This window comes from Clostridium sp. AN503, assembly GCF_040719375.1.
Taxonomy (GTDB): Bacteria; Bacillota; Clostridia; order Lachnospirales; family Lachnospiraceae; genus Brotaphodocola.
In genome coordinates, this window is sequence record NZ_JBFDTP010000002.1 from 2,708,046 (window position 1) to 2,765,716 (window position 57,671).

Consider the following 57,671-nt stretch of genomic DNA (forward strand, 5'->3'; position numbering starts at 1 on the left):
ACACGCTCAGAGCCGCGTTCCTCCACCAGCTTCACCATGTTCTGAAGCGTGGGAGACGCCTCCACAGTCCCCACAAGAAAATCATCCAATCCCACATCCAGAAACGCCCTCTGCAGCCGTTCGTAAGAAAAATTCGCCACATGCTCCGTGCCGTGTCCCATCAGTACGATATCGGTTTTTGCTCCACGATACTGCGCAAATTCTCTGCCCAGTATCCGCACCACCTCTCTATAATCCTCCATATCCGTGAGCAGCGGTTCTCCGCACACCAGAGTCTCAAACCGCCCCTGAAACTTACGGATCACTTCCATCACCCGGTCATATTCAAATCCCCGGATCACATGGGTCGGCTGTGCGACCACCTCCGTAAAGCCCTCGCTGCAGAGCCGCTCCAACGCCTGCTCCACATGCTCTGCCGGGAGTCCGTCCCGCTCCCGCATGATCTTTATGATCGTCGGGCTGGTAAATGCCCGGCGGAATTCATGATCAGGGAATGCCTCCCGTATATCCCGCTCAATCGCTTCAATATTCTTTGTCCGTGTCTCATGATAACTGGTCCCGAAGCTGATCACCAGAATTGCTTTTTTCTTCATTCCCTTATCTCCTGCCATAAAAATATCCGCAGCAGCCGGCTTTGCACACAAGCTGCAGCCGGACACTACGGATACCATCATAACTAAAAAACCAGCAGGAATCAATAGAAATTTGGAAAGCAACGGTTATTTGAGCAGGTACTTCTCCTCGTATTCTTCCATAGAGATCGGCTTGCTGAACAAAAATCCCTGCAAAAGTTCAACGCCGCATTTGCGCAGCTCATCCATCTGCTCCTCCGTCTCGATCCCCTCTGCCACCAGACGGATCCCCCGCTTTCGGCAGGTGTCCACAATGGAGGTTATGAACGCCCTGGTCTCAGGATTGTGCGATACATCTTCAATCATCACCCGGTCCAGCTTTAATACGTCAAACTGCGCGGTAGCCAAAAGGCTGAGAGCCTTGGGATCAGTACCAAAATCAGCCAGCGCCACAATAAATCCGGCCTGGCGCAGATTCCGCATAAGCGTCGGCAGACTGGAATCTCCTGCTTCCAGGCTTCCCTCTGTGATCTCAATCTCCACCTCCAGAAGGCCGGGAGAAATCTCATACTTTTCACATATACTGCCAAGCTGCTTTACAAAAGAAGGCTGGGCCAGGGTATGCTTCGAAAAATTTATGGAAACAGGAAATGCCTCCTTCCCCATATCCACCCACTTTTTGATCCTGGCACACACCGATTCAAATACAAAGAAATCGATCTGGCTGATCGTCTGGGTCTCCTCCAAAATCGGAAGGAAATTCCCCGGAAGGACCAGCGTTCCCGCCCCCGGATGATACCGGATCAAAGCTTCTGCACCGATCGCGGTACGGTCATCAGACGATACCTTGGGCTGCATATACACAACAAAGCGGTTCTTGTTGATCTCCGACTCCAGGATATTGGGGTTGGACAGCTCCAAAAGTGCATCACTCTGGTGGCGGTAACGCCTGGATGCCGGATTGTTGCGGTAAAATGCCTTTTTATCCTCGTACATACAGGCATCAGCCTGAGACATCAGCTCGTTCATATCCTGGAGCTGCGCCGTCCACTGACTGCCGATGGCGGCACGACAGACCGTGTCCGCTTCAAACAGCGCCTTCAGTTCCTGAAGCCGTTCCTGGAAGTCCTGCTCCTCTATACCACGGCAGATGATGACAAACTCATCTCCGCCGATCCGGTAGAAGTCCGCCTTATGAAATGCCTCCCTCATCCGGTTTGACGCTTCCTTTAAGATCTTATCCCCGTATGCGTGCCCCCGCTTGTCGTTCAGATCCTTCAGCCCGTTGACGTCCAGATAAACAAGTCCCACAGGGATCCCGGAATTCTGCAGGGCCTCCGAATCCTTCATATAGCGGTTCCTGTTATAGAAGGAGGTCAGCGTATCATGATAGCTTAAATGTGCCAGCTGCTCCTCATCCTCCGAACGCTCAATGGACAGCATCAGGAAATAACACAGGGTCCGGAGCATCGTGCTGATATAGGTCATGCGTTCCTGCGGGGGATTGTCCACACCCAGGCAGCCGCAGAATGCACCATCCCGCTCCAGAGGAGCCGCTACCAGGCTGTGGATGTTCTGGCTGTATAAAATATCGTATTCTTCCGGTGAGCTCTCCCTGATCAGTTCCAGATCTGTGATCAGGACACATTCCCGGCGGTCAAACCTCGGCATCCAGCTGTCAAAGAACGACAGTTCTAATTCCTGGAGATTCTCTTTCTGAGGCTCCACACCTTCCTCACACCACTCAAAATCATTATAGGCAAGCCCGTCATCATGTACCAGGAAAATATAACAGCGCTCTGCCTCCAGGAACTTCCCCAGATACCGCAGGATCGCCGGGATTGATTCTGACAGCTTTTTGCTCTGGTACAATGTACGGACACACTCCATGATCACGTCTTCCGTCTTCAGGGTGTATTTCAGTTCCTGTTTCTCCGCCTCCGCCTCCGTAATATCAAAAGCGATCTCCATCCTCGCCGGCCTGCCGTCCCACAGGATATTCCGGTCCTTCAGCATATAATGCCGGCCAGTTACGGGGTTGGTATTTTCCCAGGTAAACGTCTCCCCTTCAGCGGAAATATGTCCTTTGCAGAAGTCACAGGGCGTATCTCGTCCCTGAAGCACCTCATAGCACTTTTTCCCCTCAAAGGAATCCAGGCCGAAATTCTGCAGTCCCACTTCATTAATAAACAGCAGGTCATAGTTTTCCAGGTCTGCAACGTACATAAGCTCAGAAAGATCGTTTAAGGATGCCCGGAGCGCGGCAGACATTTTCTCCATCTGCTCCTTCTCTTTCTTACTGCTGGCCTCAGCCTCCTCCGCTGACTTTAAATTCCTGCGGTGATAGAATTCCCTGACTGCAAACAGGCAGATTCCCGCACCCAGCAGCAGAAACAGCGCGATGAATTTCCGCACAATACCGGCAACCTGGGCTTCTGTATATGCTTCCGCCTCAGATACCGCCCTGTCAGCCCTGTCAAACAGCTCCTCGCTCATGTCGTAAAGCCGCTGTGTCTCCCCGCCCTGGCGTACTTTTTGGATCTCATCTTTTACCTGCAGCCAGCTCTCTTTAAAATCTGACATTGCCTCCAGATATCCCTGGTCAGGCAGCAGCGACAGATGATTGTCCCCCTCGCCGGTCATCAGTTCCTCAACGATCCCATCCAGCCGCTCGATCAACGCATCGTTGGGCGAACCGTGCAGCTCCTCCTTCACAAGACGCTGAGAGGCTCCGCGGACAACGCCGGTATAATTGATCACGCGCGCATTCCCCTGGATGCTTAGTACAGATATCAGCGACCAGACACCTGACAGAATTAAAACAACTAACAATATAACTGGAGCAATCCTCTTCTTCATGAACTCTTCCCCTTGCATGTTCAGCCAAATCCTGGGTCAGCGGTGGTTACGCACGTGCCACTGAGCGAAGCTGTTTTTTGATTTTTGTAACGTTCTGTCCATCATACCACATATCGTCCTGTTTTTCCATACACATTATCTTTCCGTATCCAAATTCCATGCCGGATTCTTTAGCCGCGACGGTTCAGGGGACATCGCAACATTTTTTCTCACACTACTAAAAACGCCCCGGCACAAAATCCTGCCGGAGCGTTTTCTATATTTTATTTTCCTTCATAGATAATAACGGAATCCACATCGTATCCTGACAGCTTCTCCCTGCCCTTAAGCCCCGCAAGCTCCATGACAAAGCAGATCTTCACCACTTCACCGCCCAACTGTTCAATCAGCCGGATGATCGCTTCTGTGGTGCCTCCTGTGGCGATCAGATCATCCACGATGACCACCTTCTGCCCTGGCCTGATGGCATCCTTATGGATCTCGATCTCCGCAGAGCCGTACTCCAGATCATATTCCGCGGAAATGGTCTCCCGCGGCAGCTTACCCTTTTTGCGGACCGGCACAAAGCTCTTGTGCTCCGCATAGGCCACCGGCACGCCGAAAATGAACCCTCGTGATTCCGGCCCTACTACCACATCAAAATCCAGATCCTTTACCATATCACGCAGGCTGTCCACTGCAAGCTGCAGTCCGTCCGCATCCTGCAGGATCGAAGTCACATCCCGGAAGATGATCCCCGGCTCCGGAAAATCCGGAATACTCACCACATAGTCTTCTAATCGCTTCATCCTGTCATCCTTCTTCTCTTGCTTTTTATAAATCATGGCCTGCCGCCACGTGAATATCTTAGCACAGTCCGCCGCGCCAGTCTAGCGGAAAATTGTCATCAGGTTCGCCACTTCCTTCTGACATGGTTCCTCCTGGAAGGAGCTGTACGCATAAAAGCAGTAGCCAGACACCTGCCCGGTCGCCCGTCCCGCTTCCACCTGCCGTTTCATGATATCATCGCGCCGCAGCCACTCCGGCACCTCATTGTTGTCATTGGAACTGGAACCTGTCTTGTACATGGCAAGTCCCAGGTACAGCCTTGCATTGCCCCTGTTCTTTAAGTTGATCCAGGTCTGGAGGTTATTGGAAAATGCAAACGGGGCCGCGCTCCCATCCGTAAGCTTGTGTTCAAACCCCCAGTAAATCTGCGGCATGATATAGTCGATATATCCGTCGTTTGACAGCCAGGTATCCACGTCCGCAAACAGCCTGTTGTCGCTGCGCAGATGATCTACGTATCCCTCCGGGCTGATTCCAAACTGCACCTCCGGCTTCACTTCCTTTACCGCCTGATAGACCCCCTTCACCAGCTTGTTGATATTGTCCCGTCTCCAGTCGCTGATATCCATCGAAAAACTGGAAGCGTCGTATTCCGGCTTGTCAAACCAGCGGTTCGGATCGCTGTTGTCCACCTCCGGGTAGAAATAATCGTCAAAATGGATTCCATCCACATCATAATTCTGCACCACTTCCCGCACGCCGCCTATGATCAGATCCCGCACCTGGGATATGGCAGGATTTAAGTAATACGCCCCATTCTGCTTTAACACCCACCGGTCATTGGAGGGGTCGCTGTCGCTCAGCCACTTTTTCGCCGGGCTCTGCTCCGACACCTGATCCCAGGTGTTGTGATATCCGGTCACGCGGTAAGGATTGATCCACGCATGGAACTGCAGTCCCCGGTTGTGGGCAGCCTTCACAAAATACGCCAGCGGGTCATAACCCGGGTCCTCCCCCTGGGTCCCCGTAATAAAACGGGACCACGGATAATAGGACGACGGATACATGGCATCCGAATCCGGACGCACATGGACAAATACCGCGTTCATCTTAAGCTGCACGCACCGCTCCAGGATCGCATCCACTTCCTTCTGATACGCCGCTTCCTCAGACGGCATCTTCTCCCAGTCCAGATAGGAGATCCAGACTCCCCGCAGCTCATCCGACTTCTGGGCAGTGACACCCGACGGCGGCGCAGAGGCTGTCGGCGCAGCCATGGCCTGTACAGGACCTCCCCCTAAAAAAACGGCACAGGAAAGCAGGATCCCCGCCAGCGTGCGTATCCCGCCGCGAACCCTGCTCTTTATCCGGTGCTTCTCTGGTCTTATTTCTCTTTTGTTCTTCATAGATCCTCCCTCGGCAGATAACGATTATTTTTAATATGGATAAATCCACGTCAGCGTAAGCAGCACGATCACCAGAATCCCCACTGCCGAAAACACCATCTCCGCAGTTTTCCCCATCGGCTGCATTTTGCCAAACAGCAGTAACATGAGCCAGCAGGCACAACACACAACGCCCCTAAAGATCAGGCGCGGCTCTCTTTTAGCAATGCAGCAATAGACCACCAGCAGAAGGTTTACTATAAGCAGGACCCTGTAAGTTATCACGTGTGATTTTTTCATCGGGATTCCCTCCTTCTGACTGTACATCCATTATTTACCACTTAAAAACAGTATACCAAATGCGGGAGGAAAGAACAACTTTCAGAAATCTTAAATATATGTGAAGTACCATTTATTTGAAGTTTCTTTCTATAAAAACAGAAGAAAGGATTTGCGATGTATTGGCACAACGCAAATCCTTCCTTCTATTTTCTCCCCCTCAATGCTCTTCACGTATATTCTTCACCGTCTCCCTGACGACCAGCTTATTCTCCAAAAACACCCTGCTGTTATCGATGATCCCGTCCTCCAGCCTCCGCAGCAGCACCCGGGTGCCTTCCCTGGCGATCTCGCTCATGCTCCTCTCCACGGTGGTCAGCTTCATGCTGTTGTAGCCGGATAGATCCCAGTTGTCGAAACCGATCAACGATACGTCGTCCGGTACCTTTAAACCGGCTTCCGCAATGGCCTCCCTGGCCCCGAAAGCCATCTCGTCATTAAAACAGAGGATCGCCGTCGGGTGATGCTCCAAAAGGACTTTCGCCCCCTGGTAGCCGCTGGCGTAGCGGTAGGTACCTCCTACGATCGGGATCGTCTGCGGGTCTATGCCGTGTTTGCGGGCGGAGGTCTGCCAGCCGCGGTGACGCAGCCTGGTGGAATCCAGATTCGGCGCGCCCTCGATCACACAGATCTTCCGGTGCCCATTCTCGATCAGATAGTCCATGGCACGTTCCATCGCCTTCGCCTCGTCCGTCGTCACGTTGGGGGCGTCCACAAATACAGTCCGACAGATGACCACCATCGGTATTTTTTTCTGTAAGACCTCATCCATAAACGCCTGGTCCTCGCTCCGCTGGCTCAGCACGATCACCCCATCAAAATAGCTGGGATTGAGCGTCCCCGGTTCATGCATATCGATACCTTTTACCACCACGTTGTATTTGCTGCCCACAATGCTGTAAACCCCGGTCAGCACATCATGCAGTACAAAAGGGGACGACATCTTGCTGATCGTCGAAAAATACAGCCCGATGACATAAGATCTGGACAGCTTCAGATTGATCGCCGCCTGATTCGGTACATAGCCCATCTCCTGTGCAATGTCAAGTATCCTCTTTCGTTTCTCCCCATTCTCAGTTCCAATTCCATTCAAAGCCCGGGACACGGTAGAATAGGAAACCCCCGCCCGTTTTGCAACATCTTTAATCGTAACCGCCATACTCTCCATCTCCATTTTCTGTCTGCCGCACAAGGCCCGAAGGCCCTTCCCCCTGCGGCGTTATTATTCTGATAACTGCTGCCTGCTCCCGACCGGTTCACTGCTCCAACCGGTTCACCGCTCCAGCCTGCCAATATTTCCAAGAAGGTATGCATCCCCCTCCTGGCCTTCTATCGTCACATCCCGGAGCGTAAGCTGCTCGATATTGTCCGCGAAAATCCCCATTTTCGCGCATGGCTCCAGGCCGTCCATCATGGCCGGCACGTCCGCCTTTGGCTCCGGCGCATAAGTAATATGGATGTGCTCCATAATGACCCTGCGGATCTTCTGCTCCGGCAAACCGTGCAGATATGCCGCCGCCACATGGCAGTTGGAAGCCTCGATCCTGTGAAATACCAGCGTCCTGATCTCCGGCGTCCGTTCGTCCACCGGGAGAGCTTCTTTGGTGCGCACATACTCTGTGTGCCCGTCCGGATCACAGTAATAAAAACAGTTGATCACAAACGGCGTCATCACGTGGTCCATACGGATATTTTCAAACAGGATCCCGTCGATCACCGCATCCCTGCCCCGTCCACGCCTGGTTTTGATCCGCAGCCCGCGGTCCGTGTGAAGGAACAGGCAGTCCTTTACCGTTATGTTCTTCACGCCTCCTGCCATCTCGCTGCCAATGGTGATGGAACCGTGGCCGTCCCTCATACAGCACTGGCGGATCGTCACATTTTCACATGGCGTCTTATACTTTGCACCCATATAGATCTTTCCGGATTTCAGGGCGATACAGTCATCTCCCAGGGAAAAATAAACGCCTGCTATCTCCACATCCCGGCAGGATTCCGGGTCCAGCCCGTCCGTATTCGGAGAATCCTTCGGATTCAGCACCGTCAAATCCAGGAAACGAAGGCGGTCTGAAAAATACGGGTGGATATTCCAGCTGGGACTGTTCTGTACCCGGATGCCCTGCACCACCACATCCTCGCAGTGGTTTAAAAAGATCATCCTTGGGCGGAATGCGGTCCGCTTCCTTTTCGCATCGTACCACCAGTTGTCCGGCTCGGACGACGCATTGCCCTCAATTGTGCCCTCTCCATACAATACCACATGTTTTACATTTACGCCAGTGATAATCCCGGAAAACATCGGCAGAGGATTGCCCTCCCATGTCCCCAGATTGTATTCGTCCTCCTCGTCGTAGCTCTGGACCATGCCGGGAAATACCGGGAACCTTGTCCGGTCCGTCTCTGCAGAGAGCACCGCCCCCTTTGCCAGCTCCAGACGCAGGCCATCCTTTAAAAACAGGCTGGTGATCCGGTAGGTGCCCGCCGGTACCAGCACCCGGCTGTCCTTCGGGCAGGCCATGATAGCCGCCTGGATAAAGGTTGTGTCATCCTGCACCCCGTCGCCTTTTGCGCCGAATTCTTTAACATTTAAAGTGACGAACTCCCGGTCAGTACGGATCTCTACCGATGCGCCTTCCGCCGCCTCTACCCGGATCCGGTAATCCGTATCCGGCTTTAAACCATAGATGCTGGTGATCACCCGCTCTGTACTGCCGTACAGTACATCATTTACATAAATTTCATATGGTTTCTCCGTCTCAAAGATGCCTCCATCCTCAATCTCAACCGCCGCACATCTTGCCGTCTGAAAAATACAATTGACCTTCATATCCAACACTCCTCGCTTATGGTTAAAAAGGGGACTCCCATTACGAGAATCCCCTTATCTGTTTTATGAAATTACACTGGAATGCATCAGCCCTTGACGCCGCCTGCCGAGATCCCGTCGATGAAGGAATCCTGGGCGCAGAAGAACACGATCAGGGAAGGGATGATGGTGATCAGGGACATCGCCAGGATACGGTTCCACTGGAAACCCGTATCGCCGTCCATGGACATACGCAGGTAAATGGAGTGCGTATATTTCGTCATGTTGGAGATGTAGATTAACGGTCCCTGGAAGTCGTTGGAGGTCCACATGAACTGGAACAGCGCACAGGATACCAGCGACGGTTTTAACATCGGGACGATCACATACCACAGGGTCTTTAAGGAGTTGCAGCCGTCGATCTTGGCCGCCTCCTCCAGCTCTCTCGGGATACCGCGGAGGAACTGCACCAGCATGAACACGAAGTAGGTATCCGCCGCAAACAAAGACGGTACGACCAGGGGCAGATAGGAATCTGTCCATCCCCAGCCATTGTACATGATGTACTGCGGCGCATTGAGCACTACCTGCGGTAAAAACAGGGTGGAGATCATCAGGGAGAACAGGATCCCCTTCCCGATGAAATTGAACCTGGCAAAACCATATGCGGTAATGGTTGCGGAGATCACCGTAAAGATCACCTTCGGGATCACAATCTTGTAGGTGTTGATCATGGAACTGATCAGGCTGATCTTTCCTCCATAGCTCTTAAACGCGTTATTGTATCCGTCGAACACCGGATTCTTCGGCCAGAACCATGCGCTTGTGAAGATCTCCGAGTTGGTCTTAAAGGTAGCTCCCACCATCCAGATCAGAGGATATACCATAACAAATCCAACGATGACCAACAGGACATAGCGCAGACATGCGCTGAGTTTTGTTTTCTGCTCTCTTGTCATACCATCTACCTCCCATCCTCATCAGAATAATAAACCCACTTCTTCTGGCTGATAAATGCTACTGCGGTCAATGTCATTACGATCACAAACAGTACCCATGCCTGAGCGCTCGCCATACCCATCTTGTGACGCAGGAACGCGTTGTTGTAGATCAGCATGGAGATCAGGGTGGTGGCTCCGTTGGGGCCGCCCTTAGTCACCAGATACGGTCCGTTGAACTCCTGGAACGCCTGGCAGAGCTGTGTGATCAGGTTGTAGAAAATAACCGGCGTGATGATCGGCACGGTAATGCTGAAGAACTGTCTCCACTTGCCTGCGCCGTCGATGGAAGCCGCCTCATAGAGATCCTGGGACACTCCCTTTAATGCCGCTAAAAAGATGACCATCGCCGAACCAAACTGCCACACACGCAGCAGGATGATCACGAACAGGGCGCTGTTGGCCCCTGCCATCCAGTTGATCTTCTCGCCGCCGAACAGGGTGATCACCGTATTGATCAGGCCGTCGGTATTGAAGATAGCTCTCCACAGGATCGCGATCGCGATGGAGCCGCCCAGGATCGACGGGATGTAGTAAGCGGTACGGAAGAAATTAACTCCCTTTAACTTAAAGTTCAATATGTACGCGATAAATAATGCAAACGCCAGTTTTAACGGCACATCGAAGATCGCATATTTAAACGTGACCTTAAATGCACGCATGATGTCCTCATCGGTGAATATCTTTTCATAGTTCATCATTCCGGTCTTTGTAATCCCTGTAAACAGATCATAGTTTGTAAAGCTGTAGTACAAAGAAGACCCAAACGGATATACCTTAAATACCAGGAATCCGATCAGCCACGGTAAGATGAAAAAGAAGCCGGCATTTTCAGATAAAATCTTGCTGAAGCTTTTTTTCTGCATACGGTTACCTCCTGTATATATGTTATTGGGCGGATGTGCTCTCACAGCCGCTTTATATCTTTAATCCCCCTGCCAGTTCCCCATACTTTTCCTCCAGGACGGCCTTCTTCTCACAGGCAGTCCTAAGGGCGTACAACAACTGGTCTCTCTCGGCCTTTTCCGGGTAAACCGCCTCACAGCCTTCCTCCCGGCAGATCCGCCTGACCCGTTTCAGCTGCTCTTTCAAAATATCGCAGAGCGCTCTGTAATGCTCATAAATCTCTTCCGACATCCCGTCGATGGTATCCGCAAGAAGTTTCATCTGCTCCGGGCTTAAATCCCCCTGGCTTCTAAACCAGGCCACAATGCCGGCATACTGCTCTTTCTCTTTTACAGCACATTTTACATCCATGGTCTTTCCTTTACAGAAGCCGCCAAGGTTGCCCTCTGGCGGCTTCAAGTCCTGCTTTGATGTCGGTTTATATCAGGTTATATCAGTTCCCCATACACTCGTTGATCCCGTCGATCAGATCCTGGGCAGCCTTCGCGCTGTCGATGTCGCCGGAGCTGAGTTTGCCGAATACTTTGTAGTAAACGCCATCCGGGTTCGCTTTCAGATCGTTGTGCTCAAACTTGGAATCCAGCGGGAATGGGCAGTAATCCAGAACCTTTGCATTGGCCTCTTTTACAAGAGCATCGCCCAGGCCCTTCTCGTTCAGGATCTCTACAGCAGCCCTGGAGCACGGAATACCACGCTCGGTAGAGCTGATCTCAACGCCTTCCGGATCATTTAACAGGAAGTTGATGAGCATTGCAGCCTCCTTCGGATGCGCGGAGCTTGCAGACACTGCCAGGCCCATGGAGATCTTGGTAAATCCGCCCTTGTGATCGCCGAACTTGATAAAGTCGCCGATGACAAATTCCTGCCCCGGTTTATTGGTGGACTCTACCACTGCCTTCTGGCACTTGCTTGCGGCGGAATCCCACTCAAAGATACCCGCGTACTTGCCGTCGATCCATTTTGCATTCTTATCCAGAGAGTCTGCCATGTCGCCCTGGATCGTAGCGATGGTCGGGATCGCATGAGCTGCTTCCAGCTCGCACATGAAGTCCATGCCCTTCTGGATCTCCTCCACGGTGTAGTTAAGCTCACCGTTCTCTACCCACGGCTTGTTGTAGATGGATTCCAGATAATATACCATGAAGATGATCCTGTCGTACTCGCCCAAAGCCAGCGGATAATAATCTTCATTAAATGCCTTGAACGCTGCGCCTGCCGCCATCAGGGATTCCGTATCGGTCGGGATCGGACATCCTACCTCATCGAAGGTGGTCTTGTTCCAGTAGAACAGACGTCCGGTCAGCGCCACCGGCACTGCCATCAGCTTGCCGTCCGCCTTGCACAGCTCTAAAGAGCTCTCCGGGAACTGGGTCAGATCCAGTACGTCCGAATAATCCTCCAGGTTTGCAAAGTTGGTCCCGTTGCCGGAATAAGACTCGATCCAGTTCCAGTTGATCTGCATCACGTCTGCGGAATTGCCGCCCAGGATATTTAAGGACTGCTTCTCCTCCCAGCCGGTCCATGCGCCGTACTCCGGGGTGACATTGATATTCGGATATTTCTCCATAAATGCTGCGATCGCTTTCTCAGTCGCCTCATGTCTGGAGTCGCCGCCCCACCAGGAAAAGGTTAAGTTTATCTGCTCATCAGAGCCTCCGTCCGCCTGGGCTGCGCCGCCTGCCTGGTTTTCACCTGCTGCCGGTGCCTTCTCGCTGCTGGCGCTGCTGCCGCCACATGCGGTCAGGGACATTGCTGTAACTGCTGCCATTGTCAGTGCTACTGCCTTTTTCATGTTTCTTCTCATAAGATCTGTCTCCCTTTCTTTTTGTTTTCACATGTCCGCATATCCTTGTTTTAAGTGATAAGTGTTTTGCCTGTTTGCAAAGGTTTGCAAGTATGTGATAAAAAATTATGCACTTCTGCCATTTGTAAGTGGTTACAAATCAGTTTTAACTAGCAGTCATGCATTGTCTCTGTTGATGTTTTTACTATATCACTGTTCATTGCTCATGTCAATTGGTTAAATCGCTTACTTTATTGCATTTATTTTGTGCATATTATCCAATTCAATTCCTCTGCATTTTATGATACTATAGACTATATTGCAAACGTTTGCGTCTCCATCGGGTTTTTCTGTCCATCAGGCGGCGCATCCGGACTATATGATGAAAAGGAGCTGATCGAACATGAAGATCCTCGACCGCTACATCCAGCAGCTGCTGGAAAAAAGCAGCCCTCAAAAGCCCGTCTGGAATATCGAAAAGATCCGGCAGGGAGCCAGACCATCCTGGAACTACATGGACGGATGTATGATCAAAGCCATACTGGAGCTTTACCATATTACAAAAAAAGAAGCCTACTTAACCTTTGCCGACCATTTTATCGACTACTTTGTGGAGGAGGACGGCTCCATCAAATCCTACCGTCCCGAAGAGCACAACCTGGACAATGTGAACGCCGGCAAGACCCTGTTCGACTTATACGAGCTGACCGGAAAAGAGAAATACCGGAAGGCCATCGACACCGTATACAGCCAGCTCACCACCCAGCCCCGCACCTCCACCGGCAATTTCTGGCACAAGGAGATCTATCCGAACCAGATCTGGCTGGACGGCCTTTACATGGCTCAGCCCTTCTATATGCAGTACGAGCTGACCTACCATAACGGAGAACACTGCCTGGACAGCTACAGCCAGTTCATAAATGTGTACAATCTGATGAGGGATTTAAGGAATGGCCTTTACTACCACGCTTATGATGATTCCCGCCAGGCATTTTGGTGCGACAAGGTGACCGGCCTGTCTGATAACTTCTGGCTCCGTGCCCTGGGCTGGTACGCCATGGCCCTGATCGACACCATGGAAGTCATGCCGGAGGACCGCCTGGGAGATGAGAAAAAAGAACTGAACCGCATCTATAAAGAATTGATTGATTCCATGCTGCCTTACCAGGATGATGAGACCGGCATGTGGTACCAGGTGGTAAACCACGGCGGCATCGCCCCCAATTATCTGGAGACCTCCGGCTCCGCGATCTTCGCTTACGCTATTATGAAAAGTGTGCGGCTGGGATTCCTTGAGGATGCTTACTATGGTTTCGGGAGAAAAGCCTTCGACGGCATCTGTGAGAAATATCTGTCCGAGGTAGACGGGGAACTTCAGTTGGACGGCATCTGCCTGGTAGCCGGCCTGGGGAACCGTGAGATGCGCGAAGGCACCTTCGACTATTATATGCGGGAACCGGTGGTGAAGAATGAGGCGAAAGGCATAGCGCCTCTGATCCTCGCCTATATCGAGACTTTATTTCATGAAAAAACGCTGTGATGAATTGCTCCACCCACAATATCAAGATCTCATAAATTAAAACTCCTGCGAGGGAATCTTCTCATCTCCTCGCAGGAGTTTTATTATCCATGTAATGCCACTGCCAGATTCAGATACCCGGCAAATGTGATCCATGCCAGATACGGGATCATCAACCACGCTGCCTCCCTGGATATCCGGGCAAATTTTCGGATCGTCTCAAATACAAGATACCACAGCAGGAGCAGCCAGAAAAATGCCACCCAGTATGCCCCGGCCCGGAAATACAGGACCGGCCAGACAGCATTGACCGCCAACTGCGCAAGATACCATTTCAGCGCAGACTTTTTCTCCGGTGATCCTGACCGGTATATCAGCCATGCTGCAATTCCCATAAGGATGTACAGGATGGTCCATACTACCGGAAAGACCCAGCCGGGCGGCGCAAGCGGCGGTTTGTACATACTCTCATACTGTTCCATGCTGCCTGCCACCAGGCTCCCTGCAAGGCCACCTGTCCCCAGGCTTACCGCAAGGCTGCACAGCAGTTCAAGCCACTTCTTTTTCATATCAGCATTCTCCTTTTCGGAATTGATGTTCCTTCCAGGGTTACACTGATAGTTTATTCCGGACAGACCGGAACCATTCTATATTTTGCGCTTCAGGCCTCTCAGATACGCTTTCCTGTCAGACGGGATCTGATAGCTCTCCACCGCCTTCTGTATACACTTGTTATGGACCCACGGCTCCAGCCGGTTCTGCTCCAGCCAGGGCAGCGCCGCATCGTACTGCTTTGTCAGCGCCGTCGCAAAATACCAGGCAACCGCCATCCGGATATAGTATTCCTCCAATTGAACCGCCGCCAGCTCAAGATATTCCGGCTCAAATTCCGTTTCCAGATAAAACCACATCAGCATACGGATCCCATAGCGTACCGTGTAGACCTTATCCGAAACGAGCCATCTGCGGATATGCTCCAGCAGCTCCGGCAGGTGGCTTTTAAAAACCTTCGGGGTGACCAGGTCACAGGTGGCCCAGTTGTCTACATAGGGCAGGAACTGCTCCAGCTGTTCTGCGCAGGCCTCAAAGTCCCGCACCTGCTCGATCAGGAAACCGTGCAGATTCCATTCCTCATAGTACTGATGGGGGAGTTTTTTTAAGAATTCCTCCTTCTCCTGCTGCCGGAAAAGCTCTTTTGCCAGTTTGCGGAGCTGCGGGGTACGCACTCCAATGACCGTCTCCGGATTCACATTGGGTATCAGCCTGCTGTTGAAATCGCGATACTTTAAATCCTGCATTTCAAACAGGCGCTGCTGCACATATCGCTCCATATCCATTTATACTGTCCCTCCGGCTCCGCTGCCTTCGTCGTTTTCGTCAATTTCACCTTCCACGCGATCCAGCAAAAATTCCGCAAGGACCGCATTGCTCACATCCACGCCCAGCTCTGTCAGGCGCACGCAGGGCGCCTCCATCTCGATCAGCCCCTGCTCCTGCAGCTTAGGCAGCACGTCTCCGTACACATTCCACAGGTTATGTCCGAACCGCTCCAGGAATTCACTTCCCGACACCCCCCGCATCATGCGCAGGCCCAGGAACATGAATTCCTCCATCCGGTCCTCCAGGCTCAGCTCTGTTATATCCCGGGCGGCAGCTCCCCCTTCATAGAGGTTTAAGGACAGATATTCCTCCAGGTCCCCGGTGTTGTGATAACGGTGTCCAAAGGTATAGGACGACGCCCCCAGGCCCAGCCCCAGGTACTCCACGCCGGTCCAGTAACCGATATTGTGGCGGCACTCAAACCCGGGCCGGGCATAGTTGGATATCTCATACCGCTCATAGCCCTGGGCCGCCATCATCTCTTTCGTCAGATGATAGATCTCCCGGTCCGTCTCCTCGTCAGGCAGATCCGGCAGATCCCCGCGCCACGAGCTCGCCCTCGCCGCGTCTGCCTCCTTATCTGCCTTCGGTGCGCCTGCCGCATCCTCTGCCGCCGCTTTTCCAAACCGTTCGTAAAACGGCGTCCCCTCCTCAATGATCAGGCTGTAGGCGGAAATATGCTCCGGCTTCAGCATCATCACCTTGCGCAGGGTTGTCTTCCAGGAATGCACATCCTGTCCCGGCAGCGCCGACATCAGGTCCACGTTGATATTGGTAAACCCTGCCTGACGCGCCCTCTGGTAACTCTTTAAAAATTCATCATAGGTGTGGATCCGACCCAGATATCGAAGCTCCTGGTCATCGGCGGACTGCAGTCCAAGGCTTAAGCGGTTGATGCCGCTCTGAAGATAGGACTCCAGCTTTTCCATCGTCAGAGTACCCGGATTGGCCTCCACCGTGATCTCCGCCCCCTCTGCGATATCAAAGCATTCGTAAAGAGCGGCAAACAGCTCCTCCATCAACTGGGCAGGCAGAATAGACGGAGTACCGCCGCCCACAAAAACCGTGGTCACACGATACCCCGCAAAATTCTCGCTCTGCCCGTAGATCTCTTCGATCAGCTTGTCCACGTATATCTGGTAAGCCCGCTCCGGCGCCGCAAAGGATAAAAAGTCACAGTAAGCGCATTTGCGTGCGCAAAAAGGGATATGAATATACAATTCCAGTTCTTTTTTATTCATCGTCTAATTTCAGTACACTCATGAATGCCTTTTGCGGGATCTCTACATTGCCCACCTGACGCATCCGTTTCTTTCCTTCTTTTTGCTTTTCCAACAGTTTTTTCTTTCTCGTGATATCGCCGCCGTAGCACTTGGCAAGCACGTCCTTGCGCACTGCCTTGACCGTCTCGCGGGCAATGATCTTGCCGCCCACCGCTGCCTGGATCGGGATCTCAAACAGATGGCGCGGGATCTCCTCCTTCAGCTTCTCACACATCCGCCTGCCGCGTTCATAAGCAGAATCTGCATGGACGATAAAGGACAGGGCGTCCACTTCCTCTTTGTTGATCAGGATATCCAGCTTCACAAGCTCCGACCGCTCATAGTCCTTCATCTCATAATCGAAGGAGGCATAGCCGCGGGAACGGGATTTTAACGCATCAAAGAAATCATAGATGATCTCATTGAGCGGCAGGTCATATTTGAGCAGAGCGCGCGTCTCCTCCATATACTCCATGCCGTTGTATATACCGCGCCTCTCCTGGCACAGGGTCATGATGGCTCCCACAAACTCGGTCGTCACCATGATCTCCGCGCTGACGACCGGCTCCTCCATATACTCAATCTCCGTCGGGTCAGGCAGGTTGGACGGATTGGTCAGCTCCAGCATCTCCCCGTTCTTCTTGTGTACGCGGTAAACAACGCCGGGCGCCGTGGTGACCAGGTCTAAATTGTACTCGCGCTCCAGCCTCTCCTGGATGATCTCCAAATGCAGCAGCCCCAGGAATCCGCACCGGAAACCAAAACCCAATGCCACTGAGGTCTCCGGCTCAAAAAACAGGGATGCGTCGTTTAACTGCAGCTTCTCCAAGGCATCCCGCAGATCATTGTATCTGGCGCCGTCCGCCGGATACAGGCCGCAGTACACCATGGAGGTGACTTTCTTGTAACCCGGAAGCGGCTCGGCGCAGGGCCTTGCGGCATCTGTGATCGTGTCGCCCACCCGGGTATCCTTCACATTCTTGATGCTGGCGGTGATATAGCCTACCATACCGGCGCTCAGGCTCTCGCAGGGAACGAACTGGCCGGCTCCGAAGTAGCCTACCTCCACCACATCCTCCTCCGCTCCTGTAGCCATCATGCGGATGCGGGTCCCCTTCTTCACCGTGCCCTCCTTGATCCGGCAGAACACGATCACCCCTTTGTAGGAGTCGTAGAGGGAATCGAAGATCAGCGCCTGGAGCGGAGCGTCCGGGTCTCCCGTGGGCGCCGGGATCTTGTGGACGATCGCTTCCAGCACATCCTCCACGTTCAGGCCGGTCTTGGCGGATATCTGGGGCGCGTCATGGGCTTCGATGCCGATCACGTCCTCGATCTCGTTGGCCACCCACTCCGGCTGGGCGCTGGGCAGGTCGATCTTGTTGATGACCGGAAATACATCCAGGTCATGGTCCAGGGCCAGGTACACGTTCGCCAGGGTCTGGGCCTCGATGCCCTGCGCCGCATCCACCACCAGGATGGCGCCGTCACAGGCTGCCAGGCTGCGGGATACCTCGTAGTTGAAGTCCACGTGTCCCGGAGTATCGATCAGGTTAAAAATATATTCTTCTCCATCCTTCGCGCGGTACACGGTACGCACCGCCTGGGATTTGATCGTGATGCCGCGCTCCCGCTCCAGATCCATATTGTCCAGCACCTGGGACTGCATCTCCCTGCTGGTGAGAAGTCCGGTATGCTCGATGATCCGGTCCGCCAGGGTGGATTTGCCGTGATCAATGTGTGCAATGATACAGAAATTGCGGATTTTGCTTTGGTCCATTACTGCCATATAGTAATTCCTTTCTGAATTCGTACTGTTCATTGTAAAACTATAGCATTTTTCTAGCTTCCTTGCAACACTATATCTAAAAGTTCCGCCAACGGCTCCATGGCGTTTAAGGCTTCTTCGGATGTGTTGTTCTGTGCGCCCACCTCGATCAGAGCCGACCGCGGACGCAGGTGCAGATTGTAGCGAAGGCCCTTTAGATAGATCTTCCGGGTAAAACCCGGGTACCTGCCCGCCGCCGCAAGCTGCATCTGAAAACCGAACGCCAGGTTCTCCTCCAGATAAGGATTGGGCAGATATTCGATGGCCCCCTCCGGAGTCCGGCTCATGCCCTGGAAGAACATGATATTGGCCGTGGGCTTTCCGTTCACCTCATGCACCAGGTGCAGGCTCTCCTTAACCCCGTCCCGGTGCAGATCCAGAATGACCTGGATCGTAGGGTTTTCCTGTAAGATCCTGGTGATCCCCTCCAGAGCATAGGTGTAAGCCCGGTTCCGGTCCAGCTTTCCGCCCTGGATGTCATAGGTGCCTGTATCATGGATGACATTCCAGCCTTTGGCCCGCAGAAGCTCAGCCAGATAATCCCCGTTGCCCACCACCGTTGCGCCGGGATTTGACGGTCCAAAGTCCGCGTATTCCTCCTGGGAGTGGGTGTGGTAGATCAGGATCTGCGGCACGGAGCTGTCTTTTTCCAGCTTGAGGTCTGTCCCCAGCAGTGTCTCCGCCTTCATCACGTCACGCCCTGCCGTGGTTGAGGTATGGACGCTGTAAAAATGCTTCATCAGATAATCGTAGTCCTGAAGCTGGGCCATGGTGATCTGGGAGCCCGCCGCCAGAGCCGAAGCGGCAGCCGCGGCATCTCCTCCACCTGCGGTTCCGGTCCCGCCTGCGCCGTCTGCCATCCCAGCCCCGCCGGAACCAGCCCCACTGCCAGCTTTGGTCCCCCCAGAGCCATCTGCCGTACCGCCCCCATAAGCGTCTCCCGCCAGATCCGCCGCGGATACCAGCCCTGCCGATTCCGGCCCGTCCGCTCCTGTATTTTCAGACAAAAACAGGTATCCGTATGTATCATACGCATACCTGTATTCCTGGTAGATTTGATAGGACGGGTCCTGCCCGTACACGGTCTTTGTCTCTGTCAGGGTTGCCGCCGGATAGCGGACCTGCAGCAGCGCCAGAACCAGTACCTCAAGAAACCAGCTTAAGGATTTACTCAAACCGGACGATTTCCTTTTTCAGCCTTTTCATAATCTTCTTTTCCAGTCTGGATATGTAAGACTGGGAGATACCAAGTAAGTCCGCCACCTCTTTCTGTGTCATCTCCGTTCCTTCTGCATCCTTCAGCCCGTACCGCAGCTCTACGATCTTGCGTTCCCTCGGGTTTAACCGGCTGATCGCCGCTTTTAAGAGTTCCTTTTCTGTCTCATCCTCCAGGCCCCGGTAGATGATGTCCTCATCAGTCCCCAGAATATCCGACAAAAGCAGTTCATTGCCGTCCCAATCCACGTTCAGAGGCTCGTCGATGGAAACCTCCATCCTTGTCTTGTTGTTCCGCCGCAGATACATGAGGATCTCATTCTCAATGCAGCGGGAAGCGTAGGTCGCCAGCTTGATATTCTTTGCCGGGTTGAAAGTGTTGATCGCCTTGATCAGCCCTATGGTCCCGATCGAGATCAGGTCCTCCACCCCTACGCAGGTGTTGTCGAATTTCTTTGCGATGTAGACCACCAGGCGCAGATTATGTTCGATCAGAAGGGAGCGCGCCTCCTTCTCCTCCTCCGTCCCCAGACGGGCTATCATCTCCGCTTCCCTCTTGCTGTCCAGCGGAGGCGGCAGGATGTCTGCGCCTCCTATGTAATGCACTTCCCCCTGCTTCTGCCACAGCATCGTCTTAAACGACGACGTTGCCTTAAATTGAAATCGGTTCGGTATGGAAACCTTTACTATCATTGTTCTATCCTCCAAGTTTATGTCTCTGATCTTATTCTTGAGTTTCCGCATTTTGCAGCGGCGGTGGCCGGGGAACAGAGAAAAAGCGGTTTTGCTCTGTTCCCCGGCCGCCGCCGCTGCAAAATGCGGAAACTCAAGTCTTACTGTTCTCCATGCAGAAGCATTTCGTACTGATGCCGGGATGACAACGGTTCCCGGCTTATGGCAAGCCACGGCTTCTCATAACATTTCACCAGCTTCCCCTCCCGGACCACATCCATCTCATCCACCTGGATGCCCGGCAGCATTCCGTATCCGGTGCCAACGCTGCGGAAGGGAATATAAATAACACGGGAAACCTGCCCACACAACCCGCGGCATGCTTCATAAGTAATCACATGGACCGGCTGATGGCCGTAAGGCTCATACAGCTGGTTTCCCGTATCCCACAATGCTTTTACAGTTTTTGTATTTCCACGGTAATGCAGGGTCACCTGACACAAGTGCTCCTGCATCCGGGTTTTCTCCCTAAAGTAATCTGCGCACGCACGGCCTCCAAAAAAAATACCGGCCGCCACACAGGCTGCTGCCGGAAACTGCCATTGGCCTGCCGGACGGAGCCCCGCCAGATACCATGCAGCCGGGACCATGTCCCCCACAAGGCCAAAGACTCCGCCTGCTGCCGCACTGACCAGCCAAAGTGCCAGCAGGCTCCGGAAAAACTCACGAAACGGTTTTCTGCCAAACGCCAGAAGCACCATCATGCTTCCCGCAAAGAACCAGGTGAGCCCCCATTCCATCCATCCGGGCATTCCAGGAAGAAATACCATCACACATGCCCACGTTCCGCCGGCGGCGGCTGCCATCAGGAGCCGGAGATAACGCCGCAGATATTTTCCCTGCACACTTTTTCCCGGCGTCGGCAGATGCAGGATCTGCTTCACAAGCAAAAGCAGCAGGTAATCCATCACAAAATTGATGATAAAAAATACATCCAGATAAAATGTCACTGTCACTCGCGGGGCCTCACCTCCTTCTTTCATCACGCTGTCTATTATAATCATTCTCAGGAGCAAATTTTGTCAAAGAGGCGGGGTGCCATGTCTTTTTTTTCACGACAAAAAAAGACAGAAAACCCTGCATAAGGTTCTCTGTCTTTTTAAACGGTTTTATATCAGCTTATCACAACAAAACTTAGCGCTTATTCTTTAAGAAGTCCGGGATATTGATCTGCGTATCGCGGTTCAGCGGACGGAAGGAACTCTGAGCCGGAGCCTGCTGAGGCGCGGTCTTCGGAGCCTGGCTCTGCTGCGGCGCGGTCTTCTGGACCGGCTTTGCCATGGTAGCGCTTGCCTCGGCAGATGCCGTATGGCTTAAGTTCGGCATGCCTGCGCCCATGTTGGACGGCATTTTCGGCTTAAAGGTCTTGAAATCAGCCATCGCCTTGTTCACCAGAGTGTTCGCACCATGTGCATCCAGACCGGTTGCGATAACGGTGATGGTCGCCTCGTCCTGTGCGTTCTCATCGAACATGGCACCAAAAATGATATTGGCATCGTCGCCTGCCAGCTCCTGAACATAGCTTGCAGCTTCGTTGGCCTCGATCAGGCTGATATCGCCGGAAATATTGATGATCACATGGGTAGCGCCCTCGATGGTGGTCTCTAAAAGCGGGCTTGCCACCGCCTGCTTCACAGCCTCCACAGCCTTGTCGTCACCCTTGGCATGTCCGATACCAATATGTGCGATACCCTTGTCCGTCATGACGGTCTGTACGTCTGCAAAGTCCAGGTTGATGAGGCCAGGTACATTGATTAAGTCGGTGATCCCCTGCACTGCCTGCTGCAGCACTTCGTCAGCCTTCTTTAAGGCATCCGGCATGGTGGTCCTGCGGTCCACGATCTCCAGAAGCTTGTCGTTGGGAATGACGATCAGGGTATCTACGCTCTCTTTTAAATGTTCAATTCCTGTCAGAGCATTGGACATACGGGTCTTGGCCTCAAAGCGGAACGGCTTGGTCACTACGCCTACGGTCAGGATGCCCATGTCCTTGGCGATCTTTGCGATAACCGGAGCAGCGCCGGTACCGGTGCCGCCGCCCATGCCGCAGGTCACGAATACCATATCCGCTCCCTTGATCGCCTGGGCCAGCTCCTCAGAGCTCTCCTCAGCAGCCTTCTGCCCCACCTCCGGCCTGGCGCCCGCGCCAAGTCCTTTGGTCAGCTTCTCGCCGATCTGCATGGAAGTCGGTGCCTTACAGAACTGCAGGGCCTGTTTATCTGTATTGATCCCAATGAACTCCACCCCCGCAATGTTCTCATCGATCATGCGGTTCACTGCGTTGTTCCCTGCGCCGCCGACACCAATTACCACGATTCTTGCAGAATTCTCTGCCTCATTTATCTTAATCTCTAACAAGACTTTTTCCTCCTTAACCTCTCTCAACAACTTTTTTGTAACAATTCTGTAACATAATTTCTAAAACTAGTCTATCTAATACTATATGTGATTTTAAGAAAAATATCAACCTCTAATTTGTAGATTTTATGCACAAATTTGTCGGTCCATTTGTTTTTTATCACATACATGATCCATATATTTCCATATGTGCTCCTACTTCCCACTTCTCGGTTTGAACGCGTACATAGCGCTGGGATTGGTCTCATCATAGGTGTCCAGGTACAGGGTTCCGTCCAGCCCCTGAAGCTTTGGAAGCATATCGTTTAATTCAGCGATCTTGCCGTTTAAGCTCTCGTTGTTCCCAAGCACCACTTCGATATCGCCCATGTATAACGTGGCCTCATGAAAACTGTTGTACTGGATCTTGTCCACCTCCATATCGTAGATGGACAGGATCTGAGTCAGATTTAAGATCTCCTCAAAGATCTCCTGACTCTCCACCGGGAGCTTCTGATAAAGGACGATATGACCGAACTTCAGCCCGGTGATCCATGGAATGCCCGGCAGTTTCTGGTTGGCGCTCTCCACGATGATACCGTCCTTATCAAAGTACATATAACTGCTCATGTAGGACACATATCCCACAACGCTCTTTTCGTAAATAATGACCTCCACCCGGTTAAGGCCCTGGAACACGATCTTGTAATCCTCCACGAACGGTATCGCCTCGTGGGTCCCAAAGCGGTCCTTCAAATAACAAAACCCAGTATTGCGGCTTACGCCATCCGGAAACAGGAGCTCCACGATCTGCTCCTCCGTATACTGTTTATTGCCTGTCACCTTGATCTCTGTGATCTGCAATGACAGGACAATAATGACCAGCAACAGGAGGATGATCACAGCAGCCAGAAGCCCTGTTCTTTTCTTTCCTGGTACGGTATCTCTCATGCTTAGTCTGTCTCCTCTGTCTCCACCAACGCGATCCTGGCGCCTACGCTGCTCAGATCACGGCAGATGTCCTCGTAACCGCGGCTGATATGGATATAACCGCCCACCTCGGTCTCCCGGGCGGCAGCCAGCCCGGCTACCACCAGCGCGGCTCCTCCGCGCAGGTCCAGAGCCTGCGCCGTTCCTCCGTCTAAGGGGAATCTTCCTTCCACACAGGCAGTCCTTCCGTCTATTATAATATGTGCCCCCAGTTTCTGCAATTCTTTTGCTGTGGAAAACCGTTTTTCAAATACTGTCTCCCGTATGAAGGAGGTCCCGTCGGCAATGGACGCAACCGCCATCATCACAGACTGCAGGTCCGTAGAAAATTCCGGGTACGGCCCCGTGGCAAAATCTGCCGCCTCCGGGCGCCCCTCCATGCGGACGAAAAGCCCTTCCGGACGGATCGATACCTCCGCTCCCATACGGCGCGCCAGCCGGATATTTTCATCCATATGGCGTACCGGCGCTCCTGCAAGCAGGACATCTCCGCCCGAACACATCACCGCACCCAGATAGGTGCCGGCAACGATCCGGTCTCCGGGGATCGCAAAGGTCACGTCATGCAGATCTGCGCCGCCCTCGATGGTCAGCTGCGAGGTTCCGATGCCCTTGATCCTAGCCCCCATCTCCTGCAAAAACAGGCACAGGGTCTCGATCTCCGGCTCTTTTGCGGCGCCGGAAAGGACCGTGGTACCCTGGGCCGCAACGGCGGCCATGATGATATTCTCTGTAGCTCCCACACTTGGGAAGGGGAATACGATCTCAGCGCCCAGAAGGCCCATGGTAGAACCGGTGATCCGTTCTCCCTCCACCCGGATGTCTGCCCCCAGCTCCTTTAAGCCGTGCAGATGCAGGTCGATGGGACGTTTCCCGATCGAACAGCCTCCGGGATGGCTTGTGACGGCCTCCTTAAAACGGCCCAGAAGAGGTCCTAAGAGCATGATAGAGGAACGCATCTGCCCCGCCAGCTCACCCGGGATCTGTCCCACAGACGCCCGTTCTGAGCAGATAGTCAGCTCATGGTCTTTCATCCGGCACTCACACCCCAGATAGTTAAGTATCCCCATCATACAGTACACATCCTGTATTCCGGGGACATTGGTTATCACGACTGTTCCTCTATGAAGCAGAGATGCTGCCATGACAGGCAGCACCGCATTTTTGGAACCCTGTATATTTATCTTACCTTTCAAGCAGTGTAACCCCTGGATTCGAATTACGGACAAATACAATCCCTCCTGCACATCCGTCTATACTTCCATCCTATGTACTCTGCCCTCAAAAGGTTTTTATTTTTCCAGTTTTATCTGGTTGGAAACACTTAAGACCATCCCCATCTCCACCATCAGAAACAGAACCGACGTGCCTCCATAACTGATGAACGGAAGCGTAATCCCCGTGTTGGGGATGGTATTGGTCACTACGGCGATATTTAAGATCACCTGGATCGCGATGTGCGCCATCACACCCACGACGATCAGCGAACCGAACAGATCCGGCGCGTTGTTGGCGATCAGCATAAACCGGTAGATCATAAAAAGGAAGATCAGGATCACCGATACCGCGCCGAACAGCCCCAGCTCCTCACAGATGATGGAAAAGATCATATCATTCTGCGCCTCCGGCACAAATCCCATCTTCTGGATGCTCTCTCCCAGGCCCTTGCCCACGAGACCGCCGGACCCGATGGCATAAAGACCCTGCAGTACCTGATAGCCTCCATCCATAGGATAAGCCTCCGGGTCCAGCCACACATGGATACGGCTGAGCTGGTACGGCTTTAAGATCTTGAGCTTCTCAAGGACCGTTGCCAGCGGCCCCGCTGTGGCGATCATCAGCACCGCCGCGCCGCCGCATGCAAAAAACGGCCATTTGACCTTGCACGCCACGAACAGCATCACAAACGCGATCCCCACAATGATGATACCGGAGCTTAGGTTGTTTGCCGCTACAATTCCTGCGATCGGGATGGAAAGGCCGATAATGACCCCCATGGCCTTCCAGGAATTGATCTTTTTTCCCATCTGGGTGATCACTGCCGCCAGGAGCACGATCAGAGCGATCTTTACAAACTCTGTGGGCTGGAAGCTTAAGCTCCCCACGCCGAGCCAGCGTCTCTTGCCGTTCACCTTTGTACCAAACAAAGATACCGCGATCATCAGCACATAGGCAAGCACATAAGCGAAGACCGCAAACCTGGCATACCAGTGGTAATCGATCTTGGAGATGATGATCGCTAGAACAAGCCCTCCTGCCGCGATCTTCAGCTGACGCATCATGAAATAGGCGGCATTATTGTACTTCAGCTGCGCCATATAGGAACTGGCGCTGTATATCATCACCAGCCCAAACGCCGTTAAAAATATTACACAGAACAGCAGGCTGTAATCGTAGAACCTCCTGGGTTTATTTTTTTTTGCCATAGGCTCCTCCTACAGGTTTCTCACACACTCCTTAAATACGTCGCCGCGCTGCTCATAGTTGTCAAACATCCCCCAGCTTGCGCATGCAGGGGAAAGCAGGACGTTGTCACCGGTATTGGCGTACGCCGCACAGACGCGCACCGCCTCCGCCATATCCTCGGCATACATGATCTCCGTGAATCCGTGCTCCCTTGCGCATTCCGCGATCTTGTCACGGGTCTGGCCGATCAGCACTAAATATTTTACCTTGTCGCCGAACGCATCGATCCACTCGTCATACTCACTGTTTTTGTCATATCCGCCCGCGATCAGCACGGTCGGTCCCGGCATGGCGCGGATCGCCTGGATGGCCGCATCGGGGTTGGTCCCCTTGGAATCGTTGTAATACCTTACGCCGGCACGCTCCAGCACAAACTCGATGCGGTGCTCCACCGCCTTAAACTCCTTGACGACCATACGGATCGAATCCATAGGTACGCCCATGCGTATGGAAATGGCGATGGCCGCCATCACATTCTCATAATTGTGCCTTCCAAGCAGCTGTAAGTCGCGGACGTTCACCACATCCTCTTTCCTGCCGCCATGGGCATAGACGATCACGTCACCCTCCAGGTAGATGCCCTCCTTCAGGACCTGGGTGCTGGAGAAAAAGAATACCTTCGGCTTTAAGTCCTCCTTCTCGGCAAACTCCCTCAGGACCGGATCGTCATAGTTTAATACCACACAATCGTCCTCTGTCTGGTTGACCGTCACACGTTCCTTGATCTCAATGTAATTCTCCATGGTGCCATGGCGGTTCAAATGATCCGGAGTGATGTTTAAGATCGCGCTCACATTGGGATGGAAGTCCATGATGGTCTCCAGCTGGAAGCTGGACACCTCTGCTACCGTCACGGATTTGTCCGTAGTTTCCAGAGCGATCTCCGTATATGGGATGCCGATATTTCCTACCACAAATACTTCTTCAAAATGAGCCTTCATGATCTCCCCGGTCAGAGCCGTGGTGGTAGTCTTGCCGTTGGTCCCGGTGATGGCAGCCAGCTTCCCCTTCGCCACATGATAGGCAAGCTGGATCTCGCTCCAGATGGGGATCTGCGCCTCGTCGAGCACCGGTACAAACGGTGCGGTGAGCGGGATGCCGGGGCTGATAATGGAAAGCTCCACCCCCAGAAGGTCCGTCCTGGTCAGTTCCCCCAGCACGATCGTCAGCTTTGCATCCTCCTCAAAATTCTCTTTGATCTTCTCCGGGTCCAGATTCTCATTGCCGTCATAGAGCACCACTTCTCCGCCCATCTCCAGCAGAAGCTTTGCAGCGGCGATACCGCTCTTACCGGAACCTGCTACTAATACTTTCTGATTGCTCATGTTTTTTCCTCCTACAGCCCTAAGTACGCTACCAGGCAGAGGATGGCGGTCGTAATGGAGAATACCGCTACCACCCTGGTTTCTGACCATCCGCACAGCTCAAAGTGATGATGGATCGGTGCCATTTTAAATATCCGCTTTCCGCCTGTCGCCTTGAAATAGCCGACCTGCATGATGACGGACAGTACTTCCACAAGATAGATCAGTCCCACCAGCGGGATAAAGAACGGCATCTGCATCATGAAAGCGCTGGATGCCACGAATCCTCCCAGAGCCAGGGACCCGGTATCTCCCATAAACACCTTGGCGGGATAAACATTAAACAGGAGAAATCCCAAAAGGCTTCCCACCACCGCTCCGGTGATCGGGCTGATACCGCTCTTCTCTCCCAGAGCCACAATCGTCATAAAGGTGGCGACCAGGATCGTCACACTGGTACACAGACCGTCTAATCCGTCTGTAAAGTTCACACCGTTGTCCGTCCCCAGCACTACGAAAAACACGAACGGTACAAACAGGATCCCCATATTCAGGAAATAGCCGTTCTGAAATCCACCCGTAAACGGGATCAGCGCCGTGGTACCGACTTCGCCGGATTTGAGCAGATAATAGGCGAACACGCCTGTGATCACAAACTGCCCGATCAGCTTCTGGACCGGGTTTAAGCCCTCCGAACGCTTCATGACGATCTTGATATAGTCATCTAAAAATCCAATGATCCCAAATCCCACGGTCACAAAAAGCACCGGTATGATCTTCGGATATTCTTTTAAATAGAACAGCGACGTGATGACGATGCTGGTTAAGATCACCAGCCCGCCCATGGTCGGGGTTCCCTGTTTTTTTAAATGCGTCTCCGGGCCGTCATCCCTCACCTGCTGTCCAAACTTCAGTTTATGGAGAAATGGAATCACGATCGGACACAGGATCGCGCTGATGGCGAAGGCGATAATGATCGCCAGTATAGTTTCATTAATCATGTTGCACTCCTATCCGTTATGTATCTTTTGCCGTTATTAGTATACGTCTTTTTATAGGAATAATCAACCACTGATTGGAATCACGGAAACAGTTTCTTCCTCTGTTTCCTCAATTCCCAGATACGGCAAAATATTCTTAAAAATGTCGGAGATCACCGGGGCTGCGATGGTCCCTCCGTAATATACGCCCTGCGGTTCATCGATCGTGATCAGTGCGATCACCTGCGGGTCATTGGCAGGCGCGAAGCCGATAAAGGAGGAAATATACTTTTTTAAGCTTCTCGGCAGTTTTTCCGAGGTGGCTGTCTTGCCGCCGATCCGGTAGCCCGGGATATATGCCTTTTTGCCGCTTCCCTCCGCCACCACCTGTTCCAGGATGTAGCGCATGGTGGCGCTGGTCTCCTCTGAAACGATGTGCTCTTTCACCGGATAGTCAAACCTGTGGATCGTGGTCTCCTCTGAGTTCACCACCTTCACGCCAAAATGGGGCGTCACCCGGTTCCCTCCGTTTACAATGGAGGCAGCCGTCGTGATCAGCTGGATCGGCGTGATCTGGAAGGACTGCCCGAAGGAGACCGTTGCCAGCTCCACAAGCCCCATATTTTCCTTCTTATGCATGATAGTCCCCGCCTCCCCCGGAAGGTCGATCCCGGTCTTCTGCTTTAAGCCGAACTGCTCAAAGTAGTGGTAATAATTGTCAACTCCAAGCCGCTGCCCTACGTCGATAAACACCGGATTGCAGGAATTCATAGCCCCCTGAAGGAAGGTCTCGGCGCCGTGCCCTCCCACCTTGTGGCAGCGGATCTTTCTGTCCTCCACGATCCGGAAACCGGGGCAGGAAAAGTTGTCTGTCAGGCTTACCACCCCCGCCTCCAGCCCTGCCGCCGCTGTGATGATCTTGAATGTGGACCCGGGTTCATAGGTATCATTGATAGCCGGATTCCTCCACATCTGGTTTAAAAGCTCCTGCTTTTCTTTTGCGGAGATCCCGTCAGGAGCCTCCACATTCAGGGTGAACGGATCATTTAAATTGAATTCCGGCACATTGGCCATCGCCATGATCTCCCCGTTTTTCGGGTTCATCACAATGATGGAAACGCGGTTTGCACCTTTGCGCTCCATGGTCTCGTAAGCAGCCTGCTCCGCGTACTGCTGGATATTGACGTCCAGGCTGATATGCAGATCGTTTCCCGGGACCGGTTCGATCCGGTCCTCAAAGGCGTTCTCGATCTCCACGCCCGCGGCGTCCGTCATGGTCAGGATCGTGCCGTTGATCCCTTTTAAATAAGATTCATAAGCCACCTCCAACCCAACGATCCCCTGGTTATCCCCTCCGGTAAATCCAAGCACCTTCGACGCCAGGGTGTCATAAGGATAATAACGCTTGTAATCCTCATCCACCTTCACGCCTGCCATATGGAAATTGCGGATCCTGTCTCCAGTCTCCTTATCCACGTTCGTGCGTATGATCTCCCGGGAGCTTCGTTTCTCTACCTTTTTTCTGACCGCATCCGCTTCAAGCCCCAGCTCCTCACTTAAGACCCGGATAGTCTCTTCCCGGTCCTTTACCTGATTGTAGATCACGGAAATGGTGCACACGGTCCGGTTGGTGGCGATCACGGTACCGGTCGCATCCACGATATTTCCCCGCGCGGCCTTGATGGTCCGTTCGCGCTCGTGCAAATCCTCCGCCATCTGGCTGTAATGCTCAGAGCGGTATAGCATAAGAAACATAAGCCGTCCCATGAGTCCCGCCATGCTGAGGCACAGCAGAAAGCACAGGACGGCTATCCTTCCCCGATGATGGGTCTGATTGGAACTCATAACCGGCTCCCCGAAAGCTCATTATTATACTATATGAGCCGGTCCTCTGTTTAGAACTTACTCTGCAGGATCTGTCCCTGCAGAATCAGTCTCCGCAGGATCTGTCTCTCCTGTCAGAAGCGCTCCCTCCGGGTAACCCTCGTCTGTTCCTTCGGCGCCTTCCGGCAGCTCGTCCGGCGTGCCCGTATCCTCCGAAGAGTCTATGTACTCTTCTGTATCATAAACCTTCGTCTCTGCTTCCGTGGTCTCCTCAGCCGTGCCTCCCGGCTGCAGGCTGGTATTGTCCGTGATCCCTTCCTGTTCAGGAAGCTCCCCTGCCGCCGCATCATTTTCCGCCTCATACTCCGCTGACGGGAATACATTTAAGTACGGCAGGATATCGCTCATGATCTTCTGGAATACCCCGCTGGCATAGGTACTGTGTGCCTGGTCCTCCACATGGGGAGTATCCACCACCACATAGATCAGTACCTGCGGATCGTTGGCAGGAGCATATCCGCAGAATGATAATACGTAGTTCTTGGCGCTGCGCGGGATCTTCTCCGCCGTACCGGTCTTTCCTGCGATATCGTAACCGGGGATCGCAGCTGCTTTTCCGGTTCCCTCTGAAACTGTCCGGAACAGCGCATTGTTGATAAAATTGCTGGTGCTCTCCGACACGGTCTCACGGACCAGCTTGGGATCCATCTTTTTCACCACCGATCCCTGTTCATTGAGGATCTGCTTCACCACATGAGGCTCGTAATAGGAACCGCCGTTGATAACGGAAGCGTAGGCCGCCGCCATCTGGATCATGGTGCAGTTGTATGTCTGACCGAAGGAACTGGTGGCAAGATCCACCGGTTTCATGTTGTTTTCATCGTAAACCAGTGTCGAAGCGTCTTCCTCACCCGGCAGGTCGATCCCGGTTTTCGTGCCGAAACCGAACATGTGCTGGTATTTTGTGAACCGCTTGATACCGGTTTTTGCCGCCACCTGCATCATGGCGTCATTGCAGGAAACCATCAGAGCTTCCTCCAGGGTCACATTCTTATGTCCGCCTTTTCTGTATGCCGTACACTTGATCTTCCGGTCGGCCACCTCCTGGAAACCATCGCAGTAAAATGAATCGCCGGGAGAGACAACCCCTTCCTCCAGCGCCGCTGCCACCGTAAAGATCTTGGACGGGGACCCCGGCTCATAGGTATCGCTGATACAGTAATTGCGCCATTCCTGGTTCCATGCCACCTGCGTGCCATAAGAACGGATCTCCTCGGCGCTGAAATGGTCCGGGACCTGCTCCACGGTGATGGTCGCTCCGTCTGTATCCTTGTGCTGGCGGTTATAAGCGCCCCGCGCCTCCTTAAGACCCAGCTGGTAAAGTTCGTCGTCCGTATACCCCTCGGAGGCCGCTCTGGGATTGTTCAAATCAAACATCTTATCATTTGCCATGGCGAGGACCTCGCCGTTATTGGGGTTCATTACCACCACGCCGATCCGCTCGGAACCCGGGTCATTCTGCCACTCCCGGATATGTCTTTCCACCACATTCTGAATATTCACATCGATCGTGGAAACCACAGTATTGCCGTTCTCCGCCGATTTGATCACGCGTTCCAAGTTGGAATCATCATTTAAATATCCGTATTCCCTGCCGTTTGTCCCAATCAGGGAATTGTTGTAGGATTGTTCAATACCGCCGTTTCCAGTGCCGCCGTCGCTGGTGGCAAACCCGATCACATTACAGGCCAGCGAATTGTAGGGGTAGATACGTTTGTACTCCTCCTCAAACCATACGCCCTTTACCCGCGCTTTGGAATCGTTTTTTGCGTTGGCCTTGTTGGTCTCGGACTGCAGGCTCTGAAACGCCTCTTTCTGGTCAAAGGACAACTGCCTTGCATACCTCACATAAGCTTTTTCCGGATTCTCCTCGATCAGGCTCCGTATGGCAGATGCATCATATCCGAATACATTGACCAGGGCCGCAACCGTGGCATCCAGATAATCCACCTGGTCTGACATGATCTGCTTGGGGTCTATGATCAGATTATATACTTTTTCTGTTGTGGCAAGGTAAGTACCGTTCCGGTCCACAATATCTCCGCGCCGGTACGGGATCACTCTGCTGTCATATTCCTGCTGGGACAGGACGATCTGGTTGTAGCTGTCCTTGTTCTCCGTAACGATATGATACAGCACGTAAATTAAAGCAAACAAAGCCAGCGTAATCACAATCACTGTGATCGCCAGCTTCTCCTGCATGTACTTATTGAAGGACCGCCGTTTCCCTGCATTGCGGTCCTTCTGTCTTTGATAATCAGGGTTAGTGTTTCGGGATGTCCTCATACTGTCTTACATACTCGCTTTCTGTTTTGTCGTACAAGATAACCTGTTTCCGGTTTGCATACACCATCCCCAGCTCCTCTGTAGCAACCTTATAAACATGATCCAGATCGATATCTGTATTGATCCTGGTCAAAAGCGCGTCATTCTCAGACTTTAATTGTTCCAGTTCCTGTTCCAGTAATTCGATGTTGTGGATCCTGCCCGTGATGGAGGACTGCACATGCAGATAACTGACGCAGATATACAGGGCACATAATGCCGCAAATGTCAGCATCACTACATATGGAAGATCCATCTGGAGCGCTTTTTCCTGGTTCCGTCTGACTGTGCGGCTGACCGTCTGCTGGTGCTTAGACGGCTGCTGCGGTCTTACGGTTTCTCTTTTAGGCTCTGCCGCGCGCACGGTATTGCCGTACACGTAGGAACCCTGTACCATTTTCCTGTCTCTTGCAGCCATACCCTTTCCTCCCTTTTGATATTTCCCATCCGGCCCCCAGCCGGTACTCATCCCCCTCTATCTCCGCTCAAAAACACGGAGTTTGGAGCTTTTCGCCCTCTTGTTATTTTCAATTTCATCTTCTGTAGGAACAATCGGCTTGCGGGTGACCACAACCCCTTTGCTCTTTTTGCCGCACATGCACACCGGGAATCCCGGGGGACAGATGCACGGGTTTTCATTGGTACGGAATCTGGTCTTCACAATCCGGTCCTCTAAGGAATGGAATGTGATGATGCTCAGACGCCCGCCTGGATTCAGCAGGTCGATCATCGTGTCAATGGAACGGTTCAGCACATCCAGCTCATGGTTCAACTCGATCCGGATGGCCTGGAACGTGCGCTTTGCCGGATGACCTCCGGTGGCGCGTATCTTTGCAGGGATCGCCGCCTTAATGGTCTCGATCAGCTCTCCCGTAGTCTCAAAGGGCTTGTCCTGCCGGTTCCTTACAATGTGCTTTGCGATATTCTTTGCAAACCGGTCTTCTCCATAATCCCGGATGATCCGGTAGAGATCCGACTCACTGTATGTGTTCACAATGTCCGCCGCAGTCTGGCTGTTCCTCTGATCCATCCTCATGTCAAGGGGTGCATCTTCACGGTAGGTAAAACCGCGCTCCGCTGTGTCAAGCTGGTAGGATGAAACCCCCAGATCCAGATAGATCCCATCCACTTTCCCAATGCCTAACTCCGCCAGGACTTCTGCGATATTCTCATAGTTGTTCCTTACGATCGTTACGTTCTCCTGAAACGGAAGAAGGCGCTCCGTCGCTGCGCGGATCGCGTCCGCATCCTGATCGATCCCGATCAGCCTTCCTTTTTCTCCCAGACGCCGGCATACCTCCAGGGCATGTCCGCCGCCCCCCAGCGTACCGTCCACATAGACGCCGTCCGGCCTGACCGCCAGGCTGTCTATGGTTTCCATAAGCAAAACGGATTTGTGTTCAAATGCCATATTATATACCAAGACCTTCCATGTTTTCTGCGATTTCTTCCATGTCATCATAGGTATTGGACTGATTCCAGACATCTCTGCTCCAGATCTCAATCCGGCTTCCTACGCCAACCAGCACCGCATCCTTGTCAATCTTGGCAAAATCGCGCAAAACTGCCGGCAAAAGAATCCGTCCCTGCTTGTCTACTTCACAGGTGGTGGCGCCTGCCAGGAAAAAACGTGAGAACTTTCGTGCATTGGCATTGGTGAGTGGTAAGGCGTGCAGCTTTTCTTCCAGGGCTTTCCATTCGGTATTTTCATAGACAAATAAACAGCCGTCCAGTCCCTTTGTCACAACGAACTCGTCTCCCAGCTGTTCTCTGAACTTGGAAGGGACGATCAACCTGCCCTTCGCGTCTACCGTATGGTTATACTCACCCATGAACATACTAATCACCTGCTACCCTAATGCGCCACTTCGACACCATTTCCCACCACTTTGTTCCACTTTCCACCACTTGTAGGTTTATTTTAGTACATACTTAAGAAAATAGCAAGGGGATTTTTCACGCAAAAAAAGCAAAAAAAGAAGACGGCTGCAAGCTTTTTGCAACCGCCTCTAGATATGTACAACGTTTAAAATCCGGACACAATATATAGTTCGATCAATTTATCCAGCGCAATGCTGTAGTTATAAACATTTTCATAATTTTCCCCGCTGTCGATGCTGTTGTTCAGCATCTTCCTTGCGTCCTCAATCTTTTGTTTCAGTTCCTCTTTCGAAATTTCCATGTTGCGCTTCTCCTTTTGTCTCCCGCTGCAGCTTCCTGTGATGATAGATCAGATTCGCCGCGGCAACTATAATCAGTACCAATGACAATGCCTGTGAGACCGGGAGGCCTGTTCCAAATAAAATCAGCTGATCTGTCCGCAAGCCCTCGATCCAAAATCTGCCTGTTCCATACCCTGCCAGATAAATCCACATCATCTCGCCATCAAACTTCTTGTGCTTACGGTACCAGAGCATAAAAAACAGAAGTCCCAGGTTCCAAAGAGACTCATAGAGGAAGGTCGGATGCACCTGGATATACTCTATTCCGTTATCCACAACCATGTGGCTCAGCACATCAGCATTCAGCATATTATCACTGACAAGCGAACGTCTGATCCGCATGGCAAACAGACTGTCTGTGTATCCTCCGAATGCCTCGCAATTAAAAAAATTCCCCCATCTTCCTATGATCTGCCCGGTAACAAGTCCCAGCACGCCACTGTCCGCCATAGAAAAGAAAGAGACTTTTTTGAGTCTGGTATAAGTGATCATTGTCAGGACCGCTGCGATCACACCGCCGTAGATTGCCAGCCCGCCAGCCCGCAGATTGAATATCTCCAGCAGATTATCCTTATAAAAATCCCACTCAAAGATCACATAATAGAGCCGCGCACCGATAATAGAAAAAATAATCCCATACAGTGCAAAATCCAGATAGATCTCCGGGTCCTGTCCCCTCCTCTTCGCATCTGACTGTGCCATCCAGATACCTGCAAGCATTCCCAGTCCGATAATAATCCCGTAATAGGCAATTCGGAATCCAAACACCGAGATACTGTTCCGTAAATTCTGTATCGCGATTCCCAGATGAACGAAACTAATATCAACACCCTCCATCGTTTGTCTCCTTTCGATGTTTATCTTATTTTACCCCCTGTATAACCGAAAATCAAACATATTCGGACGACTTATTTCGCTATTATTCGACACCTGCCGCTGTTTTTACACGCTTTGCAGGGCGTTTTGGCGATTTCGGGGATTTGGTCTTTTCATTACATAAATTCTATGCTACAATTAATCCGCACGAAAATCAAGTGGAAATTATTACTTTTTATAATAATTAAGAATAAAAGAACAGGAAGGTAACCGTTATGAAATTAGGTATCGTGGGACTGCCGAATGTCGGAAAAAGTACCCTCTTCAACTCACTGACAAAGGCTGGCGCAGAGTCCGCCAACTATCCGTTCTGCACCATCGACCCCAATGTGGGCGTGGTCGCTGTGCCGGACAAACGCTTAAAGCTTTTAGGAGATCTGTACCATTCCAAGAAGGTGACCCCCGCCGTGATCGAATTCGTGGACATCGCAGGGCTTGTAAAGGGCGCCTCCAAGGGCGAGGGCCTGGGCAACCAGTTCCTGGCCAACATCCGCGAGGTAGATGCGATCGTACATGTGGTGCGCTGCTTTGAGGACCCCAATGTGATCCATGTGGAGGGCACTGTAGATCCGATCCGCGATATTGAGACCATCAACCTGGAGCTGATCTTCTCCGATATCGAGATCCTGGAGCGCCGGATCGCCAAGACCTCCAAGTCCGCCATGAGCGACAAGTCCCTGGCAAAGGAGCTGGAGGTATTAAAGGAACTGAAAGCCATCCTGGAGGACGGGAAGCTGGCATCCGCTTATGAGAGTGACGACGATGACGTGATGGCGTTTGTCAATTCTTTAAATCTGTTGACCTGCAAACCTGTGATCTTCGCCGCCAATGTCAGCGAGGACGACCTTGCCGACGATGGGGCTTCCAACCCGCATGTTGCGGCTGTCCTTGAGTTTGCAGCCGAAAACCACTCCGAGGTATTCGTCATCAGCGCCCAGATCGAGCAGGAGATCGCCGAGCTGGACGACGATGAAAAACAGGAGTATTTAGAAGCCCTTGGACTCTCCGAGTCCGGCCTTGACAAACTGATTGCCGCAAGCTACCGTCTGCTGGGCCTGATCAGCTACTTAACCTCCGGCGAGGATGAGACCCGCGCATGGACCATCAAGGTGGGGACCAAGGCGCCGCAGGCTGCCGGCAAGATCCATACGGATTTTGAGCGGGGCTTCATCCGCGCAGAGGTGGTCAACTACCAGGATCTGCTGGACTGCGGGACCTATGCCAAGGCCAAGGAAAAAGGGCTGGTGGGACTGGAAGGGAAAGAGTATGTCGTCAAAGATGGGGATGTTATTTTGTTCCGGTTTAATGTGTAATGTAGAAAATTGAAGTACGCAATGTCCGGGGGCGGGGCAGGATGGCGGTGGGTGACTGTGTCCAGCTTGAGCATTGCTAAGAAGAAAAAGCCGTTTTGAACGGGGCAGAATCTGACTTTGTACGTCAGATTCTGCCCCGTTCAAAACGGCTTTTTCTTCTAAGCACTGCTAACAGCTTCCCAACGTCACCCACCGCCATCCTGCCCCGCCCCCGGACATTGCTGGTTACTGGCTTTTCTGGGATTTAAAAACGTAAAACGGCTGGGGATTAATCGTGCTTTGAGATTATAAATTTTTAGGTTTTGTGGCTTGACAGAGCTGGTTCTTTGAAGTTAGAGTTATAGTATATGGATGTTTGTTTTTGAGGGATGTGGTGTGGAAGTGGAATATGAATTTAGAATTGGAGATGTTGGCAGATATGACAGATTTCCAGTCGGCGGTTGAGGAAGTCACGGCTCTTGTACAGGATAAACTCTAGAATAAGGGCAATCTCCCCAATTATATGTTGGAGAATTTATGGAGGACATCAAGATGAAAATCATTGAAGTAACAGACAGAAATTCATCAATGATAGAACAGTTATTAAAGGTGTGGGAAAGTTCTGTGAAGGCAACGCATCTTTTTCTATCAGAGAATGAAATAGAGGACATTAAGAAGTATGTACCACAGGCATTAAAAGAAATACCACATTTAATTGTTGTGGAAAATGAGGATCAAGTTCCTATGGGATTTATGGGGATAGCAGGACAGCACCTGGAAATGCTGTTTATCTCCCACGAAGAAAGGGGTAAGGGACTGGGTAAAGAATTACTTAGATATGGTATAGAAAAATATTCGATTAACGATTTAGCGGTGAATGAACAAAATCCTCTTGCTAAAGGTTTCTATGAGCACATGGGATTTCACGTTTATAAAAGAACTGCAAATGACGAACAGGGCAATCCCTACCCCCTTTTATATATGAGTAGACTGTAATTTCTGTTTGATGGAAAGTTGGAGCATATTATATTACCGCACAGTAAGTTAAAGAAGCAACCAATTTTCTAAACTCATTAGATGATAATATTTTGGAAAACATGTATGATTTTAGATCAATGCAAGAAAATGCAGTATATCCACTTCATGGAAACGAAAATGAATTAGATACAGGATTTTTATATGAGTACATATATTCATATCTGACAAAGTTGAGAGAGTATTTTAATCAAACAGCAGAAAAAGGGTATGCTATTATTTTATATTTCAGTTAAGCATGAGTAATGGAGTAAATCTCTTTACATTATCGGAGAAATGTGTACTTACAGCTTCCAGTTGTGAGGGAGGGATCATATGGAACGTTTGAAAAGCTATTGTGCAGAGGTATGTTTTATAGATAATTTGCAAACATTTATAATTTCTCCCTCGAAGTTTGATGATATTCTAAAAGATAACGAACTTTTAATGTACTTGAAAAAATCAGATATAGTTCCTTTTATAAAGACATCAAGGGCAGTTGGTACAAATATATTATATCTTGCATTTGTAAATCTTCCTGCTAAAGTAGAAAGATTTCAGTGGTTACCGGTACATTGCTATAAAAACGAAAATAAATTTTACCACGTTTATTATAGAAATACATGGATGTGCAGAGAGTGCAGGCACATAATGAATAAATCAATCGTCATGCCAATGGTGGAGGCTGATTCAACAATTTACCATTATTGTGAAAATAAATATCCGGATATTCCTTTGATTTTCCAAAAAGTAAAATGTCCTAAATGCGGCAGGGTATTACAAAATCATTTGATTATTATTAAGTAGCACAACTTCCAGTTGTTAGGGGAATCAATCAGATCGAAATTGACTATTTCATTTTTAGGAGGATTTATATGGGAGCGAAACATGCGAGCATTCACTTGAGATGCGATGATAGCAATGAGGTTCTTGTCAGACTAAAAAAAGCATTCAGTAAAAAGAAAGGTCCCGGCAAAAAGGATATGATGGCAATTGAACTCATAAAAGCTTTTGCAAACAAGAACATCAGCGAGATAACGGACCCGACAGAAAAAGCGGAAAAAGAGGCGGTTCTGTCTGAAGCTATTGAGCGGACATTGAACGGTATGGGAACGGGAGACCCTGCTGTAATCGTTGTTCGGAAACACTTTGTCAGTATCTATTGGTATGACCATATCCGAAATGATAATTTACAGGAAAAAATGTTGGAATACGCTCAGCTATGCGGGGTTCCTGCCATGGGTGTGGGCTTATACGATGACACAAATTTTTCAATTTATGCTGTATGCAATGCAAAAGGACCTGATGCCCGGTGGTACAGCGGAGAATATTTGTTTGATTTCGATGACATTACCCCGGTAAAAGCAGAGGATATCTGCGACACAATCGACGCGCCCTTTTTCCTGAAGGGCCTGCAAAAAGTTTTGTCCCATGATAATGCCGAGGCTATGGCGGATACTTTTGAACAGGAAACCAAACTACCTATATTGATGTTTGATGAAGATTGCCGAGATATGGGTATGAAAGAGCTGCATCGGTGGAGCAGTGCAACTGTATATTGCGAAAAATACGAATAACAAATGAATTCCAGTTTTTGCCTACCCTTCGGGAGCAAATCCATCAGGATTTCTACGTTCAGGGAGCCGCGCCCCGCATTGGGCCTGCTTTTCCCTTTAGAACCCCGTTCCCAACGAAACGTGAGCGCCCGCCTCTTCCCCATCCTCCCGATGGCGTACCCTCGCCGCACACCTACTCATGCTCCTTACAGGAAATCTCCTCCACCTCCAGCTTGAACACGCACACCGCATCCAGCATCCCATCGGTAAAAGTCCAGTCAGACTTTCCCGTATTGTGCCGCATCAGTTCACACAGCGCTTTTCTTTTCTCTTCCGGTTCCTCAACAAGATCAACGCGGCCTGCGCCGATCACACTCTGGAAGGCTGCGGAGTAGCTGCAGGCGGTCTCCCCGGCGTGCAGCTGGTATGCCGTGTCCAGTTCAAATCCAGCGCGGTGATATTTTCGGATCAGCTCCAGCTTCCTCCCTTCTTTGGCCCCATGAAAATAGAAAACCTGTTTTTCCTCCTCCGAAACATATCCAAAATTCAGAGGGACGATATATGCCGTCCCTTCATCACAAAAACCCAGCCTGCAGCAATGGCATGAACGGATCATATCATCTATCTTTTTACGGTCCGTTATCTCCCTGTCTTTTCTTCTCATTCTCAGTCCTTCCTCCGGCGGACGAGACGCCGGTACCATGTTTTCTGCTCCATATCCGATTCCAGGATCATCCTATCCCATTTTGCGTAATTTTGTCAACTGGATTTGGCATGTCTTGTCGGAAAATGGCCAGAAAAGCGTTGCGTTTAACAGACTTATGGGGTATATTGGTTACAACTGGAATTGGAAGTGAGGATGGATATGACACACGAAGAATACGATTCCCTGCTCATGGACCGCAGCGGCTATCTATGCTATATCTGCGATACAGAGACTTATGAGACGCTGCATTTAACCAGGGCAGCAATGGATCTATATGGGCTAAAATCCCCAGAGGAATATACAGGCAGACAATGCTATGATCTTTTACAGGGGCTGGATTCCCCATGCCCGTTCTGCCCGAATTCCAAATTAAAGCACGGGGAGAACTACTGCTGGGAACACTATAACACCAAGCTTGACCGCTGGCTGGCGGCAACAGATACCCTTCTGACCATAGAAGGACGGTCATGCAAGATGGAAGTGGCCAATGATATCACGCAGCAGAAAGAACAGGTGTCACAGTTGTCGGACCGGCTGTCTATTGAGAGCGCCCTGATTGAATGTGTAGGCATCCTGGCCCATGAGAAAGATATGAAAGCTGCCATCAATCACTTTCTGGAAACCATCGGGCATTTTTACCAGGCCAGACGCGCCTATATCTTTGAATTCGATCCTGAGAACACCATCATGAACAACACATTTGAATGGTGTGATGAAAATGTCTCCCGTGAAATCAACAATCTGCAGGAGATTCCGATCGAATATGCCAGTGACTGGCTGAAGATGTTTGAGGAAAAAGGAAATTTTTCGATTTCTTCCCTACACAAAGAGTTAGACCCTTCCGAACCTGGATATCGGATCTTAAACGACCAGGGAATTGAAAAACTCCTTGCAGCACCGTTTCTCAAGGGAGAAAAGATAACCGGTTTTCTCGGTGTGGATGATCCCTGTGTCAACAGTACGGATCTGACTCTGCTCCGCGCTGCCTCCGATTTCATCATGGAAGAGCTTGAGAAACGCCGTCTGATGAGCGATCTGGAATACGCCTCCTTTACGGATCTTCTCACTGGTTTAAAAAACCGCAACCAGTATATACGGGTCCTGTCGGATTACAGCAGGACGCCTCCGGATTCTCTGGGGGTGATCTTTATTGACATCAATGGCATGAAGAAACTCAACGATACCTATGGTCACAGCTTCGGGGATTACGTGATCATCAGAGTGGCCTCCATTTTAAAAGAACACCTTACAGACAACCTGTTCCGTATAGGTGGTGACGAATTCGTCGCATTGTACCCGAATATCAGCAAGGAAGAATTTGAGAAAAAAGTACTGAACCTGCGGCGTGAATATGATGCAGACAAAGACTGCGATGTCTCCCTCGGCTACACCTGGAGCAGCGGGGAACTGGATGTCGTCAGCCAGATCCGCCAGGCTGACGAACTGATGTATGCAGAAAAACAGTCTTACTACCACTCCATCCTGTGCACGGGCCGGATGGCAAGGACCGGTATGGCAAGCGAAGTACTGCAGGAGATAAAAAACGACCGTTTCGTCGTCTTTTACCAGCCGCAGTTCCATATCAAGAGCCAGAAGATCATCGGCGCCGAGGCCCTGGTCCGCAAAAAAGACAACGATGGAGTGCTGATCCCGCCGGACCGTTTCATCCCCTTCTATGAATTAGAGGGTGTGATCCGTCATGTGGACCTGTACGTGCTGGAAACAGTCTGCACAAATCTTCAAAAGTGGATGAGTGAGGACATTCCCCTGCGCATCTCGGTGAATTTTTCAAGAGTGACCCTCATGGAACCGGATATCGTAAAAACCATATTGGATATCTGCCGCCGCTATGGCGTCCCGTCCTCCTATATCATGGTGGAGGTGACGGAGAGCATCAGCAAGATGGATCATGAACAGCTGAAACGCCTTGTCCACGACCTGGCGGAAGCGGGATTTACCATCTCGCTGGATGACTTTGGTTCCAAATACTCCAACCTTTCCATCCTGACGGCCCTGGATTTTAACGAGATCAAGTTTGACAAAACCCTGGTGGATGAACTGGAGAAGAATCCCAAGAGCCAGGTGGTCATGCAGAACAGCATCCATATCTGCAGAGATTTAAAAAATACCCACTCCATCGCTGAGGGTATCGAGACCCGCGGACAGCTGGACCTGCTGTTGGATTATGCATGCGACTACGGACAGGGCTACTACTTCTCCCGTCCGCTTTCGGAAGAACAGTTCAGCAAGCTGCTGAAGGAGCAGGCAAAAAGCAGATAACCGCCCGGTTATCTGCTTCCTTTTTTAATGAACTGAATCAGCGCTTCCTCATCCTCGAAGCCATCGTAGTCGCCGCTTATCCCTTCCCGGTGATAGACAACGCCCTGACCTTCATTCCTCTCCAGACAGTCCAAAAGCTCCCCACTGCCATACTGCTTCACAAAACTGGTAAAACCATGTGGTTTAGCCTTGCCCAGCAGTCCTTTTCGGCAGTCCTCACTGCACTCATAACAGCCCTTCAACCCTTTTTCCATGGAACATCTCCGGTTCTCACACCAGGCGCTGCCGGAACAACCGTCTGAATCACAGCCCGCACAGGTCTCATTCTGTGAACACAGTGCACATGCCAGACCACATCTTGCAATCCCTAATTCCCGCTTCATACTTTATGCTCCTTTTTGTCACATATTGTTGCTTCTTGTTCCTATCCCGATTATATCATATGTAATTGCTTTTTTTCTACATATTTTGTATAATGGAAAGACTTATGGAAAAAATACTGACTTTGGGGGTAACTATGAAAACAAACAACAAATGGGCCAGCAAGATGGGCTTTATCCTGGCTACGGCAGGAGCTGCCATCGGTCTCGGCAATCTCTGGAAATTTCCCTACCTGATGGGGCGTAACGGAGGCTTTCCGTTCCTTGTGGCATATCTGTTTTTTATCTGCATTCTGGGAGTACCGGTCATGATCACGGAAATGTCACTGGGACGCAAGACCGGACAGAACCCGGTACTGGCCTATGATTCCATCCATCCGCACGCGAAGATCGTAGGCTATTTCGGCGTGCTGGCAGCTTTCGTCATCCTGTCCTACTATGCGGTGATCGGCGGATGGATCATCAAATATTTTACCAGCTACGCTTTCACGGCCCACGCTCCGGCAGATTTTACCGCCTTTATCGCAAAACCCACGGAGCCTCTGGCCTGGTTCTTCCTGTTCATGCTGATGACCGGGATCATCTGCTATTTCGGGGTGGACGGTATTGAGCGGGCAAGTAAATTCATGATGCCTGCACTGTTTGTCATCCTTTTGATCATCATTGGCCGCGGCCTGACCCTGCCAGGCGCGTCAAAGGGGCTGGCTTTCATCTTCAAACCTCGGTTTGACGATTTCAGCGCCGGTTCCGTCAGCGCCGCACTGGGACAGGTGTTTTACTCCTTAAGCCTCTGCATGGGCATCACGATCACTTACGGCAGTTATTTGAACCGGCATGTGAGCATCCCGAAAAGCTGCATCCACATCGCGCTCCTTGATACGGCGATCGCGGTACTGGCGGGGATCGCTATCTTCCCCGCAGTATTTGCCTGCGGCCTGGAACCGGCGTCAGGACCAAGCCTGATCTTCGTCACCCTGCCCCGTGTATTTGAATCCATGACGGGAGGCTCCCTGTTTGCGGCCCTGTTCTTCCTGCTGGTATTCTTTGCTGCCGTGACCAGTGCCGTAGCGCTCCTTGAGGTATGTGTGTCCTTTGTTATGGGCTCCTGGCATTGGAGCAGGAAAAAAGCCGTCCTGATTTTGACGGCTGTGATCTTCCTTCTGGGCACGCCCAGCTCCCTTTCCTTCGGACCGCTGGCTGATGTGACCATCTTAAACTATAGTATTTTTGACTTTGTATGTATGTTGACCGACAACATCTTCCTGCCCTTCGGCGGGATCTGCATGTGCTATTATGTGGGCTGGAAGTGGAAACCGGATATCCTGCTGGAAGAGATCAGGCAGGATGGAGTCCAGTTTAAACTGGCGAAAGCATGGCTGTTCTTAATTCGCTTTATAACACCGGTGATGGTCGCGGTGGTGACCCTGACGGGATTCTTCGGCGTATATCAGACCATCATAAAATAATACTGTCCCGGGGAGATATCAGACTTCAAAATCTTCGGATTTGAAGCTGCTGTAATATCTCCCCTTTTCTGCGGTAAAACGCAGCACACAGTAGTCCGGGTCTGTCACTCCGCCGGGATAATACATGGTATCGCCCTCCCGCCAGATCATCTCCTTACTTTCGCTGTCCTCTAAGACCTCCATCGTTCCCTTAAGCATCACTCCCCTGAAAAAGCGCCTGTCACAAAAGTAGATGCAGGCCCTGGGATTCTTCCTGTATTGGGATACTCTCATGGAAGATGTGTTCGTCGTAAAGTAGAACACCCTGAGTCCCTCCCTCCTGCGGGGCGGCAGCATGGCCTTCGTGTTGGGATAACCGTCTGCATCGACAGAGCTGATAAATGACACCCCCTGTTTATCGATCAGGTTCCCGATCGTTTTTTCTGCATCTCTCATTGGATCTTCCTCCTTATGCTTCCTTATAATTTCATTATAGAAGCACTTCTCCTCCAGGTAAAGTACAGACTTTTTTGTAACTATAATAATCCTTTCTCTCTAAGCAGCTCAGCTTTCCCGTCTTCCAGCATGATCTCAATCCCCACAGTCTGCATGATCGCAACCGCTTCAAACACCTTTTTCCCACGTTCCGTCAGATAGTAATCTACCCGGAGCGGATAACCGTCATATGTATTTTTTTCCACAGCGCCGCAGGTTTTCAATTCGCTTAAATGTTGGAGAAGCATCTTCTGGCTGATGCCTCCGATCTCCTTTTTCAGGGAGGACAGGGACTGAGGGCCTTTGCTCAGCTGCCAGAGAATGATCGGCTTCCACTTGCCTTTGATCATATCGTGAGTCAGTTCCAGAGGGCAGGTGTATTCATCGCGCATCTTCATAATTTCTCCTTTCCACGCTTCCATTGTCACCATAAAAAGAAACAGGGCTGCTGCGCAGCAGATGGCACGCATCCACAGCACAGCAGCCCTGCCGTATGATCATTCTCTTAAATATCCCGGAGATATTTCTCCATCATCCCGCACCCGTCCAGGGTGATAAAATAATCTCTGGGAGTCTCCGCCCTGCGGATCATCTGCACGCTTCCATCCTCTTTTAAAAGCAGCTCCGCAGATTTCAGTTTCCCATTGTAGTTATATCCCATGGCAAAACCGTGGGCGCCGGTATCATGGATATAGAGCAGGTCACCTTTCTGGATCTCCGGCAGCATCCGGTCGATGGCGAACTTGTCATTGTTCTCACAGAGGGAACCTACGATATCGTACTTATGGTCACAGGGCATATCTTCCTTCCCCATCACCGTAATATGGTGGTATGCTCCGTACATGGCCGGGCGCATCAGATTCACGGCACAGGCGTCCACGCCCACGTACTCCTTGTGGGTGTGTTTCTCATGGATCGCTTTCGTCACCAGGCTTCCGTACGGCCCCAGCATAAACCGCCCCAGCTCCGTATAGATCTCCACGTCGCCCATGCCTGCCGGCACCAGCACTTCCTCATATACCCTGCGTACGCCCTCACCGATGACTTTGATATCATTCGGCTCCTGATCCGGACGGTAGGGGATACCGATCCCTCCTGACAAGTTGATGAACTTGATGTGAGCGCCGGTCTCCTCGTGGAGCTGGACTGCAAGTTCAAACAAAACCTTAGCCAGAAGTGGATAATATTCGTTAGTCACAGTGTTGCTTGCCAGGAATGCGTGGATGCCGAACTCCTCCGCTCCTTTGGATCGCAGGAGCTTATAGGCCTCAAACATCTGCTCTGTGGTCATACCGTATTTGGAATCTCCCGGGTTATCCATGATGTCATTGCTGATCTTGAACAGACCGCCCGGATTGTAGCGGCAGCTGATGGTCTTCGGAATATAGCCCAGGACCTGCTCCACACAGTCGATATGGGTGATATCGTCCAGGTTGATGATCGCCCCCAGCTCCTCCGCCAGCTTAAACTCCTCCGGCGGCGTGTCGTTGGAGGAAAACATGATATCATGGCCGGTAAGCCCCACGGCCTCCGACATCATCAGCTCTGTGGCAGAGGAACAGTCGGTCCCGCAGCCGCACTCCTTCAAAAGCTTCAGGATGTATGGATTGGGTGTGGCCTTTACTGCAAAATATTCTTTATATCCCGGATTCCAGGAAAAAGCCTCCTTAAGACGCATGGCATTCTCCCGGATCCCCTTCTCATCGTACAGATGGAACGGAGTCGGATAGGTCTCTATGATCTCATCTAATTGTGCTTTTGTTACAAATGGTCTCTTTTCCACTTCGATTTCTCCTCTCATGTTCCCGGCCTGCAGCCTGTACGCCATGCGGCAGCCGCCTAAGCCGATATTAAATATCAAAAAGAAGCCTGAAACAGGCTGCAATCATAATCCTTTCGATTGTAACCCAGATCAGACTTCTTTGTCCAGCTATTTCTTTATCAATCTATGAACCTCAATCTACAACTACAACGCGCATGATGTTGGTGTGGGTCGCCGGTTCGTGGCGGCTCGCTCTCATCACCACGCCCGCCGTAAATACAGTCACATCTCCGCTCTCGATGATCCCTTTGTTCTTTAACAGATCCAGGGAGGAATCGATCAGAAGGTCCGTTGACTCCGCGCGCTTTGCCTGGAACGGTTTTACGCCCCAGTAGATCTGCATCTGACGCACTGCCGACGCGCTCGGGGACAGGCCGATGATCTGCACTCCCGGTCTCCATTTGGAGAGCAGGCGGGCGGTAAATCCGCTGATAGTCGGCGCAACGATGACCTTTGCGCTCAAGTCGTGTGCCGTGGATACGGAGGAATAGCAGACCGCATTGGAGATGTTGCTGGCATTCTCATCGGATACCTTCCTCTGGCGGTATGCACTGTAGTCTAAATACTGCTCGGATGCCTCGCAGATCTGCGCCATCATCTTGAGCGCCTCCACCGGGTACTTGCCCATGGCGGTCTCGCCGGACAGCATCACCGCATCTGTCCCGTCGTACACTGCATTGGCCACGTCTGTCACCTCGGCCCTGGTCGGTCTTGGATTGCGGATCATGGAATCCAGCATCTGGGTAGCCGTGATAACCGGCTTACATGCCAGGTTACATTTGCGGATAATGGTCTTCTGGATGTGCGGAACCTGCTCCGCCGGAATCTCCACGCCCATATCACCGCGGGCTACCATGATCCCGTCGCTGGCCTCAATGATCGCATCCAGGTTCTCAATGCCTTCCGCATTCTCGATCTTTGCGATCACCTGGATGGTGGAGCCCGCAGCATCCAGGATCTCACGGATCTCACGGATCGCATCTGCGGTCCGGACAAAAGAAGCGGCAATGAAATCAAATCCCTGCTCAATACCAAACTGAATATCCGCCTTGTCTTTATCCGTGAGTGCCGGAAGCTTGATCTTCACATTCGGTACGTTTACGCCTTTTCTCATGCCAAGCTCGCCGCCATTGATGACCTTACAGATGATATCGGTGCCGTTTACCTCCTGGACCTCCAGTTCAATGAGACCGTCATCGATCAGGATCTTATTGCCTGCCGTCACATCCTCATTGAGGCCGCTGTAGTTGATATGGCCGATCTTATCATCACCGATGATCTCGCGGGTGGTCAGGGTATAGGTCTGCCCCTCGGTCAGAGTGACCTTTTTCTCATCCTTTAAAAGCCCGGTACGGATCTCCGGCCCCTTGGTATCCAAAAGCGCCGCAACCGGCAGGCCCAGCTCCTCACGGATGCTCTTTAACATATCGAGACGGCTCTTCTGCTCCTCGTAATCTCCGTGGGAAAAGTTGAAACGCGCGATATCCATGCCGTTCTCGGCAAGCGCTTTCATCAGATCCCTGTCATTGGTGTTCGGTCCCATGGTGCAGATAATCTTGGTTTTCTTCATTGATTTTTCATTTCCTCCATTTACTGTTGTCCGGAATCCTTCGTCACATGCTGATGCGTGTACAGATGGTCCTGGCAATACTCATAATTTCCCTCACATTTGGAGCAGTAACGGAACTCCAGATGGTCCCCGTCCTGTTCCGTTCTGCCGCATACCGCACAGCGGTGCCGGGTCTTGCCCTGCGGCAGGATCTTGACTTCCCGCTTGAAGTCCTTTCTGCGCTTGATCTCCTTCGGCGCATACCTCTTGTAGTTGCGTGTCATGAGCACAAAGATGATCACGTTGGCCAGGGAGATCGCGATCTCGACCCTGGTGCTCAAGCTGCCGAATACAAAGCTGTACAGATATACGGCGCACTCCGCCACAGCCAGCCATTTGGCCTTGATCGGCAGTACAAAGAACAGCAAAAACTGCACATCCGGAAAATAGATCGCAAACGCCAAAAAGATCGAGAAATTCAAAAATCCTGTCGTCATGGCAATCCGCTCACCGAATACCAGATACGCCACCAAAGCTGCGATCACCTGTCCCAGCACGCCCATGAAAAAGAATACATTGAACCGGAACGGCCCCCAGATATTCTCCAGCGTCTGCCCTAAGTTATGATACAGAAAGAGTGCGATCACCCCCAAGAATACACTGGTAAATACCCAGCTCCCCATGGCCGGCGGATAGATGAGAAACGTTACGATCCGCCAGATCTGCCCGTGCAGGATGGCTTTCGCGTCCAGGCAGAGATACTGCCAGTACAGATACGGCTGCACCAGCTGCAGCACCAGACCGATCCCGTACAGGATCACGATATAATACATCAGGTTCGGTATCGCGTACTTATGATATTTTCTCTCAAAATCATTAAAAAATTTCATCTAATATCCTTTCAGCTTCATAATTCTTTAAAAAAGATCCTTTTTAGAGAAGATGAAGGCAACTACGCCGGAAAGCACCGCCGCAAATCCCAGTACGATCCAGAATCCGTACGGGCTGTCCGCAAAGGGCATCCCCACGTGGTTCACATTCATGCCGTATAAGCTTGCCACCATGGTCGGAATGGACATGACAATGGTGATGGTCGCCAGAAATTTCATCACGATATTCAGATTGTTGGAAATGACCGATGCAAACGCATCCATCGTCCCGCTCAAAATACCGCTGTAGATATTGGCCATCTCGATCGCCTGCTTGTTCTCGATGATAACATCCTCCAGAAGATCCGTATCCTCCGGATATTTTTTGATCTTCTCACTCTTTAACAGCTTCTCTAAGACCACCTCATTGGAACGGAGGGAGGTGGTAAAATACACCAGACTCTTCTCCAGCTCCAGAAGCTCGATCAGCTCCCGGTTCCGCTGGGATTTGTGAAGCTCCCGCTCCACCACTTCACTTTTCTTGTCGATGATGCGAAGATACTGCAGGTAGAGAGATGCGTTCTTGTACAGGATCTGCAGGATGAACCGGGTCTTCATATACGTATAAAAGTCTCTCACCCGTCCATCCATGAACGCCGTCAGCACTGGCGTATCCTCCAGGCATACCGTAACGATGATATCATTCGTCATAATGATGCCCATGGGGATCGTTACATACCAGTCTTTTTCATTGCGCTCCTCGATCATGGGGATATCCACCAGCACCAGGCTGTAATCCTCCTCGCTCTCGATACGGGAACGTTCCTCCTCATCCAGAGGGGCTTTTACATGGTCGGGATCGATCCCGTACCGCTCCGCCACCTCAAGGATCTCTGTAGCTGTCGGGTTGGTAAGTGCGATCCAGCACCCGCTCTCCGCCTCGTCCACCTGATGGATCATGCCGTCTTCTGTCTTAAAAATACGAATCATGTCAGTCTTCCTTTCCCTTATTTAAATAGTATTTGCTGCCAGAGCGCTGTGAAACCCGCACTGCAGCCAGGGAGAAGAAAAACCGTCCGGCCTTTCTTTGCCTCTTTAAGAATGCAGTGCAGGTATGCGCTTTCGTCCGTCTTCAGTTTCCGCGTGATAGTTCGAACCACTGTCCATAGCTGCTGCTTCCTTTCTTTTTTATTTCAGGTGATTTCCGTCTTTTACGCTGATAATTTCCCTGCGACCTTACCATTATAATTTCTGCATGCCTGTTTGTCAAACCCATTGACAGCCATTTTTCAAATCTCACATAATTTTAGCTATTTCTTAACTATTTTTTTACGCCCCTGTAAATTGTAAAAATCACTGTTTTATGTTAAACTTAAGCTCAGTATGCCCATATGTATACTTTTTTAGATAAGGAGGCAGGGGTTTTCCCCGCACATATGAATTTACATAATACTTTAGGAATCGATATCGGTTCCACTACCGTAAAGATCGCTGTCTTGAACAGCGAAAACCATATATTATTTGCTGATTACGAGCGTCACTTTGCCAATATCCAGGAGACGCTCGCTCTTTTACTTTCAAGAGCAAAAGAACAGCTCGGCGAAATGTCTGTCCGCCCCAGCATCACCGGTTCCGGCGGGCTGACCCTTTCCGCCCACCTGGGCGTTCCGTTTACCCAGGAGGTGGTTGCAGTTGCTACTGCCCTTCAGGATTACGCGCCTCAGACGGATGTAGCCATCGAGCTTGGCGGCGAGGATGCAAAGATCATCTACTTTACCGGCGGTATTGACCAGCGTATGAACGGAATCTGCGCGGGCGGTACCGGTTCTTTTATTGACCAGATGGCGTCCCTTTTGCAGACGGATGCGTCGGGCTTAAACGAATATGCCAGGAACTATCAGATGATCTACCCCATCGCTGCACGCTGCGGTGTATTCGCCAAATCCGACATCCAGCCTCTGATCAATGAAGGCGCCACCCGGGAGGATCTGTCTGCATCCATCTTCCAGGCCGTGGTAAACCAGACCATCAGCGGCCTTGCCTGCGGCAAACCGATACGCGGCACGGTAGCTTTCCTCGGCGGGCCTCTGCACTTTTTGCCGGAACTGCGCCGCGCATTTACACGCACCTTAAACCTGGATCAGGATCATGTTGTGGCCCCGGACCATTCTCATCTGTTTGCCGCCATAGGCGCAGCCATGAACGCAAAAGAGGATGTCGATGTGTCTCTGGAGGACATGATCGCGCGCCTTACCTCCGGCATCAAGATGGAGTTTGAGGTCAAGCGTATGGAGCCGCTTTTTGCTGCCCAAGAGGATTACCGTGTGTTTTGTGAGCGCCATGCCAGCCATCAGGTTCTAAAAGCAGACATTACTGCCTACAGCGGCAATTGTTATCTGGGTATTGACGCCGGTTCCACCACCACCAAGGTAGCTTTAGTGGGCGAGGACGGCAGTCTGCTCTACAGCTTCTACGACAACAACAACGGCAGCACCATCGCCACAGCCATCCGCGCCATCGGGGAGATCCGGGAACTTCTTCCGGAAAGTGCGCACATCGCCTGGTCCTGCTCTACCGGTTACGGCGAAGCCCTTCTAAAATCAGCCTTTATGCTGGATGAAGGCGAAGTAGAGACCATCTCCCACTACTATGCCGCCGCATTTTTCGAGCCGGACGTGGACTGCATCCTGGACATCGGCGGACAGGATATGAAATGCATCCGGATCAAGGACGGCACCGTGGACAGCGTACAGCTCAACGAGGCCTGCTCCTCCGGCTGCGGCTCCTTTATCGAGACTTTTGCAAAGTCGCTGAATTACAGTGTGGAGGATTTCGCTAAGGAGGCGCTCTTTGCAGAGAACCCCACGGACCTAGGCAGCCGCTGCACCGTGTTCATGAATTCCAATGTAAAACAGGCACAGAAGGAGGGCGCGACGGTCGCCGATATCTCCGCCGGGCTTGCATACTCCGTCATCAAGAACGCGCTCTTCAAGGTGATCAAGATCACCAGCGCCGCGGACTTGGGGACCCATGTGGTCGTCCAGGGCGGGACATTTTACAACGACGCCGTTCTGCGCAGCTTTGAGCGGATCGCCGGCTGTGAGGCCGTCCGTCCGGATATCGCAGGCATCATGGGCGCCTTCGGCGCCGCGCTGATCGCCAGGGAACGCTGCAATCATGCAAAAGGCACCAGTATGCTGCCCTTGGAAAAGATCCTCGCGTTAAAATATCAGACCTCCATGGCCCGCTGCAAGGGCTGCACCAACCACTGTGTCCTGACCATCAACCGTTTTGACGGTGGACGCCAGTTCATCAGCGGCAACCGCTGTGAGCGCGGTCTGGGCAAGGAAAAGGCCAAAAAGGAAGTTCCGAACCTGTTTGATTACAAGTATCACCGGATGTTTGACTACGAGGCCCTGACCCCGGATATGGCTCCCCGCGGCACCATCGGGATCCCGCGGGTGCTCAACATGTACGAGAATTATCCGTTCTGGGCTGTGTTCTTTAAGCAGCTTGGATTCCGCACCGTGTTATCGCCCCAGTCCACCAAGAATATTTACGAGCTGGGCATCGAGTCTATCCCCAGCGAATCCGAGTGTTATCCGGCAAAGCTGGTACACGGGCATATTTCCTGGCTGATCAAGCAGGGGATCCGGGATATTTTCTACCCGTGCATCCCGTATGAGCGGAACGAGACGCCGGATGCGGGCAATCATTTCAACTGCCCGATGGTCACCTCCTATGCGGAGAATATCAAGAATAACGTGGAAGAGCTGACAGAATTCCAGGTACATTTCATGAATCCGTTTTTCGCCTTCACCAACGAGGAGATCCTGACAAAACAGCTGATCGTGGAGTTTGGACAGGAATACGGAATCACCTCTGTAGAAGTACAGAAAGCGGCTCACGCCGGATGGCAGGAGCTTTTGGCTTCCCGCCGGGATATGGAGAAGAAGGGTGAGGAAACGGTCGCCTGGCTGAAGGAACACGGCCGTCACGGCATTGTGCTGGCTGGACGCCCCTACCATGTGGATCCGGAGATCCACCACGGCATTCCGGAGCTGATCACATCCTACGGGCTGGCAGTCCTGACGGAGGACTCTGTCTGCCATCTGGCTGAGGTGGAACGCCCGCTGATCGTCACCGACCAGTGGATGTATCATTCCCGGCTGTACAAGGCGGCTTCCTATGTGAAGAACAGCGACTGTCTGGACTTGATCCAGCTCAACTCCTTTGGCTGCGGCCTGGACGCCGTCACCACAGATCAGGTTCACGACATCCTGACCGGCTCCGGCAAGATCTACACGGTGCTGAAGATCGATGAGGTAAACAACTTGGGCGCGGCACGGATCCGTGTCCGTTCCCTGATCGCTGCCCTGCGGGTCCGTGAACAGAAACATTTTGAACGGAAGGTAGTCTCCAGCGCTTACAACCGCGTCGTTTTCACGAAGGAGATGAAGAAGGATTACACCCTGCTCTGTCCCCAGATGTCGCCGATCCATTTCGACCTGATCGAGCCCGCCATCCGGGCTTTTGGATACAAGGTTGAGGTCCTGCAGAATGACAGCCGCGCTGCCATCGACGTGGGCCTCCAGTATGTCAATAACGACGCATGTTATCCATCCCTGATCGTCATCGGGCAGATCATGGATGCGCTGCTCTCCGGCAAATACGACCTGGACCACACCGCGGTACTGATGAGCCAGACCGGAGGCGGCTGCCGCGCTTCCAACTACATAGGCTTTATCCGCCGCGCTCTGGAAAAAGCGGGGATGCCGCAGGTTCCGGTCATCTCTGTCAACACCAACGGCATGGAGACCAACCCGGGCTTCACCTTCACGCCTGCGCTGATCACCAAGGCGATGCAGGCGGTGGTATACGGCGATGTTTTCATGCGTGTACTTTATGCAACCCGTCCATACGAAAAGGCGCCCGGCTCCGCCAATGCCCTTCACGAAAAATGGAGAAAGCGCTGCATTGCAAGCCTCTCCAAAAAATCGGCCAGCATGATCGAATTCGGAAAAAATATCCGCGGGATCGTACGGGATTTCGATGATCTGGGCCGGATTGACATCCAGAAGCCGAAGGTAGGCGTAGTAGGCGAGATCCTGGTGAAATTCTCTCCGCTCGCCAACAACCACATTGTAGAACTTCTGGAGTCGGAAGGCGCCGAAGCCGTGGTCCCGGACCTGATGGACTTTTTGATGTACTGCTTCTACAACAACAACTTCAAGGCAGAGCGCTTAGGCGGCAAACGCTCCACCGCACGGCTCTGCAATATGGGCATCTCCCTGCTGGAGTATTTTAGAAAAGTAGCAAGAAAAGAGCTTGCCGCCAGCACCCACTTCACCCCGCCGTCCCGCATCTGGGAACTGGCGGACATGGCAAAAGAGTACGTCTCCTTAGGCAACCAGACCGGCGAAGGCTGGTTCCTCACCGGTGAGATGTTAGAGCTGATCCACAGCGGTGTCAAAAACATCGTCTGCACCCAGCCCTTCGGCTGCCTCCCGAACCACATTGTAGGAAAAGGAGTGATCAAAGAGCTGCGAAGGACCCACCAGGACGCCAACATCATCGCCGTAGACTACGACCCCGGAGCCAGTGAAGTAAACCAGTTAAACCGAATCAAACTAATGCTCGCTACGGCGAATAAAAACCTCCGCGAAAGCATGTAGCAGTGCGAAACTATCCGCGAAAGCATGTAGCAGTGCGAAAAAATAAGCAGTCACAGTCTCGCCCAGAGCTTGCTCACATAAGAGACTGGGAATGCTTATTTTTTCATAGGGCGATAGCCCGCGACCGACATGGAGCGCAGCGGAATGGAGGTGCACTGCGGACTCCCTCCAATCCCCCCCTCACCCCCACAGAATGCCAGCGGAATGGAAGCCCACTGCAAGCTGCTCCCCAATCCATATCACCAAATCACACACCAAATCCAAATCCCCCCCACACCGGTTTACCAGTATAAATCTTTGCCATTTCCTTCCCACTCAACACCCTAACCGCGCCTGCCGCCAGAGCCTCCATCTCAAATTCACCCGCCATAACTTCAACCGGAGCAAGAAATGAGATCATATTTTTCAAATACCCTACTACATATTTAGAATGAGAAATCCCGCCAGTCAGCACAACAGCATCCACATTTCCGTGAAGCACGGCGGCCATGGAACCTGCTGTCTTTCCAATCCCGTACAACATGGCGTCATAAACCAGTTTCGCGTATTGATTTCCGTCCTGTATCATCCGTTCTACCTCCCGCGCGTCAGAAGTTCCCAGGTGATCTACCAGTCCGCCGGTTTTAGTCACTTTATCCCGCATTTCTTTCTCAGTAAATTCCCCCGAAAAGCACAGATTGATCACGTCTTTCACTGGAAGCTGTCCGCAGCGGGTCGGCGCCATGGGACCATCGCCGTTTGCGATATCATTGGAGTCAACCATTTTTCCATGTTTGTGGGCTGTCACAGATACTCCTCCTCCAATATGGCAAATGATCAGATTCAAGTCCTCATATCTTTTCCCCAGCTTTTCCGCGTAACGGATACCGATTTCTTTTTGATTTAAAGCATGAATACGACTCTCACGGTAAATCCCTCTCAGACCGGTCACACGAGCCTCATCCGTAAATTCATCCACATCCGGCGGATTGACCACAAATGCCGATCCTCCATACTCTTCTGCAAATGCTGCCGCCAGCTGCGCCCCCAGCGTCGCCGGGTGCTTTACTGTAAACCCTGACCTCGCATGCTCCAGCAGTTTCTCACCGATGCTGAACACTCCGCCCTCAACGTTAACAAGCCCACCGCCCCGGGCAGAAAAAGCGTCCACCCCCAGAAGCGTCTGTCCCGCCCTTTTTAGCTCCTCCATAATCGTCTCTTTGCGATACTCAAACTGATCGCTGATTTCCTGAAATTCCTTCAGTTTCTCCGCATCGTGTGAGACATTTTTTGAAAACACAGCTTCATTTCCTTCAAACATTGCGATTTTGGTAGAAGTGGAGCCGGGATTGATCGCAAATACTTTAAATTCTTTCATCTCAAAATTCTCCTTGTAAGTTATTATGGTAAAACGGGCACGGCGGACATAGCCGTCGTGCCCTGATCTCGTTTTCTGGCAAGAAAATTGGATTTAGATTTTATAACGAATTAGTGGAACAGCGGATACAAAAGGCCGATCCAGATCACCATCAACGCGCCGCCGATGCGGGTGGAGATGGAAGCAAAAGCCAACAGGTTCATACGGTTTGCTGCTGACAGCACCGCCAGATCGCCGGATCCGCCAATATTGCAGCAGCAAAGACCGGCTGTAACGCCTGCCTCATAAGACCACAGGCCAGAAAGCTTTCCGAAGATCATAGCGCCAATAAATGCGCCAAGTACCGCCATAAAGATCACTACAAACGCACCCACACTGAAGAACTCCGCCAGTGTTGCAAATTTCAGGGAGTTGATACCGATCCCTGCGATCAGCATTGGCAGCAGCGCCTTCAAGGCAAAGTTCATGGAGTATACACAGCTGTCCCCAACAGAATCCGGGATAATACCAGTACATTTGATGATGATGCCAAAAACGATCGTCCATGCCAGCCCTGGGATTACGCTGAATCCGGGAAGCTGCCCCAGGATATTGCCAAGCAGGTACAGGCAGAAGCTCATGAAAATCCCGGAGCCAAGTGCAACATAGTCTGCAGACGTAACCGGCCTTTTTTCTCCCTCGGTCTGAACCGCTGCGCCTTTTGCCCGGAGAATATCACCATTACCATTTAACCCCTTTATCCTGGAAGTCAGCGCGCCCCCGACTGCTGCCATAACAACAGCAAGCACATTTGCGATAGAAGCATAACACAGGAACTTTCCCGCCATCGGAGTCATATCGGTGCCGGATAAACTGGTATACAGAGCCGGAAGTGTGGTCATGGCGCCGCCGGAACCGCCGGACATACACGGAGCCCCTATATCAAACAGCGCTTCCGGGATGCCATAGCCGGTGATCATACCTGCCAGCATACAAAAGCCCAGTGCAAACACCTGACTGCCCAGTACCGTCGGCAGATATCTTGCCGTTGCCCCCAACAGGATCTTGCGGTCCATAACAAGGATAGAACCAACCAGCAGCATCGCAATATATGCATCCTGAAAGCCGCCGGACATCAGGACCTTTGTACCGTTTACAAGTTCCTGCGGAACCAGTCCGATATAGTTCATAAACGACGCCCCCAGCAGCGGAAGCAGACATGCGCCTCCCAGATAGTTGTTCACGATCGGAATCGTGTTGCCCAGCCAGAAGAATATACCGCCGACCGCCATCAGATATGCTATGGTCATAATAAAGCTCGTCGCCACATAAGTTCCTGCTTCATTGGAATAAATCTTTGCAGTCGGCATAAATCCCAGATATACACTCGCCATAACGACCACAAAGAATGGGACAAAATATTTTGCCGATAACCCGCATACCTTAAAGTTCAGTTTCTTTTCCATATGTAAATCCCCCTTTAATTTTTCCCCACCAGTGCCGCCAGCACGATGGACAT

Annotated in this window: 50 protein-coding genes and 1 pseudogene (2 of these 51 cut by a window edge); 9 read left to right on the forward strand and 42 right to left on the reverse strand. The window is 51.6% G+C overall.

Going from position 1 to position 57,671, the window contains the following annotated elements; all coding sequences use genetic code 11:
• The 11 genes from cobI to AB1I67_RS19950 form a co-directional block, all read right to left on the reverse strand.
• On the reverse strand, window positions 1-593 hold the 5' end (the start) of the coding sequence (gene cobI / locus AB1I67_RS19900) for a precorrin-2 C(20)-methyltransferase (RefSeq protein ID WP_367031908.1). It extends 985 nt beyond the left edge of the window; 593 of the gene's 1,578 nt are visible here — the first part of the coding sequence; the start codon lies at window positions 591-593; its stop codon lies beyond the left edge, outside the window.
• A gap of 126 nt (window positions 594-719) precedes the next feature.
• Entirely contained in the window at window positions 720-3,332 is a 2,613-nt protein-coding gene (locus tag AB1I67_RS19905) for a GGDEF domain-containing protein (RefSeq protein WP_367031909.1), read from the reverse strand.
• 362 nt (window positions 3,333-3,694) lie between these two features.
• A complete protein-coding gene (locus AB1I67_RS19910) occupies window positions 3,695-4,219 on the reverse strand; it encodes an adenine phosphoribosyltransferase (RefSeq protein ID WP_367031911.1) in 525 nt (174 codons plus the stop codon).
• Window positions 4,220-4,300: 81 nt separating this feature from the next.
• On the reverse strand, window positions 4,301-5,605 hold the full coding sequence (locus AB1I67_RS19915) for a family 10 glycosylhydrolase (RefSeq protein WP_367031913.1): 1,305 nt from the start codon (window positions 5,603-5,605) through the stop codon (window positions 4,301-4,303).
• A 30-nt stretch (window positions 5,606-5,635) separates the two neighbouring features.
• Window positions 5,636-5,884 (reverse strand): hypothetical protein, encoded by a 249-nt coding sequence (locus AB1I67_RS19920; RefSeq protein ID WP_367031914.1) that lies wholly within the window; start codon window positions 5,882-5,884, stop codon window positions 5,636-5,638.
• A 199-nt stretch (window positions 5,885-6,083) separates the two neighbouring features.
• Window positions 6,084-7,082 (reverse strand): LacI family DNA-binding transcriptional regulator, encoded by a 999-nt coding sequence (locus AB1I67_RS19925; RefSeq protein ID WP_367031915.1) that lies wholly within the window; start codon window positions 7,080-7,082, stop codon window positions 6,084-6,086.
• Between the two features lie 114 nt (window positions 7,083-7,196).
• Entirely contained in the window at window positions 7,197-8,750 is a 1,554-nt protein-coding gene (locus AB1I67_RS19930) for a glycoside hydrolase family 28 protein (RefSeq protein ID WP_367031916.1), read from the reverse strand.
• Between the two features lie 86 nt (window positions 8,751-8,836).
• Window positions 8,837-9,688, reverse strand: coding sequence for a carbohydrate ABC transporter permease (locus AB1I67_RS19935; protein ID WP_367031917.1), 852 nt, complete (start codon window positions 9,686-9,688; stop codon window positions 8,837-8,839).
• A gap of 5 nt (window positions 9,689-9,693) precedes the next feature.
• On the reverse strand, window positions 9,694-10,593 hold the full coding sequence (locus AB1I67_RS19940) for a sugar ABC transporter permease (RefSeq protein ID WP_367031919.1): 900 nt from the start codon (window positions 10,591-10,593) through the stop codon (window positions 9,694-9,696).
• Between the two features lie 52 nt (window positions 10,594-10,645).
• Window positions 10,646-10,984, reverse strand: a complete 339-nt coding sequence (locus AB1I67_RS19945; protein ID WP_367031920.1) for a hypothetical protein — start codon at window positions 10,982-10,984, stop codon at window positions 10,646-10,648.
• A gap of 82 nt (window positions 10,985-11,066) precedes the next feature.
• Entirely contained in the window at window positions 11,067-12,437 is a 1,371-nt protein-coding gene (locus tag AB1I67_RS19950) for an ABC transporter substrate-binding protein (protein WP_367031922.1), read from the reverse strand.
• A gap of 382 nt (window positions 12,438-12,819) precedes the next feature.
• Here AB1I67_RS19950 and AB1I67_RS19955 point away from each other — a divergent pair, with 382 nt between their 5' ends.
• Complete coding sequence (locus AB1I67_RS19955; RefSeq protein ID WP_367031923.1) at window positions 12,820-13,956, forward strand: glycoside hydrolase family 88 protein; 1,137 nt, start codon at window positions 12,820-12,822, stop codon at window positions 13,954-13,956.
• An 83-nt stretch (window positions 13,957-14,039) separates the two neighbouring features.
• Here AB1I67_RS19955 and AB1I67_RS19960 read toward each other — a convergent pair whose 3' ends face one another.
• The 20 genes from AB1I67_RS19960 to lgt all read right to left on the reverse strand — a co-directional run bounded on the left by AB1I67_RS19960 (window position 14,040) and on the right by lgt (window position 35,694).
• Window positions 14,040-14,504, reverse strand: a complete 465-nt coding sequence (locus tag AB1I67_RS19960) for a TspO/MBR family protein (protein WP_367031924.1) — start codon at window positions 14,502-14,504, stop codon at window positions 14,040-14,042.
• Between the two features lie 78 nt (window positions 14,505-14,582).
• Window positions 14,583-15,272, reverse strand: coding sequence for a DNA alkylation repair protein (locus tag AB1I67_RS19965; RefSeq protein ID WP_367031925.1), 690 nt, complete (start codon window positions 15,270-15,272; stop codon window positions 14,583-14,585).
• Window positions 15,273-16,556, reverse strand: coding sequence for a radical SAM family heme chaperone HemW (gene hemW, locus AB1I67_RS19970; RefSeq protein WP_367031927.1), 1,284 nt, complete (start codon window positions 16,554-16,556; stop codon window positions 15,273-15,275).
• Window positions 16,549-18,363 (reverse strand): translation elongation factor 4, encoded by a 1,815-nt coding sequence (lepA, locus tag AB1I67_RS19975; RefSeq protein ID WP_367031928.1) that lies wholly within the window; start codon window positions 18,361-18,363, stop codon window positions 16,549-16,551. The genes hemW and lepA overlap by 8 nt, the downstream gene beginning before the upstream one ends.
• Window positions 18,364-18,416: 53 nt before the next feature.
• Entirely contained in the window at window positions 18,417-19,577 is a 1,161-nt protein-coding gene (locus tag AB1I67_RS19980) for a stage II sporulation protein P (RefSeq protein WP_367031930.1), read from the reverse strand.
• Window positions 19,570-20,310 carry an RNA polymerase sporulation sigma factor SigE gene (gene sigE / locus AB1I67_RS19985; RefSeq protein WP_367031932.1) on the reverse strand — a complete coding sequence of 247 codons (741 nt, stop codon included), beginning with the start codon at window positions 20,308-20,310 and terminating at the stop codon, window positions 19,570-19,572. Before sigE ends, AB1I67_RS19980 begins: the two co-directional genes overlap by 8 nt.
• A gap of 140 nt (window positions 20,311-20,450) precedes the next feature.
• A complete protein-coding gene (locus AB1I67_RS19990; protein ID WP_367031934.1) occupies window positions 20,451-21,305 on the reverse strand; it encodes a sigma-E processing peptidase SpoIIGA in 855 nt (284 codons plus the stop codon).
• Between the two features lie 178 nt (window positions 21,306-21,483).
• Window positions 21,484-22,707 (reverse strand): cell division protein FtsZ, encoded by a 1,224-nt coding sequence (ftsZ, locus tag AB1I67_RS19995; RefSeq protein WP_367031935.1) that lies wholly within the window; start codon window positions 22,705-22,707, stop codon window positions 21,484-21,486.
• 195 nt (window positions 22,708-22,902) lie between these two features.
• Window positions 22,903-23,637 carry a sporulation protein YqfD gene (locus tag AB1I67_RS20000; RefSeq protein ID WP_367031936.1) on the reverse strand — a complete coding sequence of 245 codons (735 nt, stop codon included), beginning with the start codon at window positions 23,635-23,637 and terminating at the stop codon, window positions 22,903-22,905.
• Window positions 23,638-23,639: 2 nt separating this feature from the next.
• Window positions 23,640-24,923 (reverse strand): UDP-N-acetylglucosamine 1-carboxyvinyltransferase, encoded by a 1,284-nt coding sequence (gene murA, locus AB1I67_RS20005; RefSeq protein ID WP_367031938.1) that lies wholly within the window; start codon window positions 24,921-24,923, stop codon window positions 23,640-23,642.
• A 45-nt stretch (window positions 24,924-24,968) separates the two neighbouring features.
• On the reverse strand, window positions 24,969-26,102 hold the full coding sequence (locus AB1I67_RS20010) for an FtsW/RodA/SpoVE family cell cycle protein (RefSeq protein WP_367031939.1): 1,134 nt from the start codon (window positions 26,100-26,102) through the stop codon (window positions 24,969-24,971).
• Between the two features lie 9 nt (window positions 26,103-26,111).
• Entirely contained in the window at window positions 26,112-27,467 is a 1,356-nt protein-coding gene (murD, locus tag AB1I67_RS20015) for a UDP-N-acetylmuramoyl-L-alanine--D-glutamate ligase (protein WP_367031940.1), read from the reverse strand.
• Between the two features lie 11 nt (window positions 27,468-27,478).
• Window positions 27,479-28,447 carry a phospho-N-acetylmuramoyl-pentapeptide-transferase gene (gene mraY / locus AB1I67_RS20020; RefSeq protein ID WP_367031942.1) on the reverse strand — a complete coding sequence of 323 codons (969 nt, stop codon included), beginning with the start codon at window positions 28,445-28,447 and terminating at the stop codon, window positions 27,479-27,481.
• Between the two features lie 63 nt (window positions 28,448-28,510).
• Complete coding sequence (locus AB1I67_RS20025; RefSeq protein ID WP_367031943.1) at window positions 28,511-30,271, reverse strand: penicillin-binding transpeptidase domain-containing protein; 1,761 nt, start codon at window positions 30,269-30,271, stop codon at window positions 28,511-28,513.
• Window positions 30,272-30,328: 57 nt separating this feature from the next.
• Window positions 30,329-32,596 carry a penicillin-binding transpeptidase domain-containing protein gene (locus tag AB1I67_RS20030; protein WP_367031945.1) on the reverse strand — a complete coding sequence of 756 codons (2,268 nt, stop codon included), beginning with the start codon at window positions 32,594-32,596 and terminating at the stop codon, window positions 30,329-30,331.
• Window positions 32,574-33,053 (reverse strand): cell division protein FtsL, encoded by a 480-nt coding sequence (locus tag AB1I67_RS20035; protein WP_367031947.1) that lies wholly within the window; start codon window positions 33,051-33,053, stop codon window positions 32,574-32,576. Before AB1I67_RS20035 ends, AB1I67_RS20030 begins: the two co-directional genes overlap by 23 nt.
• A 57-nt stretch (window positions 33,054-33,110) precedes the next feature.
• Window positions 33,111-34,046, reverse strand: coding sequence for a 16S rRNA (cytosine(1402)-N(4))-methyltransferase RsmH (gene rsmH, locus AB1I67_RS20040; RefSeq protein WP_367031949.1), 936 nt, complete (start codon window positions 34,044-34,046; stop codon window positions 33,111-33,113).
• A gap of 1 nt (window position 34,047) precedes the next feature.
• The gene (gene mraZ / locus AB1I67_RS20045) at window positions 34,048-34,473 is read right to left on the reverse strand and encodes a division/cell wall cluster transcriptional repressor MraZ (RefSeq protein WP_367031950.1); all 426 of its coding nucleotides are present in this window, start codon (window positions 34,471-34,473) and stop codon (window positions 34,048-34,050) included.
• Between the two features lie 188 nt (window positions 34,474-34,661).
• A complete protein-coding gene (locus tag AB1I67_RS20050; RefSeq protein ID WP_367031952.1) occupies window positions 34,662-34,817 on the reverse strand; it encodes a Spo0E family sporulation regulatory protein-aspartic acid phosphatase in 156 nt (51 codons plus the stop codon).
• On the reverse strand, window positions 34,780-35,694 hold the full coding sequence (lgt, locus tag AB1I67_RS20055; RefSeq protein ID WP_367031953.1) for a prolipoprotein diacylglyceryl transferase: 915 nt from the start codon (window positions 35,692-35,694) through the stop codon (window positions 34,780-34,782). Before lgt ends, AB1I67_RS20050 begins: the two co-directional genes overlap by 38 nt.
• Window positions 35,695-35,948: 254 nt before the next feature.
• On the opposite strand from lgt, the gene ychF reads away from it, so the two are divergent.
• The 5 genes and pseudogenes from ychF to AB1I67_RS20080 all read left to right on the forward strand — a co-directional run bounded on the left by ychF (window position 35,949) and on the right by AB1I67_RS20080 (window position 39,616).
• Window positions 35,949-37,046 (forward strand): redox-regulated ATPase YchF, encoded by a 1,098-nt coding sequence (gene ychF, locus AB1I67_RS20060; protein WP_367031954.1) that lies wholly within the window; start codon window positions 35,949-35,951, stop codon window positions 37,044-37,046.
• Window positions 37,047-37,577: 531 nt separating this feature from the next.
• Window positions 37,578-38,021: a GNAT family N-acetyltransferase gene (locus tag AB1I67_RS20065; protein WP_367031955.1), complete on the forward strand. Its 444-nt coding sequence runs from the start codon at window positions 37,578-37,580 to the stop codon at window positions 38,019-38,021.
• 59 nt (window positions 38,022-38,080) lie between these two features.
• Window positions 38,081-38,296, forward strand: a pseudogene (locus tag AB1I67_RS20070) (DUF1877 family protein); the annotation flags it as partial.
• A 79-nt stretch (window positions 38,297-38,375) separates the two neighbouring features.
• A complete protein-coding gene (locus AB1I67_RS20075; protein WP_367031956.1) occupies window positions 38,376-38,846 on the forward strand; it encodes a hypothetical protein in 471 nt (156 codons plus the stop codon).
• A gap of 68 nt (window positions 38,847-38,914) precedes the next feature.
• Window positions 38,915-39,616, forward strand: a complete 702-nt coding sequence (locus tag AB1I67_RS20080) for a hypothetical protein (RefSeq protein WP_367031958.1) — start codon at window positions 38,915-38,917, stop codon at window positions 39,614-39,616.
• A 172-nt stretch (window positions 39,617-39,788) separates the two neighbouring features.
• Here AB1I67_RS20080 and AB1I67_RS20085 read toward each other — a convergent pair whose 3' ends face one another.
• Window positions 39,789-40,259: a pyridoxamine 5'-phosphate oxidase family protein gene (locus AB1I67_RS20085; RefSeq protein WP_367031959.1), complete on the reverse strand. Its 471-nt coding sequence runs from the start codon at window positions 40,257-40,259 to the stop codon at window positions 39,789-39,791.
• Between the two features lie 201 nt (window positions 40,260-40,460).
• On the opposite strand from AB1I67_RS20085, the gene AB1I67_RS20090 reads away from it, so the two are divergent.
• The gene (locus AB1I67_RS20090; RefSeq protein ID WP_367031961.1) at window positions 40,461-42,581 is read left to right on the forward strand and encodes a bifunctional diguanylate cyclase/phosphodiesterase; all 2,121 of its coding nucleotides are present in this window, start codon (window positions 40,461-40,463) and stop codon (window positions 42,579-42,581) included.
• An 8-nt stretch (window positions 42,582-42,589) separates the two neighbouring features.
• Here AB1I67_RS20090 and AB1I67_RS20095 read toward each other — a convergent pair whose 3' ends face one another.
• Window positions 42,590-42,964 carry a DUF3795 domain-containing protein gene (locus AB1I67_RS20095; protein WP_367031962.1) on the reverse strand — a complete coding sequence of 125 codons (375 nt, stop codon included), beginning with the start codon at window positions 42,962-42,964 and terminating at the stop codon, window positions 42,590-42,592.
• Window positions 42,965-43,098: 134 nt separating this feature from the next.
• Between AB1I67_RS20095 and AB1I67_RS20100 the strand changes: the two genes are divergently transcribed.
• The gene (locus tag AB1I67_RS20100; RefSeq protein WP_367031963.1) at window positions 43,099-44,427 is read left to right on the forward strand and encodes a sodium-dependent transporter; all 1,329 of its coding nucleotides are present in this window, start codon (window positions 43,099-43,101) and stop codon (window positions 44,425-44,427) included.
• An 18-nt stretch (window positions 44,428-44,445) separates the two neighbouring features.
• On the opposite strand, the gene AB1I67_RS20105 is transcribed toward AB1I67_RS20100, so the two are convergent.
• The 6 genes from AB1I67_RS20105 to AB1I67_RS20130 form a co-directional block, all read right to left on the reverse strand.
• Complete coding sequence (locus AB1I67_RS20105; protein ID WP_367031965.1) at window positions 44,446-44,862, reverse strand: pyridoxamine 5'-phosphate oxidase family protein; 417 nt, start codon at window positions 44,860-44,862, stop codon at window positions 44,446-44,448.
• Window positions 44,863-44,942: 80 nt separating this feature from the next.
• Complete coding sequence (locus AB1I67_RS20110) at window positions 44,943-45,299, reverse strand: helix-turn-helix domain-containing protein (protein WP_367031966.1); 357 nt, start codon at window positions 45,297-45,299, stop codon at window positions 44,943-44,945.
• 107 nt (window positions 45,300-45,406) lie between these two features.
• Window positions 45,407-46,684 (reverse strand): diaminopimelate decarboxylase, encoded by a 1,278-nt coding sequence (locus AB1I67_RS20115; protein WP_367031967.1) that lies wholly within the window; start codon window positions 46,682-46,684, stop codon window positions 45,407-45,409.
• A 172-nt stretch (window positions 46,685-46,856) separates the two neighbouring features.
• Window positions 46,857-48,293 (reverse strand): pyruvate kinase, encoded by a 1,437-nt coding sequence (gene pyk / locus AB1I67_RS20120; RefSeq protein ID WP_367031968.1) that lies wholly within the window; start codon window positions 48,291-48,293, stop codon window positions 46,857-46,859.
• Between the two features lie 20 nt (window positions 48,294-48,313).
• Window positions 48,314-49,162: a hypothetical protein gene (locus tag AB1I67_RS20125; protein WP_367031969.1), complete on the reverse strand. Its 849-nt coding sequence runs from the start codon at window positions 49,160-49,162 to the stop codon at window positions 48,314-48,316.
• A gap of 27 nt (window positions 49,163-49,189) precedes the next feature.
• Window positions 49,190-50,131, reverse strand: coding sequence for a magnesium transporter CorA family protein (locus AB1I67_RS20130; RefSeq protein WP_367031971.1), 942 nt, complete (start codon window positions 50,129-50,131; stop codon window positions 49,190-49,192).
• A gap of 446 nt (window positions 50,132-50,577) precedes the next feature.
• On the opposite strand from AB1I67_RS20130, the gene AB1I67_RS20135 reads away from it, so the two are divergent.
• Window positions 50,578-54,816 carry an acyl-CoA dehydratase activase-related protein gene (locus AB1I67_RS20135; protein ID WP_367031973.1) on the forward strand — a complete coding sequence of 1,413 codons (4,239 nt, stop codon included), beginning with the start codon at window positions 50,578-50,580 and terminating at the stop codon, window positions 54,814-54,816.
• Window positions 54,817-55,063: 247 nt separating this feature from the next.
• Here AB1I67_RS20135 and buk read toward each other — a convergent pair whose 3' ends face one another.
• From buk to AB1I67_RS20150, 3 genes are all read right to left on the reverse strand, one after another.
• The gene (gene buk / locus AB1I67_RS20140; RefSeq protein ID WP_367031975.1) at window positions 55,064-56,173 is read right to left on the reverse strand and encodes a butyrate kinase; all 1,110 of its coding nucleotides are present in this window, start codon (window positions 56,171-56,173) and stop codon (window positions 55,064-55,066) included.
• 110 nt (window positions 56,174-56,283) lie between these two features.
• The gene (locus tag AB1I67_RS20145) at window positions 56,284-57,618 is read right to left on the reverse strand and encodes a 2-hydroxycarboxylate transporter family protein (RefSeq protein WP_367031976.1); all 1,335 of its coding nucleotides are present in this window, start codon (window positions 57,616-57,618) and stop codon (window positions 56,284-56,286) included.
• 14 nt (window positions 57,619-57,632) lie between these two features.
• On the reverse strand, window positions 57,633-57,671 hold the final stretch of the coding sequence (locus tag AB1I67_RS20150) for a phosphate acyltransferase (RefSeq protein WP_367031978.1). Its footprint extends 855 nt past the window's final position; the window shows 39 of its 894 coding nt (coding positions 856-894); its start codon lies beyond the right edge, outside the window; its stop codon occupies window positions 57,633-57,635.

Bases quoted from the DNA above. Each gene is read 5' to 3' on its own strand.
- AB1I67_RS20100 (WP_367031963.1), top strand. From the start codon at position 43,099: ATGAAAACAAACAACAAATGGGCCAGCAAGATGGGCTTTATCCTGGCT.
- AB1I67_RS20135 (WP_367031973.1), top strand. From the start codon at position 50,578: ATGAATTTACATAATACTTTAGGAATCGATATCGGTTCCACTACCGTA.
- sigE (WP_367031932.1), bottom strand. From the start codon at position 20,310: ATGATAGTAAAGGTTTCCATACCGAACCGATTTCAATTTAAGGCAACG.
- mraY (WP_367031942.1), bottom strand. From the start codon at position 28,447: ATGATTAATGAAACTATACTGGCGATCATTATCGCCTTCGCCATCAGC.
- AB1I67_RS19925 (WP_367031915.1), bottom strand. From the start codon at position 7,082: ATGGCGGTTACGATTAAAGATGTTGCAAAACGGGCGGGGGTTTCCTAT.
- AB1I67_RS19940 (WP_367031919.1), bottom strand. From the start codon at position 10,593: ATGCAGAAAAAAAGCTTCAGCAAGATTTTATCTGAAAATGCCGGCTTC.
- AB1I67_RS20030 (WP_367031945.1), bottom strand. From the start codon at position 32,596: ATGAGGACATCCCGAAACACTAACCCTGATTATCAAAGACAGAAGGAC.
- AB1I67_RS20105 (WP_367031965.1), bottom strand. From the start codon at position 44,862: ATGAGAGATGCAGAAAAAACGATCGGGAACCTGATCGATAAACAGGGG.
- AB1I67_RS20075 (WP_367031956.1), top strand. From the start codon at position 38,376: ATGGAACGTTTGAAAAGCTATTGTGCAGAGGTATGTTTTATAGATAAT.
- lepA (WP_367031928.1), bottom strand. From the start codon at position 18,363: ATGGCAGTAATGGACCAAAGCAAAATCCGCAATTTCTGTATCATTGCA.
- AB1I67_RS20145 (WP_367031976.1), bottom strand. From the start codon at position 57,618: ATGGAAAAGAAACTGAACTTTAAGGTATGCGGGTTATCGGCAAAATAT.
- lgt (WP_367031953.1), bottom strand. From the start codon at position 35,694: ATGGAGGGTGTTGATATTAGTTTCGTTCATCTGGGAATCGCGATACAG.
- mraZ (WP_367031950.1), bottom strand. From the start codon at position 34,473: ATGTTCATGGGTGAGTATAACCATACGGTAGACGCGAAGGGCAGGTTG.
- ychF (WP_367031954.1), top strand. From the start codon at position 35,949: ATGAAATTAGGTATCGTGGGACTGCCGAATGTCGGAAAAAGTACCCTC.
- AB1I67_RS20050 (WP_367031952.1), bottom strand. From the start codon at position 34,817: ATGGAAATTTCGAAAGAGGAACTGAAACAAAAGATTGAGGACGCAAGG.
- AB1I67_RS20095 (WP_367031962.1), bottom strand. From the start codon at position 42,964: ATGAAGCGGGAATTAGGGATTGCAAGATGTGGTCTGGCATGTGCACTG.
- AB1I67_RS19955 (WP_367031923.1), top strand. From the start codon at position 12,820: ATGAAGATCCTCGACCGCTACATCCAGCAGCTGCTGGAAAAAAGCAGC.
- AB1I67_RS19950 (WP_367031922.1), bottom strand. From the start codon at position 12,437: ATGAGAAGAAACATGAAAAAGGCAGTAGCACTGACAATGGCAGCAGTT.
- pyk (WP_367031968.1), bottom strand. From the start codon at position 48,293: ATGAAGAAAACCAAGATTATCTGCACCATGGGACCGAACACCAATGAC.
- murD (WP_367031940.1), bottom strand. From the start codon at position 27,467: ATGAGCAATCAGAAAGTATTAGTAGCAGGTTCCGGTAAGAGCGGTATC.
- rsmH (WP_367031949.1), bottom strand. From the start codon at position 34,046: ATGGCATTTGAACACAAATCCGTTTTGCTTATGGAAACCATAGACAGC.
- AB1I67_RS20090 (WP_367031961.1), top strand. From the start codon at position 40,461: ATGACACACGAAGAATACGATTCCCTGCTCATGGACCGCAGCGGCTAT.
- AB1I67_RS20080 (WP_367031958.1), top strand. From the start codon at position 38,915: ATGGGAGCGAAACATGCGAGCATTCACTTGAGATGCGATGATAGCAAT.
- AB1I67_RS19945 (WP_367031920.1), bottom strand. From the start codon at position 10,984: ATGGATGTAAAATGTGCTGTAAAAGAGAAAGAGCAGTATGCCGGCATT.
- hemW (WP_367031927.1), bottom strand. From the start codon at position 16,556: ATGAATAAAAAAGAACTGGAATTGTATATTCATATCCCTTTTTGCGCA.
- AB1I67_RS19960 (WP_367031924.1), bottom strand. From the start codon at position 14,504: ATGAAAAAGAAGTGGCTTGAACTGCTGTGCAGCCTTGCGGTAAGCCTG.
- AB1I67_RS20065 (WP_367031955.1), top strand. From the start codon at position 37,578: ATGAAAATCATTGAAGTAACAGACAGAAATTCATCAATGATAGAACAG.
- AB1I67_RS20000 (WP_367031936.1), bottom strand. From the start codon at position 23,637: ATGAGAGATACCGTACCAGGAAAGAAAAGAACAGGGCTTCTGGCTGCT.
- AB1I67_RS20125 (WP_367031969.1), bottom strand. From the start codon at position 49,162: ATGAAATTTTTTAATGATTTTGAGAGAAAATATCATAAGTACGCGATA.
- AB1I67_RS19935 (WP_367031917.1), bottom strand. From the start codon at position 9,688: ATGACAAGAGAGCAGAAAACAAAACTCAGCGCATGTCTGCGCTATGTC.
- AB1I67_RS19920 (WP_367031914.1), bottom strand. From the start codon at position 5,884: ATGAAAAAATCACACGTGATAACTTACAGGGTCCTGCTTATAGTAAAC.
- AB1I67_RS19965 (WP_367031925.1), bottom strand. From the start codon at position 15,272: ATGGATATGGAGCGATATGTGCAGCAGCGCCTGTTTGAAATGCAGGAT.
- AB1I67_RS20110 (WP_367031966.1), bottom strand. From the start codon at position 45,299: ATGAAGATGCGCGATGAATACACCTGCCCTCTGGAACTGACTCACGAT.
- AB1I67_RS20025 (WP_367031943.1), bottom strand. From the start codon at position 30,271: ATGAGTTCCAATCAGACCCATCATCGGGGAAGGATAGCCGTCCTGTGC.
- AB1I67_RS20130 (WP_367031971.1), bottom strand. From the start codon at position 50,131: ATGATTCGTATTTTTAAGACAGAAGACGGCATGATCCATCAGGTGGAC.
- buk (WP_367031975.1), bottom strand. From the start codon at position 56,173: ATGAAAGAATTTAAAGTATTTGCGATCAATCCCGGCTCCACTTCTACC.
- AB1I67_RS19910 (WP_367031911.1), bottom strand. From the start codon at position 4,219: ATGAAGCGATTAGAAGACTATGTGGTGAGTATTCCGGATTTTCCGGAG.
- AB1I67_RS19930 (WP_367031916.1), bottom strand. From the start codon at position 8,750: ATGAAGGTCAATTGTATTTTTCAGACGGCAAGATGTGCGGCGGTTGAG.
- AB1I67_RS20035 (WP_367031947.1), bottom strand. From the start codon at position 33,053: ATGGCTGCAAGAGACAGGAAAATGGTACAGGGTTCCTACGTGTACGGC.
- AB1I67_RS19915 (WP_367031913.1), bottom strand. From the start codon at position 5,605: ATGAAGAACAAAAGAGAAATAAGACCAGAGAAGCACCGGATAAAGAGC.
- AB1I67_RS20010 (WP_367031939.1), bottom strand. From the start codon at position 26,102: ATGGCAAAAAAAAATAAACCCAGGAGGTTCTACGATTACAGCCTGCTG.
- AB1I67_RS20085 (WP_367031959.1), bottom strand. From the start codon at position 40,259: ATGAGAAGAAAAGACAGGGAGATAACGGACCGTAAAAAGATAGATGAT.